This is a genomic window from Autumnicola lenta (assembly GCF_031846515.1).
Taxonomy (GTDB): Bacteria; Bacteroidota; Bacteroidia; order Flavobacteriales; family Flavobacteriaceae; genus Autumnicola; species Autumnicola lenta.
Genome location: NZ_JAVRHO010000004.1, coordinates 115343 through 173013, shown reverse-complemented (window position 1 = coordinate 173013; position 57671 = coordinate 115343). Strand labels below are relative to the sequence as shown.

At 39.5% G+C, this 57671-nt stretch carries 53 protein-coding genes and 1 tRNA gene (2 of these 54 running past the window's edge); 33 read left to right on the top strand and 21 right to left on the bottom strand.

Features of this window, described 5'->3' with window-relative positions:
* Positions 1-1199, top strand: the 3' portion of a protein-coding gene (locus RM545_RS04145; RefSeq protein ID WP_311494050.1) for a M1 family metallopeptidase. Its footprint begins 742 nt before the window's first position; 1199 of the gene's 1941 nt are visible here — the last part of the coding sequence; the start codon falls outside the window, past its left edge; its stop codon occupies positions 1197-1199.
* Between the two features lie 76 nt (positions 1200-1275).
* Here the strand turns inward: RM545_RS04145 and RM545_RS04140 are convergent, their stop codons facing one another.
* A complete protein-coding gene (locus RM545_RS04140; RefSeq protein ID WP_311494049.1) occupies positions 1276-2715 on the bottom strand; it encodes a TonB-dependent receptor in 1440 nt (479 codons plus the stop codon).
* Positions 2716-2883: 168 nt separating this feature from the next.
* On the opposite strand from RM545_RS04140, the gene RM545_RS04135 reads away from it, so the two are divergent.
* On the top strand, positions 2884-4389 hold the full coding sequence (locus tag RM545_RS04135; RefSeq protein ID WP_311494048.1) for a TolB family protein: 1506 nt from the start codon (positions 2884-2886) through the stop codon (positions 4387-4389).
* A 43-nt stretch (positions 4390-4432) separates the two neighbouring features.
* Positions 4433-4846 carry a VOC family protein gene (locus tag RM545_RS04130; protein ID WP_311494047.1) on the top strand — a complete coding sequence of 138 codons (414 nt, stop codon included), beginning with the start codon at positions 4433-4435 and terminating at the stop codon, positions 4844-4846.
* Here RM545_RS04130 and RM545_RS04125 read toward each other — a convergent pair.
* Positions 4843-6381, bottom strand: a complete 1539-nt coding sequence (locus tag RM545_RS04125) for a SulP family inorganic anion transporter (RefSeq protein ID WP_311494046.1) — start codon at positions 6379-6381, stop codon at positions 4843-4845. The genes RM545_RS04130 and RM545_RS04125 overlap by 4 nt on opposite strands.
* Positions 6382-6756: 375 nt before the next feature.
* Between RM545_RS04125 and era the strand changes: the two genes are divergently transcribed.
* The 4 genes from era to RM545_RS04105 all read left to right on the top strand — a co-directional run bounded on the left by era (position 6757) and on the right by RM545_RS04105 (position 15319).
* Entirely contained in the window at positions 6757-7638 is an 882-nt protein-coding gene (era, locus tag RM545_RS04120; RefSeq protein ID WP_311494045.1) for a GTPase Era, read from the top strand.
* A gap of 344 nt (positions 7639-7982) precedes the next feature.
* Positions 7983-9287, top strand: coding sequence for a ribosome biogenesis GTPase Der (gene der / locus RM545_RS04115; RefSeq protein WP_311494044.1), 1305 nt, complete (start codon positions 7983-7985; stop codon positions 9285-9287).
* Between the two features lie 386 nt (positions 9288-9673).
* The gene (locus tag RM545_RS04110; protein WP_311494043.1) at positions 9674-12382 is read left to right on the top strand and encodes an NHL repeat-containing protein; all 2709 of its coding nucleotides are present in this window, start codon (positions 9674-9676) and stop codon (positions 12380-12382) included.
* Positions 12383-12586: 204 nt separating this feature from the next.
* Positions 12587-15319 (top strand): outer membrane beta-barrel protein, encoded by a 2733-nt coding sequence (locus RM545_RS04105; protein ID WP_311494042.1) that lies wholly within the window; start codon positions 12587-12589, stop codon positions 15317-15319.
* A 623-nt stretch (positions 15320-15942) separates the two neighbouring features.
* Here the strand turns inward: RM545_RS04105 and RM545_RS04100 are convergent.
* From RM545_RS04100 to RM545_RS04080, 5 genes are read right to left on the bottom strand one after another with little or no spacing between them, the layout of a single operon-like run.
* Positions 15943-16737 carry a TPM domain-containing protein gene (locus RM545_RS04100; protein ID WP_311494041.1) on the bottom strand — a complete coding sequence of 265 codons (795 nt, stop codon included), beginning with the start codon at positions 16735-16737 and terminating at the stop codon, positions 15943-15945.
* A complete protein-coding gene (locus tag RM545_RS04095) occupies positions 16738-17178 on the bottom strand; it encodes a TPM domain-containing protein (RefSeq protein WP_311494040.1) in 441 nt (146 codons plus the stop codon). It abuts the gene before it with no gap.
* A 3-nt stretch (positions 17179-17181) separates the two neighbouring features.
* Positions 17182-17778 carry a LemA family protein gene (locus tag RM545_RS04090; protein ID WP_311494039.1) on the bottom strand — a complete coding sequence of 199 codons (597 nt, stop codon included), beginning with the start codon at positions 17776-17778 and terminating at the stop codon, positions 17182-17184.
* A 2-nt stretch (positions 17779-17780) separates the two neighbouring features.
* Complete coding sequence (locus RM545_RS04085; protein WP_311494038.1) at positions 17781-18110, bottom strand: MerR family transcriptional regulator; 330 nt, start codon at positions 18108-18110, stop codon at positions 17781-17783.
* A complete protein-coding gene (locus tag RM545_RS04080) occupies positions 18110-19087 on the bottom strand; it encodes a M23 family metallopeptidase (RefSeq protein WP_311494037.1) in 978 nt (325 codons plus the stop codon). The genes RM545_RS04085 and RM545_RS04080 overlap by 1 nt, the downstream gene beginning before the upstream one ends.
* Positions 19088-19217: 130 nt before the next feature.
* Here RM545_RS04080 and alaS point away from each other — a divergent pair, with 130 nt between their 5' ends.
* The 5 genes from alaS (at position 19218) to RM545_RS04055 (ending at position 24498) form a co-directional block, all read left to right on the top strand.
* A complete protein-coding gene (alaS, locus tag RM545_RS04075; protein WP_311494036.1) occupies positions 19218-21833 on the top strand; it encodes an alanine--tRNA ligase in 2616 nt (871 codons plus the stop codon).
* 117 nt (positions 21834-21950) lie between these two features.
* A complete protein-coding gene (locus tag RM545_RS04070) occupies positions 21951-22223 on the top strand; it encodes a type II toxin-antitoxin system Phd/YefM family antitoxin (RefSeq protein WP_311494035.1) in 273 nt (90 codons plus the stop codon).
* Positions 22223-22498, top strand: a complete 276-nt coding sequence (locus tag RM545_RS04065; protein WP_311494034.1) for a Txe/YoeB family addiction module toxin — start codon at positions 22223-22225, stop codon at positions 22496-22498. The genes RM545_RS04070 and RM545_RS04065 overlap by 1 nt, the downstream gene beginning before the upstream one ends.
* A gap of 64 nt (positions 22499-22562) precedes the next feature.
* Complete coding sequence (locus RM545_RS04060) at positions 22563-23558, top strand: GSCFA domain-containing protein (RefSeq protein WP_311494033.1); 996 nt, start codon at positions 22563-22565, stop codon at positions 23556-23558.
* 325 nt (positions 23559-23883) lie between these two features.
* A complete protein-coding gene (locus RM545_RS04055) occupies positions 23884-24498 on the top strand; it encodes a DUF4230 domain-containing protein (RefSeq protein WP_311494032.1) in 615 nt (204 codons plus the stop codon).
* Between the two features lie 3 nt (positions 24499-24501).
* Here RM545_RS04055 and RM545_RS04050 read toward each other — a convergent pair whose 3' ends face one another.
* The 3 genes from RM545_RS04050 to RM545_RS04040 form a co-directional block, all read right to left on the bottom strand.
* Positions 24502-26256: an aromatic amino acid hydroxylase gene (locus tag RM545_RS04050; RefSeq protein ID WP_311494031.1), complete on the bottom strand. Its 1755-nt coding sequence runs from the start codon at positions 26254-26256 to the stop codon at positions 24502-24504.
* Between the two features lie 120 nt (positions 26257-26376).
* Positions 26377-26922: a DUF4136 domain-containing protein gene (locus tag RM545_RS04045; protein WP_311494030.1), complete on the bottom strand. Its 546-nt coding sequence runs from the start codon at positions 26920-26922 to the stop codon at positions 26377-26379.
* A 233-nt stretch (positions 26923-27155) separates the two neighbouring features.
* Complete coding sequence (locus RM545_RS04040) at positions 27156-27326, bottom strand: C1orf53 family protein (protein WP_311484424.1); 171 nt, start codon at positions 27324-27326, stop codon at positions 27156-27158.
* Positions 27327-27357: 31 nt separating this feature from the next.
* Here RM545_RS04040 and RM545_RS04035 point away from each other — a divergent pair, with 31 nt between their 5' ends.
* The 4 genes from RM545_RS04035 to hemL are packed head-to-tail and all read left to right on the top strand — an operon-like array spanning position 27358 to position 30768.
* On the top strand, positions 27358-27684 hold the full coding sequence (locus RM545_RS04035) for a hypothetical protein (protein ID WP_311494029.1): 327 nt from the start codon (positions 27358-27360) through the stop codon (positions 27682-27684).
* 41 nt (positions 27685-27725) lie between these two features.
* Positions 27726-28664: a 1-aminocyclopropane-1-carboxylate deaminase/D-cysteine desulfhydrase gene (locus RM545_RS04030; protein ID WP_311494028.1), complete on the top strand. Its 939-nt coding sequence runs from the start codon at positions 27726-27728 to the stop codon at positions 28662-28664.
* A 1-nt stretch (position 28665) separates the two neighbouring features.
* The gene (locus RM545_RS04025) at positions 28666-29460 is read left to right on the top strand and encodes a glucosaminidase domain-containing protein (RefSeq protein ID WP_311494083.1); all 795 of its coding nucleotides are present in this window, start codon (positions 28666-28668) and stop codon (positions 29458-29460) included.
* A gap of 18 nt (positions 29461-29478) precedes the next feature.
* A complete protein-coding gene (hemL, locus tag RM545_RS04020; protein ID WP_311494027.1) occupies positions 29479-30768 on the top strand; it encodes a glutamate-1-semialdehyde 2,1-aminomutase in 1290 nt (429 codons plus the stop codon).
* A 329-nt stretch (positions 30769-31097) separates the two neighbouring features.
* Here the strand turns inward: hemL and RM545_RS04015 are convergent, their stop codons facing one another.
* Positions 31098-32000: a YihY/virulence factor BrkB family protein gene (locus RM545_RS04015; protein ID WP_311494026.1), complete on the bottom strand. Its 903-nt coding sequence runs from the start codon at positions 31998-32000 to the stop codon at positions 31098-31100.
* A 127-nt stretch (positions 32001-32127) separates the two neighbouring features.
* Positions 32128-33165: a flavin-containing monooxygenase gene (locus tag RM545_RS04010; RefSeq protein WP_311494025.1), complete on the bottom strand. Its 1038-nt coding sequence runs from the start codon at positions 33163-33165 to the stop codon at positions 32128-32130.
* A gap of 96 nt (positions 33166-33261) precedes the next feature.
* Between RM545_RS04010 and RM545_RS04005 the strand changes: the two genes are divergently transcribed.
* Complete coding sequence (locus RM545_RS04005; RefSeq protein ID WP_311494024.1) at positions 33262-34035, top strand: creatininase family protein; 774 nt, start codon at positions 33262-33264, stop codon at positions 34033-34035.
* 36 nt (positions 34036-34071) lie between these two features.
* On the opposite strand, the gene RM545_RS04000 is transcribed toward RM545_RS04005, so the two are convergent.
* Entirely contained in the window at positions 34072-35334 is a 1263-nt protein-coding gene (locus RM545_RS04000; RefSeq protein WP_311494023.1) for a cation:proton antiporter, read from the bottom strand.
* Positions 35335-35647: 313 nt separating this feature from the next.
* Positions 35648-36328 carry a hypothetical protein gene (locus RM545_RS03995; RefSeq protein WP_311494022.1) on the bottom strand — a complete coding sequence of 227 codons (681 nt, stop codon included), beginning with the start codon at positions 36326-36328 and terminating at the stop codon, positions 35648-35650.
* 285 nt (positions 36329-36613) lie between these two features.
* Between RM545_RS03995 and RM545_RS03990 the strand changes: the two genes are divergently transcribed.
* Entirely contained in the window at positions 36614-36952 is a 339-nt protein-coding gene (locus tag RM545_RS03990) for an HPF/RaiA family ribosome-associated protein (RefSeq protein ID WP_311494021.1), read from the top strand.
* Positions 36953-37070: 118 nt separating this feature from the next.
* Here RM545_RS03990 and RM545_RS03985 read toward each other — a convergent pair whose 3' ends face one another.
* The 3 genes from RM545_RS03985 to RM545_RS03975 form a co-directional block, all read right to left on the bottom strand.
* Positions 37071-37571 (bottom strand): DUF456 domain-containing protein, encoded by a 501-nt coding sequence (locus RM545_RS03985; RefSeq protein WP_311494020.1) that lies wholly within the window; start codon positions 37569-37571, stop codon positions 37071-37073.
* A gap of 31 nt (positions 37572-37602) precedes the next feature.
* Positions 37603-38382: a trehalose-phosphatase gene (gene otsB, locus RM545_RS03980; RefSeq protein ID WP_311494019.1), complete on the bottom strand. Its 780-nt coding sequence runs from the start codon at positions 38380-38382 to the stop codon at positions 37603-37605.
* 111 nt (positions 38383-38493) lie between these two features.
* Positions 38494-39438 carry a 1-phosphofructokinase family hexose kinase gene (locus RM545_RS03975; protein ID WP_311494018.1) on the bottom strand — a complete coding sequence of 315 codons (945 nt, stop codon included), beginning with the start codon at positions 39436-39438 and terminating at the stop codon, positions 38494-38496.
* 244 nt (positions 39439-39682) lie between these two features.
* On the opposite strand from RM545_RS03975, the gene RM545_RS03970 reads away from it, so the two are divergent.
* The 3 genes from RM545_RS03970 (at position 39683) to RM545_RS03960 (ending at position 42168) form a co-directional block, all read left to right on the top strand.
* Entirely contained in the window at positions 39683-40045 is a 363-nt protein-coding gene (locus RM545_RS03970) for a BlaI/MecI/CopY family transcriptional regulator (RefSeq protein WP_311494017.1), read from the top strand.
* Positions 40045-41487 carry a M56 family metallopeptidase gene (locus tag RM545_RS03965; RefSeq protein WP_311494016.1) on the top strand — a complete coding sequence of 481 codons (1443 nt, stop codon included), beginning with the start codon at positions 40045-40047 and terminating at the stop codon, positions 41485-41487. Before RM545_RS03970 ends, RM545_RS03965 begins: the two co-directional genes overlap by 1 nt.
* A gap of 201 nt (positions 41488-41688) precedes the next feature.
* On the top strand, positions 41689-42168 hold the full coding sequence (locus RM545_RS03960) for a hypothetical protein (RefSeq protein ID WP_311494015.1): 480 nt from the start codon (positions 41689-41691) through the stop codon (positions 42166-42168).
* A gap of 66 nt (positions 42169-42234) precedes the next feature.
* Here the strand turns inward: RM545_RS03960 and RM545_RS03955 are convergent, their stop codons facing one another.
* Entirely contained in the window at positions 42235-42519 is a 285-nt protein-coding gene (locus RM545_RS03955) for a YciI-like protein (RefSeq protein ID WP_311494014.1), read from the bottom strand.
* Positions 42520-42892: 373 nt separating this feature from the next.
* Here RM545_RS03955 and RM545_RS03950 point away from each other — a divergent pair, with 373 nt between their 5' ends.
* The gene (locus tag RM545_RS03950; RefSeq protein WP_311494082.1) at positions 42893-43075 is read left to right on the top strand and encodes a type II toxin-antitoxin system HicA family toxin; all 183 of its coding nucleotides are present in this window, start codon (positions 42893-42895) and stop codon (positions 43073-43075) included.
* A gap of 20 nt (positions 43076-43095) precedes the next feature.
* On the top strand, positions 43096-43506 hold the full coding sequence (locus RM545_RS03945; protein WP_311494013.1) for a type II toxin-antitoxin system HicB family antitoxin: 411 nt from the start codon (positions 43096-43098) through the stop codon (positions 43504-43506).
* Positions 43507-43613: 107 nt separating this feature from the next.
* Here RM545_RS03945 and RM545_RS03940 read toward each other — a convergent pair whose 3' ends face one another.
* Positions 43614-44747, bottom strand: a complete 1134-nt coding sequence (locus RM545_RS03940; RefSeq protein WP_311494012.1) for a glycosyltransferase family 2 protein — start codon at positions 44745-44747, stop codon at positions 43614-43616.
* Positions 44748-44862: 115 nt separating this feature from the next.
* Between RM545_RS03940 and ruvC the strand changes: the two genes are divergently transcribed.
* The 9 genes from ruvC to RM545_RS03895 all read left to right on the top strand — a co-directional run bounded on the left by ruvC (position 44863) and on the right by RM545_RS03895 (position 53302).
* On the top strand, positions 44863-45414 hold the full coding sequence (gene ruvC, locus RM545_RS03935; protein ID WP_311494011.1) for a crossover junction endodeoxyribonuclease RuvC: 552 nt from the start codon (positions 44863-44865) through the stop codon (positions 45412-45414).
* 50 nt (positions 45415-45464) lie between these two features.
* The gene (gene hemW, locus RM545_RS03930) at positions 45465-46658 is read left to right on the top strand and encodes a radical SAM family heme chaperone HemW (protein ID WP_311494010.1); all 1194 of its coding nucleotides are present in this window, start codon (positions 45465-45467) and stop codon (positions 46656-46658) included.
* 231 nt (positions 46659-46889) lie between these two features.
* Positions 46890-47639, top strand: a complete 750-nt coding sequence (locus tag RM545_RS03925) for a cyclase family protein (RefSeq protein WP_311494009.1) — start codon at positions 46890-46892, stop codon at positions 47637-47639.
* Entirely contained in the window at positions 47639-47989 is a 351-nt protein-coding gene (locus RM545_RS03920) for a DUF4260 domain-containing protein (protein ID WP_311494008.1), read from the top strand. Before RM545_RS03925 ends, RM545_RS03920 begins: the two co-directional genes overlap by 1 nt.
* Positions 47990-47991: 2 nt before the next feature.
* Positions 47992-48609 (top strand): DUF4230 domain-containing protein, encoded by a 618-nt coding sequence (locus tag RM545_RS03915; protein ID WP_311494007.1) that lies wholly within the window; start codon positions 47992-47994, stop codon positions 48607-48609.
* A 36-nt stretch (positions 48610-48645) separates the two neighbouring features.
* The gene (locus RM545_RS03910; RefSeq protein WP_311494006.1) at positions 48646-49746 is read left to right on the top strand and encodes an FG-GAP repeat domain-containing protein; all 1101 of its coding nucleotides are present in this window, start codon (positions 48646-48648) and stop codon (positions 49744-49746) included.
* Positions 49747-49794: 48 nt separating this feature from the next.
* A complete protein-coding gene (locus RM545_RS03905) occupies positions 49795-50157 on the top strand; it encodes an MmcQ/YjbR family DNA-binding protein (RefSeq protein WP_311494005.1) in 363 nt (120 codons plus the stop codon).
* A complete protein-coding gene (locus RM545_RS03900; protein ID WP_311494004.1) occupies positions 50154-51932 on the top strand; it encodes a MutS-related protein in 1779 nt (592 codons plus the stop codon). The genes RM545_RS03905 and RM545_RS03900 overlap by 4 nt, the downstream gene beginning before the upstream one ends.
* 365 nt (positions 51933-52297) lie before the next feature.
* Positions 52298-53302, top strand: a complete 1005-nt coding sequence (locus RM545_RS03895) for a metal-dependent hydrolase (protein ID WP_311494003.1) — start codon at positions 52298-52300, stop codon at positions 53300-53302.
* A gap of 221 nt (positions 53303-53523) precedes the next feature.
* On the opposite strand, the gene RM545_RS03890 is transcribed toward RM545_RS03895, so the two are convergent.
* Positions 53524-54918 carry a dipeptidase gene (locus tag RM545_RS03890; protein WP_311494002.1) on the bottom strand — a complete coding sequence of 465 codons (1395 nt, stop codon included), beginning with the start codon at positions 54916-54918 and terminating at the stop codon, positions 53524-53526.
* A gap of 127 nt (positions 54919-55045) precedes the next feature.
* On the opposite strand from RM545_RS03890, the gene RM545_RS03885 reads away from it, so the two are divergent.
* Positions 55046-55130 (top strand) — tRNA-Leu (locus RM545_RS03885).
* Between the two features lie 164 nt (positions 55131-55294).
* On the opposite strand, the gene RM545_RS03880 is transcribed toward RM545_RS03885, so the two are convergent.
* Positions 55295-57671, bottom strand: partial view of a glycosyl hydrolase 115 family protein gene (locus RM545_RS03880; RefSeq protein ID WP_311494001.1) — the 3' portion only. Its footprint extends 497 nt past the window's final position; the window shows 2377 of its 2874 coding nt (coding positions 498-2874); its start codon lies off the right edge, out of view; it ends in the stop codon at positions 55295-55297.

Below are 57671 nucleotides of genomic sequence, written 5' to 3'. Positions count from 1 at the left end.
AATTACAAAATCCGCGTCAGGTGCTTTCTTCCACCATGCGTGAAAGAATGGAAATGGCTTCAAAGAGCGATACCACGGTTTTTATTATAAAGCCTGAGGAAGTAAATGATATGTCAATTCGTGCAAAGCAGGAAGGGACGTTAACCTGGCATTTTAAAATGGAAAATGCCCGCGATGTGGCTTTTGGATCTTCAAGTGCATTTATCTGGGATGCAGCCAGAATAAACCTCGCAGATGGCGATCAGGCCATGGCACAATCTGCCTATCCTAAAGAAAGTGCAGGGCCGGATGCATGGGGACGTTCTACTGAATATTCGAAATATTCTGTAGAGCATTATTCAGATAAGTGGTTTAAATATCCCTACCCTGTGGCGGTAAACGTGGCTGCAGATATTGGCGGAATGGAGTATCCCGGCTTAAACTTCTGCGGATGGCAGGCAGAAGGTGAGTCGCTTTGGGGTGTTACAGATCACGAATTTGGACACAACTGGTTCCCCATGATCGTGGGGACTAATGAAAGAAGATACGCCTGGATGGACGAAGGTTTTAACACTTTTATAAATCACTACAGCAGCCTGGAATTTAACGATGGAGAATATGGATCTAACTTTGACGAGACAAGGCGGCTTGTAAGTTGGTTTAACAGTTCGACACGGGAAGGTATAGACACTTATCCGGATGTTACTAATTTGAGGAATCTTGGGATGACAGCATATTATAAGCCTGCAATTGGGTTATTGCTGCTACGCGAATATATACTTGGCCACGAGCGATTTGATAATGCTTTTAAGTCCTACATAGAAACCTGGGCTTATAAACACCCACAGCCAAAAGATTTTTTTAACCATATGGAAAATGTTGCGGGAGAAAGCCTCTCCTGGTTTTGGAAAGGATGGTTCTATGGCACCGGAAATATTGATATTAGCCTGGATGGTGTGCAGCGGCGCCAGGGTAATTACGTAATTACAGTATCCAATAAAGGGGATATTCCAATGCCGGTGGAACTGAAGCTGATGTATGAAGATGGTACTACGGAAAACCTGCGGCTACCTGTAGAGATATGGCAACGCGGCGATACCTGGAGCCATTTACTGGAAACCGAAAAGACGCTGGAAAGTGTAGAACTGGATCCTGAAAAAATCCTGCCCGATGTTAACTTCTCTAATGACAGCTGGCCCACTAATGTTTACAAAGAGTAATTTTCTTCGTTGAGAAAAAAGTCCCGGCTTATTAAAAAACCGGGGCTTTTTTTATTTTCTTTTTTGAAGTTCTGATCTAAGCTTTAGTTTTTTTCTGAAAGAGGTTGTTTTCTTTAATTAATTTTACGGTATCCTCTGCCAGAGCTTCTTCCCAGCCAGGTTTGCCATTTACGATAAGATCATAAACCTTTCTTGAATTGATATCCAGAACATCAGGGTCATAATCAGTAATGTCAACAACGCGTCCATTGTCCCTAAAAAAGCTGTACAATTCTTTCGTTCTTTGTTCTACCTCCAGGTTTTCACTGGTGATGATCTCGCCGGTTTCAGGATCTTTTTGAGGGTGGAGATATATCTTCAGGCTCTTGAAAAATAATTTTCCGAAAGCTTCCAGTATTCCCCCACTTAAATGGGTATAGTAATCTTCTTTGAAAACTTCTATCAGGGTATTTACGCCCATAGTAAGTCCCATTCTTTCTCTTGTAAACTGCGAAAAGTACTCCACCACTTTATAGTACTCCTGGAAATTGGAAATCATTACTGTTTGTCCAAGAGAACAGAGAAGATCTGCCCTGTCGAGAAAATCCTTTTCGTCTATTTCTCCTTCATTCCTCAGGTTAAATAATGTAATTTCAAAAATACCCAGGATCCGTTCTTCATCTACTTTATTTTCTTGTTTAAATAATTCCAGTGACTTTTGAAACATGCTGAGATTTACCTTCGTTACAGGTCTGAAACTTCCGCGTAATGTTAGAATGTTTTTTTTATAAAGTAAATCTGCCGCTAGCACGTTGTTTCCATCCGGTGCGAACATAATCGCATCGGTCTTTCCTGTTTTTACCAGGTGCAGGCTCATTAAGCGATTGTCAACCTCTTTAAATGCCGGTCCGGTAAAATTCACCATATCGATTTCAATCTTATGGGAATTTAGATGATCGTAAAGGCTGTTTAGAATTGCCACAGGATCATCATGGTGATAAAATGCACCATAGATTAAATTCACTCCTAGAATTCCGAGGCTAATTTGTTGTTTTGCGGCGTTACTCTCATGAAACTGAACATGGATTATGATCTCACTGTATTCCTCCTTCGGTTTAGTCTGAAATCTAATTCCCAGCCAGCCGTGACCTTTGTACTTCTTGGCAAAATCTATTGTAGCTACCGTATTGGCATAGCTAAAAAAGAGCTTATTAGGGTGTTTAGCTCTCGAAATTCTTTCTTCAATAAGACCGGTTTCGTAAGCTAACATACTCTTTAGGCGAGCTTCTGTCACATATCTTTTGTTTTCGCCAACACCGTAAATAGCATCACTAAAGTCTTTGTCGTAAGCACTAAGGGTTTTGGCTATCGTACCAGACGGATTTCGGGCTCTGAAAAAGTTTCGTACAGTTTCCTGTCCCGCACCAATTTCAGCAAAGGTTCCGTAAATATTTTCATTCAGGTTTATGCGCAGCGCTTTGTTCTCTACAGAAACCATTTCGCGGAACTCTCTTTCCTTTTCTAAATTTACAGCCATGTTTTCACTTTATCATAAATGTAAGAATATTTGGATTTATGACCGGCTTCATCTTCATAAGGATTTGCTAAGGTTTTCAGGTTTTAATTTCATTTGCTATTATAGTCGGGTAAAAACCCATAAAATTTTTAATATCTTTAGCTAAAATTTTTCAATAAGTAAATTATTATGAATTTAAAACATGCAATTCCTGCTCTTTTTTCAGTATTTCTCTTTTTTAGCTTTCATATGGCACAGGCACAGCAAATAGGCATTTTTGATAATCATCAGGATATAGGTGATGTGAAATCTGAAGGTTCTGCAGAATATAATGAAGAACAACAGGTATACACCCTTACAGGTTCGGGAACAAATATGTGGTTTGGATCTGATGAATTTCAATATGCATGGAAGGCTATACAGGGAGATTTTATCCTTAGGGCCCGGGTGGAGTTTGTTGGGGAGGGAGAAGATCCTCATAGAAAAATTGGCTGGATTGTTAGGAACAACCTGTCTCCAGATTCACCTCACGTAAATGCGACTGTTCACGGGGATGGATTAACTTCACTTCAATACAGAAGGCAAAAAGGCGCAGATACAGAGGAGGTAACTTCAACCAGCGAGGCTCCAGATGTAATTCAGCTGGAAAGAAGAGGGAATTTGTACATCATGTCCACTGCTAAATTTGGTGAACCTTTTACGAGTGTAGAGGTGGAAATGGATCTAAGAAATGAAGTTTTTGCGGGAATCTATATAAGCGCCCATAACCCGGAAGCTGTAGAAACAGCAATTTTTAAAAATGCAAGAATCAGTTATCCTGCTCCCGAAGATCTTGTGCCATACACAGATTACCTTGGGAGCAGGCTGGAAATTATGAATGTAGAAACGGGGGAGCGAAAAGTATTAATGACTTCGGGACACAGCATACAGGCTCCAAACTGGACCAGCGATGGGAAACTTATCTACAATTCTAATGGATGGCTCTATAATTATGATCTTGATACTGAAAAAGTTTCTATGCTGAATACCGGCTTTGCAATAGATAATAATAATGACCACGTGTTAAGTGCCGATGAAAGTAAGATTGCTATAAGCCACCATAACCCTGAAGATGATGGAAACTCTTCTATTTACTACCTTCCAATTGACGGTAGCGATCAACCTGTAAAAGTTACTAAAGACGGGGTAGGAGCTTCCTATGCCCACGGCTGGTCGCCCAATGGCCAATCCATACTTTTTACGGGAGACAGGAATGGGCAGTATGATATTTACAAGGTAGACGTGGAATCTGGAAAGGAAACACAACTCACCAATACAGAAACACTGGATGATGGATCTGAATTTTCTAGAGATGGGCGGCATATTTATTTTAATTCCAATCGTACCGGAACTATGCAGATATGGAGGATGAATGCAGATGGTAGTGAGCAAACGCAGCTTACCACAGATAAATTTAATGATTGGTTTCCGCACGTTTCTCCAGACCAGGAACAACTTATATTTATTTCCTTTCCCGAAGAAATAGACTCAGGAGATCATCCTTTCTATAAAAGATGCCTGCTAAGAACAATGCCAATTAACGGGGGCGAGCCCAGAGTAGTAGGTTATATTTATGGGGGGCAGGGAACTATAAATGTTCCAAGCTGGTCACCTGATGGGAAATATGTTGCATTTGTAACTAACTCTGACTTTTAATATGAAAACCATTTTTTGTTTACTCCTTATCAGCATTTTCTCTATGAGCACACAAGACTTAAATGCACAAAATAATTTTAGCTTCAGAAAAGATCACGATGCAATGCAGGTTGCAGATCTTAAGGCTTCTGCAGATTTCTACAACAAGATCCTTGGACTCAAAGAAATCCCCAACGGCGGACTTCCCGATCACATTCGCTGGTTCGAACTGGCAGATAAAGTCCAGGTGCACCTTATAGAAAGTGAAGAAGAAATTGAGAAGAAAAAGGGGGTGCATATGGCGATAAATACAGATAATCTTCAGGCGTTTATGGAGCACCTTGAAGCGAATAATATACCTTTTGAGAACTGGCCGGGAGAAGCAGGAACTACCAATTCCCGTCCAGATGGTATAAAGCAGATCTATCTTCAGGACCCCGATGGTTACTGGATTGAGGTAAATGATAATAAATTTTAAGGCTTATCTGTCACCACTTTATAATCAGGATCTTCCAGAATATTAACTTCTATGATTCCATCTGCATTGCTTAGCAACCTTCTGCAGTCCTTGCTTAAATGTCTAAGATGTACTTTTTTGCCAGCTTTACTATAACGCTGAGTGACTTGATTTAAAGCTTCAATAGCAGACATATCGGCAATTCGGCTATCCTTAAAATCTATTATTATCTCTTTTGGATCGTTTACAACATCAAATTTTTCTGCAAAATTAGTAGTAGAAGCAAAAAATAACGGGCCATATATTTCATAGTGTTTAACACCATTTTCATCAATACTTTTTCTAGCTCTAATTCTCTTGGCGCTTTCCCAGGCAAAGAACAATGCCGAAAGTATAACTCCAACCAGAACTGCTAAAGCCAGATTGTGCAGAATAACAGTTATTAGTGCAACAGTAATTACCAGAAAAATATCTTTCTTAGGTACTTTATTAAATATTTTTAAACTGGCCCACTCAAAAGTTCCAATGGCTACCATGATCATTACTCCTACAAGAGCTGCCATTGGTACCTGTTCTATTATGGGTGCACCAAACAACACTATTCCAAGAATGGTAAAGGCTGCAATTATACCAGACAATCTAGCTCTGGATCCAGCCGAGAGGTTCACTAAAGTTTGAGCGATCATTGGGCAGCCACCCATCCCGAAGAAGAATCCATTTAGTATGTTTGCACCTCCCTGAGCAATACATTCTCTGTTGCCGCTACCTTTGGTTTCTGTAATTTCATCTACCAGGTTTAAGGTAAGCAAGCCTTCGGTTAATCCAACTGCCGCCATAATCATAGAATAAGGGGCAATAAGTTCCAATGTTTCCCAGGTCAATGGAATATTCGGTATGTGAAAAGGAGGAAAACCACCACTTATAGAAGCGATATCTTCAACTGTTTTAGTATTTATACCCAGAAAGTATACCAAAAGGAATACAATTATTATGGCAACCAGCGAAGAAGGAACTGCTTTAGTAAGTTTAGGTAAGAAGACAACAACCGCAATGGTTAAGGCTACTAAACCGGCCATAATATATAAAGAAGTTCCGGTTAGCCATACAATATCGCCATTCACCACCGTCTTAAACTGGTCTAACTGAGACATAAATATAATAATAGCTAACCCGTTAACAAACCCAAACATTACAGGATGAGGTACTAAACGTATAAATTTTCCGAGCTTAAAAACTCCAATTATAATCTGAATTACCCCTGCTAAAGCCACCGCTGCCAGAACGTATTCAAGGCCGTTGGATTTCATTAGAGCAATTAAAACAATAACTGTCGCGCCGGCTCCACCTGAGATCATTCCTGGTCTTCCCCCGAAAATTGCCGTTACCAAACACATTATAATGGAAGCATATAATCCCATTAGTGGAGGAAATCCGGCTAAAATAGCGAAGGATAATGACTCCGGGATCATGGTCATTGCCACTGTTAAGCCGGCCAGAACTTCGGTTTTATAATCTACTTTTTGCTTAAAATCGAAGAGATTGAAAATTTGTCTCATAAGAACTGGAGTTTTAAAGGAATCATGGAGTTGAAAGGGATACTTTCAGCTAAAAATCAGGGATGATCAAGGCTATAAAATTACAGATAAAGCTGTTTTAAGGCGGAGTAAGAGGGGATGATATTATTTTTCTTCCGTGCTTCATAAGAGCGGGCAAAATTATGTAATTTTTTTTAATGACAAAGCTTTTTGAACAGGAAGCTTCGAACTTTTATAGCTTTATCAGGAATTGAACTGCTGTTTTAAGATATTGATAATCAAACGAATTAAGGAAGCAGGTCTTCTAAAATGGCAATTATCGTCCTCCTGCCGGAAAGATTGAAAAAGTTAGGAGAGCGGAATTAATTAATAATATCTTTGTGAAAAATTTCAGTTATGGCACATAAAGCCGGTTTTGTAAATATTATTGGGAATCCCAACGTTGGAAAATCTACACTCATGAACGCTTTTGTGGGTGAAAAACTTTCTATTATTACCTCAAAAGCACAAACCACCAGGCACAGGATCCTGGGGATCGTAAACGGGGAAGATTTCCAGGCGATTCTTAGTGATACGCCCGGTATTATTAAGCCCGCTTATCAATTACAGCAATCCATGATGGATTTTGTGAAATCGGCTTTTGAAGATGCCGATGTACTTGTTTATATGGTCGAAATTGGCGAAAAAGAGCTTAAAGACGAGGCTTTTTTTAATAAAATTATTCATGCTGATATTCCTGTTCTACTGCTTCTGAATAAAATTGACACTTCCAATCAGGAAGAACTTGAGGAACAGGTAGAGTTGTGGAAAGAAAAGGTTCCAAATGCTGAAATTATGCCGGTTTCGGCATTACAAGGCTTTAATGTAGCTGAAGTTTTTAATCGAATAGTAGAATTGTTGCCTGAAGGTCCTGCTTTCTATCCGAAAGATACGCTTACCGATAAGCCGGAACGTTTTTTTGTAAACGAGATCATCAGGGAGAAAATCCTGATGCATTATAAAAAGGAAATCCCTTATTCCGTAGAAATAGATACTCAGGAGTTTTTTGAAGAAGAGGAAATTATCAGGATGCGCAGCGTGATTATGGTAGAGCGTGAGACACAAAAAGGGATCATTATTGGCCATAAAGGATCTGCTTTAAAAAGAGTAGGAGTAGAAGCGCGTAAGGACCTCGAAAAATTCTTTGGAAAACAGGTTCACCTGGAACTTTACGTGAAAGTCAATAAAAACTGGCGTAGCGACAGTAATCAGCTAAAAAGGTTTGGTTATAATGATTGATGAGCCGGGCAACTAAAGGCCGATATTGTTGATTTTTAGGCATTGGCTTAAATAGAGTTCACTTTTCCTGATTTCGTTTTTCTTCAGAAAAAAAGACAACTTTTTTTGAGTCAGTTGAATTCTTAGTTAATATTTGACCTTAAACCTTAAACCTTAAACCTTAAACCTTAAACCTGCTTTCCAGGTAAAAGCGTTTTATTTCCTGCGTCTTGCAGCGAAGCGATCTTTTAGCTTGATCTTTACTTTAAAGAATGAAAACGTAAGGAAACATAGTGCTTTCTACTTTTCTCTTTAAACCCAAATATTTACACTAATTTTGCATCTTAAATAAAAGAAAATCCGGTATGGGTAATATAGTAGCCATCGTGGGAAGACCAAACGTTGGAAAATCCACTTTTTTTAACAGATTAATCCAGCGTCGTGAGGCCATTGTGGATTCCGTTAGCGGAGTTACACGCGATCGGCATTATGGAAAATCTGACTGGAATGGGCGAAAATTTTCCCTTATCGATACCGGCGGATATATTATAGGCAGCGATGATATTTTTGAAGCTGAAATTGACAAACAGGTAGAGCTTGCCATAGATGAGGCAGATGCTATTATCTTTATGGTAGATGTAGAAACGGGGATTACTCCAATGGATGAGGACGTTGCTTTTTTACTTAGAAAAGTAGATAAACCTGTTTTGCTGGCGGTAAATAAAGTCGATAATAATAAGCGACTGGCGAACGCAGTGGAATTCTATAACCTTGGTTTGGGTGAATATTTTCCCATTGCCAGCACCAATGGTAGTGGAACAGGAGATTTACTGGATGCGCTTATTGAAGCCCTACCAGAATCTGAAGCTGAAGAAGAGTCAGAATTGCCACGTTTTGCTGTGGTGGGAAGACCAAATGCAGGGAAATCTTCTTTTATAAACGCTCTCATTGGTGAAGACAGATACATAGTAACAGATGTTGCCGGTACTACACGAGATTCCATAGATACAAAATACAACCGTTTTGGTTTTGAATTTAATCTGGTAGATACCGCAGGTATTCGCAGAAAAGCCAAAGTTAAGGAAGATTTGGAATTTTATTCGGTAATGCGCTCTGTACGTGCCATAGAAAATTGTGATGTTTGTCTGGTGGTTTTGGATGCCCAGCGCGGTTTTGACGGGCAGGTTCAGAATATTTTCTGGCTGGCCCAGCGTAACCGCAAAGGAATTGTGATCCTGGTGAATAAGTGGGATTTAATAGATAAGGAAACAAACACGCTTAAAGAATACGAAGCGAATATTAGGCGCGAGATCGAACCTTTTACCGATGTGCCGATTATCTTTATTTCTGTACTTACCAAGCAGCGGGTTTTTAAAGCGATAGAAACTGCTGTACAGGTTTTTGAAAACCGGAGCAAGAAATTGAAGACGCGGGAATTTAATGATGTAATGCTTCCGATAATTGAAAATAATCCACCGCCGGCTTACAAAGGAAAATATGTAAAGATCAAATTCTGCATGCAGTTGCCAACTCCGCAGCCACAATTTGCATTTTTCTGTAATCTTCCGCAGTATTTAAGAGATCCTTATAAACGGTTTTTGGAAAACAAGATCCGGAAAGAATTCGATTTCAGCGGAGTTCCAATTACTATTTACTTCAGGAAAAAGTAATACCGCTTGATACTTTTTTAAAATTTCAGACTTAGACCTCCCGACCTTCTTTCAAGGTCTGGATTTTAATTTTTGTGGAGCAGCTAGAATCTTAACAATTTGCTTTATTTTTAGATAGAGGGCTTCTTTTTAAGATTATTAACATCAGGTAAAAATTAATTTAATAATCTGATAGTCATAATTTTGTCTTTTTATTTTTTTAAAATTGAAGAATTTTGTTCTTTAAAATAGCTTCTTTGAATGCTCTTTTTTCAAAGTTTCCCTGGTTAAACAAAATGTAATTCCACATTAAGATCGTCTTAAACTTCACTTAAATACTTTGTATCTGAGTATCATGTAGTTACCTTTTGGCTAAGTAAAATATTAACCAAATAAAAAACCAGTTTATGAAGAAAATTTGCTTTTACCTTCTCGGTGTCTTTTTATTTTATTCCTGTGCGGAAGATCAGTTACCAACGCAGGAAGAAGGGACAATTCCAGAAGAAAATTTGACAGAATTTGAACAAAACTTGCGTGATGGAAAATTTGATAACACGAGTTTTGGATCTTACACAGCAATATTTACTACAAAAGACGCCTCATCTCGAGGTAGTGTAGCTATATCTATTCCTTTTGAAGGTGATCCCACCTCAGATGTGAATTTGAGCACAGGGAACATCATTAGGGCTGCAGCAATAGAAAGCTCTAAAAGTCAGGAAGACGAAGGTCTTACATTTTCTAGTGGAGACTTGAGCTTTGATTTTAATGTTGATGATGACGGGACCAATCCTGAAGTCTCCAATGTAACTTACAATGGTAAAGCAGGAGACATGATGGTGGTTAAGAACACCTCTAAAGCTCACGCGGTACCTGTTACCGGAACTTATTCCTGTGTAGATTGTGATAGTCACCCTGATTTAGGTACTGGTGGAACTCAAACTTTTAATTTCCTTGTTTTAGGTGATACTGATAATAGTGGAGATGCCAATGGAGATGAAATAAGAACACAAGTTACCTTAAAAAACAGGGTTTTTTCAAGCGAAGAAGAAGGTCCAGGAGGTATGCTTGCCAACTGCGTTGACAATGGTGATGGTACCTTTACCTGTGATGTGACTTCTGCCGGAGAAGGAGAAGATATGTTGGTGTTTTATGGTGACTCGGGTCCGGTTTTTACTCAAAATATGACATATACCTATGCTACAGATGGTTCATGTCAGAGCTATGATGGGCAACTTCGTTACGAATCAAGTCTTTTTGATACAAATGTGATCGAATTGAACAGTGACGATTCTTGTAATGATGTTAACAGAAGAGCGCAATTGTTCGTGACTAATAATTCCAACGGTAATATTACTCAATATAATCTTACCGCCGGAACATCTTCCAACTTTGGAACAGCTTCCTCTGCTGCTGAAGGAATTTTTTATGATTTTTCTGATGATGTAGTTGTACAGGCTTCAAGATCAAACCTTCAGTTGGAAGCTTACAATAATTTTAGCAATGCCACTGATGGTGAAACACTTTCTCCGGCTTACACCAGTTCAGACGACTTGAATAGTCCAAGAGAATTGGCAGTAAATGGTTCTACATACGTGGTATCAGATAATGGTACAAATCAATTTTATGTTTATACCAAAAATGGAGATAACTTTTCTTTAACCAACACTTTTAGTATTCCATTTCCGGTTTGGGGAATTACCTTTAAGGGTGATGACTTATACGCTGTCGTCGATACAACCAATGACTTAGCGGTATTCTATGATTTCGATTCTAATACTATGGATGGTACATTGATGCCCTCTAAAAGAGTAGGAGTTGAAGGTATAGTCAGGACCCACGGTCTTACTTATGATGGGACAGATGATGTAATGGTTATGACAGATATTGGAGATGCTGCCAATGCTACTGACGACGGAGCTTTTCATGTTATAAATAATTTCTCAACTGTTTTTGATGCATTGTCAGATGGTGAGCAAATTCCTTTGGAAGCACAAACAAGGGTGGCAGGATCCAATACTATGTTGGGTAACCCTATTGATGTTGCTTACGATTCTGAAACAGATGCAGTTTATATTTCTGAGGTAGGAAACGGAAAAGTTTTAGGTTTTACTTCAATTGGTTCAGGTGGAAACCTAACGCCATCGTTTGAAGAAGACCTGGCTGCTGCTTCATCTCTATATTTCTCAAGTGATGAAACTGATGGAAATACAGGAATGAGCACTACCGGGATGATGACGAGATTGTACACAACCAGTACAGCAAATGGAAACGTAAATGTTTACAATGAAAGCGGATCCCTGCTAAAAACTGTAATGACAAGTTCAACTTCTACTGAAGGGGTTTACTATTCAGGTTCGGGAAATCTTATTCAGGCTTCCAGAAGTGACATGAGAATAGAATTTTATGAAAACTTCGCAGGAGCTGCTGATGGAGCAACTATCTCTCCAGATGCTATGGGACCTGATGAATTGCCAAGTCCCAGGGAAATCGCAGTTTTGGGAGATCATGTTGTAGTATCTGATAATGGTTCTGATACGTTCTTTATATATTCCTTTGATGGTTCATCTTTTGTACTTGAAAATACAGTAGATGTAGATTTTCCGGTATGGGGAATTACCTTTAAAGGTGGAGACTTACTCGCTGTTGTAGATACAACCAACGATCTTGCAATTTTTAACGATTTCCTATCCAATATGGGAGGTATGCAATTACCTGACAAACGAATCAGTTTTGAAGGTCTGGTGAGAACTCACGGGATCGATTATAGCGAAGCCGATGATGTTTTAATTATGACAGATATTGGTGATGCCGCAAGTGATTCTGATGGTGGTTTCCATGTTATTGAAGACTTTAATACAAAACTTGAAGCTACAATGGATGGAGGAATGATTAGTATGGCAGACCAGACCAGGATTGCCGGAGCATCTACAGAGCTAGGAAATCCTATTGATGTAGCTTATGATAATGACACCCAAACGGTTTTCATCGCAGAAATTGCAAATGGTGGTGGTAAAATCCTTGGATTTACAGATGTACTAAACACTAGTGGAGACATTGCTCCGGCCGTTAGCAATGACGTGCCGAGCGCTGCTTCAGTGTATTTATACAACAACTAAGCATAATCAGCTTATAATTTAAGATTAAGAAAGCCCGCAATTGCGGGCTTTTTTTATAAGCTGATTTTCATATCAAACCATCAGGTTTTGCTTTAGTACCATCATTCAGGAAAAAGTAATATCGATTAAACTAAAAGGAATAACGTTAGTCTAAGAGCAGACGGAGGTGTCGAATTTCCGTTTTCATCTATTTAATTCCTCTTAATGAAAGTTTTTTACATTCTTGCTTTCCTTTTCATCACTGGGAAAGCATTTTCTCAGGATTTTGAAATAACCGGAAAAGTGGTGGATGAGATCGGTGTTCCATTGGAGTCCGCAACTATTTACCTGGAAAAAGCAGCAGACAGCAGTCTTGTTACCTATACCATTTCAGAAAAAAACGGAAATTTCCGTTTAACAGGAACCACCACAGCTCCCAAAGCCAACTTGTATATTTCCTTTGCCGGATATCAATCCCACAGGGAAACGCTGGAAATCAAAGAGCAAATAGAACTTCCCACCATTGCTTTAAATATTCAGGACAACGAGCTTGAAGAGGTGATGGTTACCGCTACAAGGGCACCTATTACTATTAAGAAAGATACTTTAGAATTTAATGCCGGTTCTTTTAGTACCCGGCAGGATGCCAACCTGGAAGAATTAATGAAAAAACTACCGGGGGTCGAGGTAGATAACCAGGGAAATATCACCGTAAACGGCAGGCCGGTTTCGCGGATTCTCGTAAACGGCGAAGAATTTTTTGGGGATGATCCCAAAATTGCCACAAAGAACCTTCCTAAGGAGATTATTGATAAAATTCAGGTGACCGATACCAAAACACGATCTGAAGAATTTACTGGAAAACCAGGTGATCCGGAGAATAAGACTGTAAACATTACCATCAAGGAAGATAAGAACAAAGGCTATTTTGCACGGGCCACTGCCGGAGGAGGAACAGACGATCGTTATGAGCTTAGCGGAATCGGGAATTATTTTAAAGACGATCTGAGATTGAGTGTCCTCGCCAGTTCCAATAATATCAACACCTCCGGGTTTAGTTATGATGAAGTTTTTGGAATGATGGGTCGAACTGCCGGTAGAAATGTCTTTGGCGGCGGTGGCGGCGGAATTACTAAAGCTGAAACAGCTGGATTTAATTTCGTGAACAAATGGGAAGAAGAAAAAGAAATAGAATTAAGCGCAGATTATTTCTTCGGAAGAAATGATACCGAAAGAAGAACCATTGTGGCGCGAGAAAATATTTTACCAGATTCCCGTTTTTTTACAAATTCTGAAGAAAGCAGTAACCTTCTTAATGATAGCCATCGTGCAAATGTTCGTTTTGAGGTAGAGTTCGATACCCTTACAAGGCTTAATATTAATCCAAGGTTCAACGCTAATTTTGGAAATTCCTATCGTGATCGAATAGCAGAATCACTGGATGAGGATCTTAACTTAATCAACAGTACGACCTCTTCAAATAATGAAGAACTGGAGAGTGCTGATTTCAGTAATGATATAGACTTTATAAAGCGTTTTGGCAGTCGCGGTTCCTATTTGCAAATGGAGTTTGAAAACGATCATAGCAGGCAGAAAAACGATAACTTCTACTTTTCCGAAAGTTTTTTTATTGAAGATGGAGAAGAAGTTGTGGAAATTCAGGATCAATATATAGACGAAGATGAAACCGAAAATGAATATTCATTTGAAGTGAGTAAGCGCAGTGTTCTGTTCGACGATTTTTTTCTAGACATCTCTTATGATTTCGATTATTTAAAATCTACAAATAAAAGGTATGTTTATGAAGCAGAGAATGGCGACGGAGATTATAACACCCTCAATGATCTTCTAAGCAGTGACTTTGAAGTGAACAGCAGGAGGCATACTCCTAATGTAGGGCTTAATTATGAAGGGGATGTCTGGAGAATAAATACAGAAGTGGGGCTTTTACATACCAGCCTGGATAACACTAATTTCCTGGAAGAAACATCTTTTGAGAACACCTATAACAACCTGTTCCTGGATGCCGGGGTACGATACGAAATTGAAAGGTCAAAGAGTCTCTCTATTGACTATTCGACCAATGTGGATATCCCCTCCATCCGGCAGCTGCAACCTGTGGTAGATCGAACAAACCCTTTAAATATTATCGTGGGGAACCCCGAATTGAAGCCCACCTACCGGCAGGATATTAGACTTAATTACCGCAATTTTGACTTTGCCACCCGTAGCGGAATCTTTAGTTATGCAAATATTGGTTTTTCAGATAATAACGTGGTTCCCGTAACAACGGTAGACGAGGACCTTGTGAGGAGAACCACTTATACCAATGTTGATGGTGCTATAAATGGAAACGTAGGTCTTTTTTACAATAAACAATATAAAAAGGAGGCAAGGATTTTTAGTTACCAGGCTGGTTTAAACTCTAATTATAATAAAAATATAGGATTTACAAATGCCGTGAGGTATGAAGCCGAACGTTATTCTATTAGTCCGCGTTTGCGCCTAACTTACGAAATTGAAGAGTTATTAAGTATAGAACCAAATTACGAATTAACATATAACAACACAATGTATGATATTAATCCCGACAGAAACGAGGATTTTATAAATCACAGCATTGGGTTACAGACTACCACTTACTGGCCTGAAAATGTTGTTTTCGGTAATGATATTTCTTTTAACTACTTCGGAAATGTTTCCCCGGGTTTTGATAATACCTCGCTGCTTTGGAACATGAGCCTGGGATACGAATTTCTGAAGGACAAAGCTACCCTGAAGGTGAAGGTTTACGATTTGTTGGATCAGAACATCGATACGCGTCGTGTGATTGGAGACGATTATATCCAGGATACCAGCAGTTTAATCCTTACCCGATACGCAATGCTAAGTTTCACGTATAAGCTGAGCAATTTCGGCGGAAGTGGCCCTCCTGACAGGGGAGGAAGAAGATTTTAAATTCTGATTTTCCATTTAAGAGACAAGAGACGTTCGATAATTGTCATTTTGAGGGCAAGACCTGAAACGGAAAGAATTCAAATTTCAGAGCTCAAAATGTAGAATACTAAATGGAGCTTTCCACTCACCACTTTCCACGTTTGTTATCGAAAATTGCCGTTTTGAGGACAAGATCTGAAACAGAAGGAATTCAAATTTTAGAATTTAAAATTTAGAATACTAAATGGAGCTTCCGATTATCCACTTTCCACGTTTTTGTTATCAATAATTGCAATTTTGAGCACAAGGCCTGAAACAGAAGGAATTCAAATTTAAGAAATCAAAATTTAGAATACTAAATGGAGCTTTCCACTCACCACTTTCCACGTTTGTTATCGAAAATTACCATTTTGAGCACAAGACCTGGAGCAGAAGGAATTCAAATTTCAGAATTTAAAATTTAGAATGAGTGAACTTCCACTCTCCACTTTCCACGTTTTTATTATCAATAATTGCAATTTTGAGCACAAGGCCTGGAACAGAAGAAATTCAAATTTCAGAATTTAAAATTCAAAATAGAATGTTTGCTTTCCACTTTTCAATATTTTAAACAACAAACAACAAACAACAAACAACTGAAGAAACTACCAGCTTCCACCGGCACCGCCGCCGCCAAAGCCACCGCCTCCAAAACCACCACCAAAGCCGCCGCCGCCGCCAAAGCCACCGCCTCCTCCGCCGCCTCCAAAGGTGCCGCGACCAAGAGAGCTTAGAATGACAGCGTCAAAAAGTGTGCTGCCGCCACTTCTGCGGCCACCGTTTCTGCCTCCTCTGTTTTTCCGGCTTATGGAGATAAGGATGATAATGAAAATGATAAAAAAGATAATCGTGCGAATCGGAGTTCCTTCAGAAGCTCCACGATTCTGCGGAACTCCTTCAAAATTGCCATTCAGGACCTGGAAAACAGCTGTGGTGCCTTTATCCAGTCCGGAATAATAATCGCTGTTGCGAAATTCGGGTAAAATTACATTCTCAATAATAGCTTTGGTATTAGCATCGGTAAGATATTCTTCAAGGCCATAACCTGTGGTGATCCAAACTTTTCGGTCCTCTTCAGCTACAAGAATTAGAAGTCCGTTATCCTTATCACTCTGCCCGATTCCCCACTCATGGGCCCAATGGGTCGCATAAGTTCCTGCATATTCTCCTTCAAGAGAATTGATGGTGACCACAACAATTTGAGTAGATGTGGTATCGGCGTAGTTTAAAAGTTTCTGCTCCAGCTGGTTTTCTTCAGAAGAAGAAAAGAGATCGGCTTCATCATAAACGCTCGTTTCTTCAGAAGGTCTTGGTGGTATATCCCGCTGTGCAAGACTTATGCCGGTAAAAGCAAGTAACAGTAATAGGGTTAGGCTTAGCTTTTTTGTAGATATGAGCATTTATCCTTTTGAAATTTTGTCGGAAAGTTCATTTACATCACTTTCTTTATACGGGAAATGTTGCTGAAGTTCATCACCGGCCTTTAAAACTCCGTCTATCAGTCCCTGTTTGAATTTTCCTTGTTTAAATTGGGCTACGATAGCATCTTTTGTGCTTTCCCAAAAATCGTTGGGAACTACATCGTTAACTCCCTTGTCACCATAGATTACAAAGTTACGGTCTTCTACAGCAACATAAATTAACACACCATTGTCCTGCTTGGTATTATCCATCTTCAGCATGTGGAAAACTTCCATTGCGCGATCGAAAATATCCATTTCTCCAATAGACTTTTCCAGGTGAACACGTATTTCGCCTGAAGTATTTTTTTCGGAAGTTCTTATTGCTTCTACGATTTCCTCTTCTTCAGCTTTCGTCAAAAATTCTTCAGTCTTGCTCATATTCTAAAAATCAAATTCTACATCGGGTGCGTTCTCTGCTCCGGCCTCTGCTTCGAAAGGCGGCTTTCTTTCAAATCCAAACATTCCTGCAAAAATGTTGTTCGGAAATTTTCTAATGTAGGTGTTATATTCTTGTACCGATTCGTTATACCGGGTTCTGGCAACACTTATACGATTTTCTGTGCCTTCCAGCTGCGATTGTAACTGCAGGAAATTCTGATTTGCTCTCAATTCAGGGTAACGTTCTACAGTGACTAATAACCGTGATAATGCTGAAGATACTTCGCCCTGCGCTTCCTGGAACTGCTGTATTTGCTGCGGATCCAGATTATTGGCATCTACGTTTATAGAGGTGGCGCGGGATCGGGCTTCAATAACATCGGTTAAAGTTCCACGCTCAAAATCGGCTGCTCCCCTTACGGTACTCACCAGGTTTGGAATAAGATCACTTCTTCTTTGATAAGAAGTTTCTACATCTGCCCAGGTTCGGGTCACGTTTTCTTCCAGTTCTACCGCGGTGTTATTTACGCCTGCTGTAAGGCTGTAAATTATTATTCCCAGAACAACGATTACAATTGTCGGGATGAGCCATTTTTTCATAATTATAACTGATTTTTAATATTTACTAGAGTAGCTTTTATGCCCTCTAACTTACGAATAATTTCAAAATTGGTAAGGGTTTGGTGCTTTTCTTCTTTAAGATGGGTCTTGGCACCTTCCAGCGTAAATCCGCGCTCTTTTACAAGGTGAAAGATAAGTTCCAGGTTTTTAATGTCTTCCTGAGTGAACTTCCTGTTACCCTTGGCATTTTTCTTAGGTTTAATCACATCAAATTCCTTCTCCCAGAACCGGATAAGCGAAGTATTTACTTTAAATGCTTCGGCAACTTCACCAATGCTGTAGTAGCGTTTTTCCGGAAGGTCTATATGCATTAGTCGAGGGATTGGTTTTCTTGTTGTGCTTTTTCCAGAATTTCGTCAAATTCTTCCGGAGAAAGATTTCCGTAGTAAAAGTTGATGGGATTTATCCTGTCTTCATCTTTAAAAATCTCATAATGGAGGTGGGGAGCTTCAGATCTTCCGGTGCTTCCTACAAAACCAATAACGTCTCCTCGTTTTACAGTTTGTCCACGTCGCACATTATATTTGTAAAGGTGGCCGTAAAGACTGGTGTAACCGTAGCCGTGGTCTATTCTAATATGGTTTCCATAACCTGTGGAGCGATTATCGGCACGGGTCACCCTGCCATCGCCGGTAGCATAAACAGGAGTGCCGCGGGGTGCTGTGAAATCCATCCCATAATGGAATTTTTTCACCTTGGTAAAGGGATCTGTCCTCCAGCCATAACCGGAAGCTATCCTCTTTAGGTCTTCGTTTTTCACAGGTTGTATTGCTGGAACCGAAGCTAATAAATCTCCTTTTTCTTTGGCAAGCTCTGCAAGTTCATCTAAGGATTTAGACTGTACCACGATTTGTTTTGTAAGAATGTCCATTCTCTTTGTAGTTTCGATAATCAATTTGGAATTATCGAAACCTTCAAGTTCCCTGTACCTGTTAATTCCGCCAAAACCTGCTTTTCGCTGTTCTTCAGGAATTGGATTAGCTTCAAAATACAATCTGTAGATGTTGTTATCCCTGTCTTCAATATTTGCTAAAACATCCTGAACCTGGTTCATTTTCTTATTCAGAAGACCGTACTGCAGTTCCATGTTGTGCAATTCGCGCTTTAATGCTTTTTCTTTGGGAGTTTCAATCTGCGGAATATTGAGGTAGATCACCAGCAGGATAAAGCCTGCCAGGAAAGAGCCGAGTACACTCAGCATTACAATTCCTATACGGCGTCCCTTGCGGCGCTCGATTTTTTTATAGGAAAGTGTCTCGCTATCGTAATAGTATTTAACCTTCGACATGAGCTAAATTTGTGCTATTTTTGCCATTCAGTACTGCGCATTATTGTGCATAATTAAACGGTAAACGAACAAATATAAGAATTGTTTCATCGCCGTCATAATTTTGTAAAATTTAGAATAGAAGAGCTTCATGAAATCGCAAGATATCCGAAACCAATTCCTCGAATTTTTTAAAGGCAAATCCCATTCCATTGTTTCTTCGGCGCCCATGGTAATAAAGGATGATCCTACGCTGATGTTCACCAATGCAGGGATGAATCAGTTTAAGGAATTCTTTTTAGGAAATTCTGAACCTAAAAATTCCCGGGTTACCGATACTCAAAAATGTTTGAGGGTTAGTGGTAAACATAATGATCTGGAAGAGGTAGGGCATGATACATACCATCATACGATGTTTGAGATGCTCGGAAACTGGAGTTTTGGAGATTACTTTAAAAAAGAAGCGATTCACTGGGCCTGGGAATTACTTACTGAAGTCTATAGAATTAATCCCGAAAATCTTTACGTTTCTGTTTTTGAAGGAAGTAAAGATAATGACAAACTGGAGCTGGATTCTGAAGCTTTAGAACTATGGAAAGCCATTGTGCCTGAAGAGCGGATTATCTACGGAAATAAAAAAGACAATTTTTGGGAAATGGGCGACCAGGGGCCCTGCGGCCCATGTTCTGAAATTCATATCGACATTCGTTCTGATGAAGAAAAAGCGAAAGTATCCGGAAGGGAACTCGTGAATGCCGACCATCCCCAGGTTGTGGAAATCTGGAATCTGGTTTTTATGCAGTACAACCGCAAAGCTGATGGTTCGCTGGAAGAATTGCCTGCAAAACATATCGATACCGGGATGGGTTTTGAACGTTTGTGTATGGTGTTGCAGGGGAAACAATCCAATTATGAAACTGATGTCTTTACTCCGCTAATCCGGGAAATAGAAACGGTTACCAATAAAAAATACGGCATCTCAGAAAAGGCAAATATCGCCTTTAGAGTAATTGCAGATCATGTAAGAGCAGTAACTTTCTCTATTGCAGACGGGCAGTTGCCGAGTAATACCGGTGCCGGCTATGTGATAAGAAGGATTTTAAGAAGGGCAATCCGCTACGGATTCACGTTTTTAGACACCAAAGAACCTTTTATCTATAAATTAGTTGCGACCTTAAGCCGACAAATGGGAGAGACTTTTCCAGAGCTAAAATCTCAAAAGCAGCTTTGTGAAAATGTTATCAGGGAAGAAGAAATCTCGTTTCTTAGAACCCTGGATCAGGGATTGGTACTGCTGGAAAATATTATAGAGGAAGCTGGAGGAAAGAAAATTTCAGGAAAGAAAGCTTTTGAGCTTTACGACACTTATGGATTTCCTATAGACTTAACCGCACTTATCCTTAGAGAGCGCGGTTACGATTTAGATGAAAAAGAATTTGAAGCTGAATTAAAAAAGCAAAAAGACCGTTCCCGTGCCGCGACACAGGTCACCGCCGGAGATTGGACAGAATTAAATTTTGTAGAAAAGGAGGCTTTTATTGGTTATGATCATTTGGAGTCAGAGGTGAAAATTGCCAAATATCGAAAGGTAGAAAATAAGAAGCAGGGGGAATTATTTCAGATTGTACTTAATAAAACGCCTTTTTATCCCGAAGGTGGAGGACAGGTTGGTGATAAAGGCTATCTGGAAGCAGAAAATGGAAATGTGGCTTATATCATCGATACAAAAAAGGAAAATAATCAGATTATCCATTTTTCAAAATCCCTTCCCAAAGATCCTGAAGCAACTTTCAATTCAGTTGTAGATGCAAATCAGAGGGCAAGAACAGCAGCAAATCATACGGCCACTCATTTATTGCATCAGTCCTTGCGAAAAATTCTTGGGGAACATGTGGAGCAAAAAGGTTCTATGGTACACAGTGGTTATTTAAGGTTTGATTTTTCTCATTTCAGTAAAGTTTCCAAAGAACAGCTGGAGGAAATTGAAGCTTTTGTAAATGCGCGTATCAGGGAAAACCATGAGCTTAACGAGCAACGGAATATCGCTTACCAGGATGCGCTGGATCAGGGAGCGATCGCGCTTTTTGGAGAAAAATACGGAGATTCTGTGAGGGCCATTCGTTTTGGGGAATCCATGGAGCTTTGTGGTGGAATCCACGTAAAGAATACTTCAGATATCTGGTATTTTAAAATAGTTAGTGAAGGTGCGGTAGCTTCGGGAATACGAAGGATTGAAGCAATTACCGGCGACGCTGTAAAAGATTATTTTGCTGAACAGGATAAAACATTGGGCGAGGTTAAATCCCTTCTGAAGAATGCAAAAGATCCTGTAAAATCCATTAGTAGCCTTCAGGAAGAAAATTCGGAATTAAAGAAGCAGGTAGAAAGTCTGCTGAAGGATAAGGCGAAATCTTTAAAATCTGACCTTAAGAATGAAATTACATCGGTTAACGGAATTAATTTCCTGGCAAAACTGGTAGACCTTGATGCAGGCGGAATTAAAGATCTGGCTTTTCAGCTGGATAATGAAATGGAAAACCTGTTTCTTGTGTTTGGAACAGAACAGAACGGGAAAGCCTTACTTTCCTGCTATATTTCAAAAAACCTGGTTTCCGAAAAAGATCTGAACGCAGGAACTATTGTTCGTGAACTTGGTAAGTATATCCAGGGCGGCGGAGGCGGTCAGCCGTTTTTCGCCACTGCAGGAGGTAAAAACTCTGCCGGATTAAACGATGCTTTGCAGAAAGCGAAGGAGTACGTAAAATAAGTTTTACTTATCGGTGAGATGAACTATGAGTTGATGCTAAGCTAAAATTTTATTAGGATTATAGGAATGAAAGTTGTACGTTTAAGTGTACAAAATATTGTACAGAACAAATGAAGAATGATGAAAGCAATAACAATTTCCACTTTAAGAAAAAGTATAAAAAAGCATCTGGACTATGTCTCCAAGTCTATGGAAGTGATAATCATTCCAAGAAATAAAGAAGATGATGCGGTCGTCATAATGTCAATAAAAGAATATAATTCATTAAAAGAAACGGAGCACTTACTATCTACAAAAGCGAATAGGAATCGATTAGCCCAATCAATTGAACAATTGGAAAAGGGAGAATTGATTCGATATAATGAGGATGAAATAGAACTTACTCAGTAATGAACATAGATTTTACAGCTCACGGCTGGGAAGATTTCTGTTATTGGATAGAAACTGATAAGGATGCAATTATTAAAATAAAGGAACTGCTAAAATCTATTAAGCTGAACCCTTTCAAAGGCTTAGGTAAGCCTGAACCTTTAAAACATGGTCTAAAAGGCTTTTGGTCGAGGAGGATAACAAGTGAGCATAGGTTAGTTTATAAAGTGTCCGGGAAAAAAGGAGTTGACCAAAGATGTACTATAATCCAATGTAGATTTCACTATGATGAATAAAACCAGTTTTCTTGTACTGGTTTTTTAGAAGAGGTTGTAAAAAATCTGAAGGTTAAATAATGCAATGGAGAGGAAAGAGATGGAGTTTAGGACGAAAATACCGATTGCCGATCAGGAACCTAAGATAGATTACAATTCTAAGATTTTTATGCTGGGCTCCTGCTTTGTGGAAAATATTGGGGAGAAGCTGGAATATTATAAATTTCAGAATTACCGGAATCCTTTCGGGATTTTATTTCATCCTTTAGCCATAGAAAATTTTCTGGAGCGAGTGGTTTCGGGATATAAATACAAAGATGAGGATGTGTTTTTCCATCAGGGGAGGTGGCATAGCTTTGAGGCCCACAGCGAATTAAGCAATTCCAACAAGAAGAATCTGCTAAGGGATCTTAATTCCGCAATAAGAAAATCTGGGAAATTTTTAAAATCTGCCACACATGTGGTGATTACCCTTGGGACGGCATGGGGTTACCGTCACGACCAGCAGGATAGAACTGTGGCGAACTGCCATAAAGTTCCGCAGAAAGAATTTCAGAAAGAACTGATGATGGTGGATGATATTCGGCAGAGTTTGCTGAAGATCCTGTCTTATGTTCACATGATCAATCCAAAGGTTTCCGTTATTTTTAACATTTCTCCGGTACGACATCTTAAAGATGGTTTTACCGAAAATCAATGGAGCAAATCCAATCTTGTGGCGGCCCTTCAGCAATGCCTGGGAGAATTCAGACAAAATGAGGAATGGAAGAAGACGCTTTCTTACTTCCCGTCGTATGAAATTGTGATGGATGAATTAAGGGATTACAGGTTCTACGCAGAGGATATGATCCATCCAAATAGCACAGCTGTAGATTACATCTGGAGTAAATTTGATGAGGTGTGGATAGAACCGGACACCAATGCAACGAAAAAGGAAGTTGAAAAAGTCCAGAGAGCTCTTAATCACCGCCCCTTCAATAGCAAATCCAAAGAGCATCAAAAGTTTAAGGATCAGCTTAAGGAGAGGATAAATAAACTGGAATCTAAATTTCCTCATATCAGGTTTGCCCGATATAAATAAGCAGGAAAATTAACTTTAGTAACGATAAATTAATTGCCAATTAAATTCAGTTCTCTTAATAATTTGTACATTTATTTTGCACATTTTAATTGTCAACTTGTTTAAAGCGAGGATGTGAGTCCTCTTTTGGGAAGTACAATTGAAATTTGTAATCTAAAATTTGTTGGGGTAGATTTTAGAATTTTAAAAGCTAATGGACGGGTGGGGCCGTCCATTGGCATTTTTATTAACGGCCACTTCCTCAGGAAGCCTTTAGATATAGTGCATTCTGTTAATCCTACTCTTCAAATCCTGAATTTTTGTAACTTGGTACAAAGGTTATACTATGAAGAAAATATTGCTTGGAGCACTCTTGGTGATCCTTGCTTTTTTTGGTTATCATTATTTTGAAAATCAGAGAACTGAGCGGGAAAATCTGGAAGAGAGTACTTTACTTATTCAGGAGCAGATAAGAAATGTAGGAAAATTAGTGGTAACTGAAGGTTCCTTTTCGCAGGTATATTCTTACAAAGATTCCAGGAAATTCTATCTTGATGTACTTTCTGCAAGAAAGAAAGCGCTCATAGTGGTAAATGCAGAAGTATCTGTGGCTTATGATTTGAGCAAGCTCGAAATAAAGGTCAATGAAAAGAATAAAACTGTGAATATTTTAAATATTCCGGAAGAGGAAATAACTATCAATCCAGACATCAAATATTATGACGTGACCCAGGATTATCTTAACCAGTTTGATGCTTCAGATTATAATAAAATCAGGGAAAGGATTAATAAATCCCTGCAAAAGAAAGTTGACAATTCCAATTTAAAATTGAACGCCAAAAACAGGCTCGTGAGTGAGTTGCAGAAGATTTATATCCTTACAAATTCTATGGGATGGACATTGATATATAACGAAGTTCCAATTGAGGATTCAGAAGAATTTGGAGAAATAAAAATGTAGCTCCTATTTTACAAGGGATGCATCCACAAGTTCAATTCCATTTTCTATTAAATGAGAGATTTTAGGTCGTTTGCTTTTCAAGGCAGTCAAATGGTCTAATGCTATTTTTGCCAGTTTTTGGTCCTGATCAATGGCCAGCTCATAAATTTCTACAGAAAGTAGCCAGTCTTTGGGATGATGCTTCTTAACAATATCAAATGCTGCAGAAAGTGAGAACATTGTATTTTTTCCTTCCCTGATGTTCCTTACAGATTCATAGAGATTTTCCAGTTCTTCTTTTTCCGGATTTTTTGCACTTTTTATTGTAGTTGAAGAGGTTTTGTGGGTTATCAGGTCAAAAGAATTGACATCTGCAGGTCCTGCAAAAGCGGAAACCACTTCTTTGCCTACCGCCATATCATATTTTTCCCATTCGCGTTTGAAGAGGATGCGATCGCCGTAGCGTACTGTGCAATTTCTGAAGCTAATAAGTATAGTTTTACCCTGAAGATTTCTGGTGCCGGTGATTATTTCACCATTTACAACAATCCCTCCTTCAAATTCAAGATTCACATCTTCCCCCTCATAAATATTATAAGCTTTTAAATCCCGGGGGCTCATATCTTCAATGGCAAGATTTATTCCCTTAAGCTTTCCTATGGGCGAACCAAATCCGTCAGGATGATTTCCGGTGCCATGGCCTACCAGTTCTTTTTCTCTATAAGAAAGAGCTGTTTTTCCGGAAGTACTTACGTAGACCGGTTTTCCTTCTTCGGAAATAATCTCAGAAAAATCTCCGGAAATTTGAATACCCGTGCTAAGTTCAATGGTGCCGAGGTTCTTTGAATCTATTAATTTCTGAATGCCTTTCAAGCCTCCCGTTCGCAGTGCCATTTTTTTGGCGAACTCCTCCAAAACCTGACTTAAATGTGCAAAATCCGGGGTAACGTACAATTGCGGCTGAGGTTTGGTGATATCAAATTCCTGTTCTACAGCAGCTATGGTATATGGCAGTTTTTTCACATTATCGGTCATACACCAGGTACTTTCCCCAATCGAAGATAAAAGTCCGGCGCCGTAAATTTTCGGGTTTTCCAAAGTTCCAATAAGTCCGTACTCCACCGTCCACCAGTGTAGATTTCTGATCTTTGCCATTTCACTGGCCTCTCCCATATTATTCTGCAGGTAATCCACTTTTTCCTGGGCAGCCTTAATATCTTTTTCAGCAATTCCTTCAGCCTCTTTTAAAATGGAAAGATGCCGTATAGCTTCGTACATCTCATAATCTTTTGAGCTGGAAATGGCTTTACAGCCAATTTCTCCAAACCTTCTGAGATACTCGGCATATTCAGGATTGGCAATGATGGGAGCGTGCCCCGCACCTTCGTGAATAATGTCGGGAGCGGGAGTGTACTCTATGTTTTCCAGTTGTCGTATATCACTGGCGATCACCAACACATTATACGCCTGAAATTCCATAAATGCAGCCGGCGGAATAAAACCATCTACAGCAACGGCCGCCCAGCCTATTTCCTGTAGAATACGGTTCATTCCGTACATATTCGGGATATGTTCTATTGAAATACCAGTCTTCTCCAGGCCTTCGAGGTATGAGGAGTGCGCTACTTTGCTGAGATAACTCACATTTTTACGCATCACATAGCGCCACACCGCCTGGTTTATAGAAGTGTAATCCTCATAATTCTGTGGTTTTATATACTGCCGGAGATGCGCGGGTAGGCGGTCCAGTATTTCGTTAGATTGAATTTTTTCCAACATAATTAGTCGAATGTGTACGATTAAAGATACAAAATCAGAAAGTAAAAATTATATAGAGGGGAGATTACTGATATAAAAAAAGCCTCTAAAAAAGAGGCTTTTAAATATTTTGAGCAATGACTACTTTTCTGCTCCGGGAGGATATTTCTCCAGGATCTTTGAAACAATTTCATTTATTCTCTCCTGCTTTCTTTCAACCTTCTCAGCAAGAGCGGCGGTTCCCATTCCCTGCCATACAAGTTCTTTAGATTCAGCATCAATTAGATCGAGATATAAAGTTCCTTCGCTGGTTCGGTTTACCGTATTGTAACCGCTTCCCCAGTACCACGGGCTCCATCCCCAACCATAACCCCAGCCGGGCATCATGTTATTTTGATAAACATTAATGTTCTCATTGGTTTTCGTGAAGATACTCACTAAAAGATCAGGATTGTCAGATTTTGTAAATCCTTTTGAAATCATTTCCTGTTCAATTGCCCTTAGTATTCTTTTCTTGTCCAGGTCAGAAATCTCTGCGCGATCGATTCCCGGCTTAAAAAAGGCAAAGCTGTTATAAGAATTAAAATTTGCTTCGCGATCGTAATCTGAAGCTACTCTTACGGTGCTGCAGGAAGTAAGCAAAACTGTAAAAAGCAACAGGAACGGTGTAAATTTAAGGATTTTCATAGGTGTATAATTTTGATAATATGTTTCTAACTCTCATTTGGAGCAAAAAATCTGTATAAAAAGAATTTTGAGTATCTCCTGTTTTCTCTGGCGTGGTTAAAAATCGTTGCGTTACAAATCTATTTCACAACCAGGTAAAGCAGCACAGAAAAGCTTTTCACTCAGGAAAAAAGGCTCAAAAATCATGCCGACTCAGAAGATTTTGCTGCTGCAGGCAATCCCAGACAGGAATTCTAGTCCTGTCGGTTGGTTTTTTTGTTGTAACCATACGGGCAGTGCCGGCATCCACTCTCACAGCAATAGCCTCTTTTTAGGTGGTATTGCTCGGTAAAACACCTGTATCCTTCGGGCGTGAGATAATAATCACCCTCTTCTAACGGAATTTTTTTCTTAAAAAAACTCATAGCACAAAAATACAATTCTTATCTTGAAAGTATGATTCTGGTCGTTAACAAATATTTGCTTGGCAAAGGCTTTAAAGGCGTTAGCATCTGGCCATTTGTGATTGTAAAGTATGCATGGCTCAAAGACGACCGACTTTTTATAAATCACGAGCGCATTCATTTGCGGCAACAACTGGAGCTGCTCCTGATTTTCTTCTATATCTGGTATTTTGCGGAATTTTTTATTCGTTTACTGAAGTACAAAAGCACCTATAAAGCCTACAGGAATATAAGTTTTGAGCGGGAGGCTTATAAAATGGAAAGTGACTCGCAGTATTTAAACCGAAGAAGATTCTGGGCCTTTTTAAATTATCTGTAACATTCATTGTTTTACATCCTATGCTTTTTGATCTTTGTGCAATGACCGAATTTTTGAATACAGAAGAAGCTGCTGTTCCGAACCAGTTTATCGGAAAATTTTCGGCTAAAAATATTGCAGTTTATTTAAAAAGAGAGGACCTTTTACATCCTGAAGTTTCCGGAAATAAATTCAGAAAACTGAAGTATAATATTCAGGAAGCAATTGCGCAGCGAAAGCCGAAAATTGTCACTTTTGGAGGTGCATTTTCCAACCATATCGCCGCCACAGCTGCAGCCGGAAAATTGGCAAATATCGGCACTGTGGGAGTGATTAGGGGAGAGGAACTTGCTGCAGATTTATCGAAAACATTAAAATTTAACTCTACGCTTCGGTTTGCCAGTTCCTGCGGAATGGAATTGAGATTCATTACTCGTGAAGCGTACCGGAATAAGGAAAACCCTGACTTTCTGGAAGCTTTAAGGCAGGAATTAGGCGATTTTTATCTCGTTCCGGAAGGTGGAACCAATGAATTGGCCATAAAAGGATGCGAAGAGATCCTTCAGCCCGAAGATAAAGCTTTCAATTACATTTGTACTTCAGTGGGAACGGGAGGCACTGTTTCCGGAATAATAAATTCATCTTCTGAAGATCAAAAAGTGCTCGGATTTTCAGCATTAAAGGGAGATTTTCTTACTTCCGAAGTAAAAAAGCTCACGAAGGCCGAAAATTGGCAAATTTTGACCCACTTCCATTTTGGGGGATATGCAAAGGTGAACCGGGAACTTATAAGCTTTATCAATAATTTTAAAAAAACATATCACATTCAGCTTGATCCCGTTTATACAAGCAAATTACTTTTTGGTATTTTTGCAATGATCAAAAATGGCTATTTTCCTGATAACGCTAAAATTTTAGCTATACATACCGGCGGACTCCAGGGAATTGGTGGGATGAACAGGCGGCTGGCGAAAAAGAATTTACCTTTAATTGAAGATTGATATGAAGATAAACCGGATTCTCTTACTATTTGTACTGAGTATTTTTATCTATTCCTGCGGAAGCAGGAAAAAAGTGGCGGGAAAAAGCGGTTCCGAAAGAGAAGTAGTGGTGCAGGGAGATGCGAAACGTCATATTCCGGAAGGAACTTCGGCTCCAATGGGACATGCGGAAAGTGTAGAACAGTATATTGCTATGTTTGGACCAATCGCTCAGGAAGAAATGCAACTTTATAAAATTCCGGCGAGTATTACCCTTGCGCAGGGCATTCTGGAATCGGGAGCGGGAAAAGGCAGATTGTCCAGAACGGCAAATAATCATTTTGGTATTAAATGTCATGGCTGGAACGGCAACAAGATTTATCACGACGATGATGCGCGCCAGGAATGCTTCAGAAAATATAACCACCCAAAATATTCGTATCGTGACCATTCGCTTTTCCTGGCGGAAAGACGACGTTATGCCGAATTATTTGAACTTGATATCGATGATTACAAAGGCTGGGCAAGAGGTCTAAAAAGAGCTGGTTATGCCACAGATCGTAAATATCCAAATAAGCTTATTGACTTGATTGAAAGATATCAGCTTTACCGCTTTGATGAAGAAGTACTGGGAAAACCGTCCGGAACTTACGCAGATGTTTCTGATGAAAGGGCAAATACCACGCATATTGTTAAAAAAGGTGATACCCTATATTCTATAGCAAAGCGCTATAGCACTACGGTCGCAGAATTGCAGCGATCTAACGATCTCGATGGCACCACTATTTCCATAGGTCAGTTATTGTACATTAATTAATCACAGAATGCCGTATTTATGATTTATAAAAGAAGCAGCGAATTATTCGCTTCAGCTCAAAAAGTAATTCCCGGAGGAGTAAATTCTCCTGTTCGCGCCTTTAAAGCGGTGGGCGGAGATCCTATTTTTATAAAAGAAGCAAAGGGAGCCTATATTTATGATGAAGATGGCAATGAGCTTATCGATTATATTAATTCCTGGGGGCCGCTTATTTTAGGACATGCCCACAAACCGGTTATTGATGCACTAATTGAAAGAGCGAAAAAAGGAACTTCTTTTGGAACTCCAACCGAACTCGAAACCAAAATAGCGGAACTGGCAGTAAAAATGGTTCCGAATATTGATAAAATAAGAATGGTAAATTCCGGAACCGAAGCCTGTATGAGTGCCGTACGTCTTGCCCGTGGTTTCTCCGGAAAGGAGAAAATCATCAAATTTTCGGGTTGTTATCACGGCCACAGCGATAGCTTTTTGATACAGGCGGGAAGCGGTGCAATTACTTTTGGAACACCAAATAGTCCCGGCGTTACTGAAGGGACTGCAAAAGACACTTTGCTTGCCACTTATAACAATCTGGAAAGCGTACAACAATTAATTGACGCCAATAAAGATGAAATTGCCTGTTTGATCATCGAACCTGTCCCGGGAAATATGGGCTGCATTCCGCCTAAAGAAGGGTTTTTGGAAGGACTTAGAGAGCTTTGTGATGCCAATGATATTCTGCTGATTTTTGATGAGGTAATGTCCGGATTCAGGCTTGCACAGGGTGGAGTCCAGGAAAGACTGAATGTAAAAGCCGATATTGTGTGTTTTGGGAAGGTGATTGGCGGTGGACTCCCGGTTGGAGCATTTGCCGCGCGTAACGAAATCATGGATTATCTTGCACCGGTTGGACCGGTGTATCAGGCAGGAACCTTAAGTGGGAATCCTCTTGCAATGGCAGCCGGTTTGGCAATGCTTCAGGAGTTACAGGATAATCCTGAAATCTATAAAAGCATAGACGAAAAAACGGAGTATTTACATAAAGGAATAGAAAAAGCTTTAGAAGAAAATAATGTTCCGCATACGATTAACAGGATTGGTTCGATGATTTCGGTTCATTTTTCTGAAGAGCCTGTAGTCGATTTTGCTTCTGCAACTGCGGCCGCATCGAATGGGAAATTTAATAAATTCTTTCACGGATTGCTGGAAAACGGGATTTACATAGCGCCAAGTGCGTTTGAAACCTGGTTTATAAGCGAAGCATTGTCGTATGAGGATCTGGACAAAACTATTGCCGCAGTAGAAAAAGTAGCGAAAAATCTTTAATATTCAGAATTTCTTGTAGTTGTAAAACATGATCCCCGGAAGTTTACTTTCGGGGTTTTTTGTTGAAAATTGGCATTTTAAGAAGACGTCCAAAAATGGCAATTGTTGACCTGTAGATTTATTTCCGTTAATTCATCCTGAAAGGAAAAACTTCCGTAGATCCTGAATTACTTCAGGATAAATAACATTTTCGCTCTCTGGTTTTGCTTCGGCTAAATTTATATTGAAGGAGCAATTCTTCCGTAGATTCTGAATAACTTCAGAATAAAAATAACAATAAAGAGACACCCTAAAAATCGCAATTTTCGATCTGTAAATTCGGAAAAAAATTATTTCTTGATAGCACCAAAACCTTTTTTCCGGACATGTTTTTCTGTTTCCGAATTTAATTCAGCTCCAAGAAGGATGATAAAGCTGGTAAGAAAAAGCCACATAAGGAGCACAACTACCGCAGAAATTGAGCCGTAAACTTCGCCATAACTCCCAAAGTTACTAACGTAATACGAGAAGCCCCAGGAGGCGACCAGCCATAAAATTGTGGCTAAAAGTGCTCCCGGCAAAACCCATTTAAAAGCAGGAGTTGTTCGGGGAGGTGCGTATTTGTAAACCAGGGAGAGAAAGAAAACCACGATGGCTGCAAGTAGTAACCAGCGTCCCCAGCCAATTAAAGTCTCGATTCCTGAAGGAAGCCCCAGCATGTGTACAATGGCAGGATAAGCAACAATAAGCGCCATACTTATTATCACGAGGATAACGGCTCCTAAAGTGAACAGCAGTGCAAGTGCGTTCTCCTTAATAAAACCGCGGGGTTCATCTGTCCCGTAAGCGATATCTACCCCTATAAACAAAGATTTTGTGCCTTTATTGGCACTCCATAAACTAAACAGAATACCCAGTGCTGTTCCCCAGCCAAGGGTTTTTCCCGATGTGGACATGAAATTCTCTATTTGGCTTTCCAGTATACCGAAGGCTTCCTGGGGCATCATTCCTGATAATTGCGACAATTGATTTTGTATTTGCTCCGGGCTAACCGCGAGTCCGTAAATGGAGATGAGCGACAGGATTGCAGGAAAAACGGCAAGAAATGCATAAAAAGCAACACCGGCAGATACGATCGAAACATTGTCTTCGGCAATTTGATCTTTTACATTAAGAACGATATCTTTCCATCCCGAGCCTTTTATTTTTGTTGGTGATTTTACTCCTTTAATTTCTCTAACGTGCTCAGACATGTCTACTTTTTTCCTATTTTAAGTCAAATTACAGGAAAGAGGTTGGTTATCAAAAGCCTTTAAAGGTACTTTAACTTTAGTTGAAACTATTTCCCCAAGTCTTTGTGCTGAGATTAGCCCCAAAAAATTATGCTTTGGAAATATAGTTTGCGAGATATTTGGCATCCTTTTTTATTCCGCCAAGGGTGGCAGAGCCGCGGGTGTAGAGCCAGGGCAGCCCGATAAAATAGAGTCCGTTAATATTACTTACTCCGCGATAATGTTTAGGATAACCATTTTCTCTAAGTTCCAGTCCTTCAATCCACTCGAAGTTGGGACGATAACCCGTTGCCCAGACGATATTTTTTAAGTCGGTTATTTCTTTATTTTCAGTATATATAGTTTTTCCTTCAGCATCTTTAACCTTGCCTACTAGGTTTACATTTTCCCGGCGCAGGATTTCCTTTATGTCGGTTCCAATAATTGGCTGCCTGGATGTGCTTAATTTTTTTCCTATCCATGAATCTTTACTGAAGCCAAGGATTCCGGTTTTTTTGAGCCACCAGAATAATGTTTTTCCCAGAATTTCCTGCGGAAGGAGTCTCACGTTGCTTGTTCCGGAAAAATATACACTATTTCTTCGCTGAGATATTTCGTCTAGAATCTGAAAACCCGAATCTCCCGCACCAACCACCATCGTTTTTCCCTTCTGAAGTTGACCCGGGTTTTTATAGTAATTACTATGAACCTGAAAAATTTCGGGATTAATTTTTTCAGAAAATGGTGGAATGTAGGGTATATGAAAAGGTCCGGTGCCAATAATTACATTTTTCGACCTTAAGTTCCCCTGCGGACTTTTCAGAAGGAAATGATCTTCTTTACGGGTAATCTTTTCTATGAATGTGTCGAATTGAACCGGAAAATTGTATTCTTTCACGTAAGCTTCAAAGTATTTGGCTACCTCATCCTTTGAAGGATAATGACCTCTGGGGCCGGGAAAACCGAGGCCCGGAAGATTATTAAATTCAGAAGGTGTAAAAAGGGTGAGCGAATCCCAGCGATTGCGCCAGGAAGAACCTATGGCACTTTCTTTATCTACCAGAAGAAAATTTTTATTCAGTTTTTTTAAGTAGTAAGCCATGGACAAACCGGCCTGTGCGGCTCCAACAACTATAAAATCCAGCATTCTGTTAGTTTCTTCAAAAATAAGATTATTCTCAAGTACTGCTAAATCTTTTAAACTTCAGTAAATTTAGATCGCATCCTTAAAATGGCAATTATTATGAAACAGAAGATCAGGCCTTATGTTCTCGCGGAAACAAACTGGAAAAATGTAAAAGCTGAAGATTTTACTGTGGCAGTCCTGCCCTGGGGAGCGACCGAGGCCCATAATTTTCACTTGCCTTATGCAACAGATAGCATCCTGGCTGAAGGTGTGGCTGTAGAATCTGCCCGAAGAGCATGGGAGCAGGAAGCGAAAACTTTGGTGCTGCCAACCATTCCTTTTGGTGTAAATACAGGCCAGATGGATGTAAAATTCTGTATAAACATGAATCCCAGTACGCAATATGCTGTTTTAAAAGATGTAGTACAGTTGCTTAACGAGCATAAACTTCGTAAACTTGTTATTTTAAATGCTCACGGCGGAAATAATTTTAAGCCAATGATTAGGGAATTGAGCGTGGAATTTCCGGATGTTTTTATCTGTTCTGTGAACTGGTGGCAATCTGTAGATGCCCATCCTTATTTTCAGGAACCTGGAGATCATGCAGGGGAGTTGGAAACTGCCACTGTTATGCATTTAGCTCCAGATTTAGTACTTCCATTAAACGAAGCCGGAGATGGTGCTGCTAAAACTTATAAAATAAAAGGACTTAAAGAGGGTTGGGTTACAGCCCAACGAAAATGGACAGAAATTACTAAAGATACCGGAGTAGGAAACCCAAAGGCAGCAACTGCTGAAAAAGGTGCTGCTTTTTTTAGTGCAACTACCTCCATGATTTCAGATTTTTTAAAGGACCTGCATGCCGCAGATTTGAATGATTTTTACGAATAGCCATCCATTGAAGATTTCACTATTCTGTGCAGACAGTTAGTTTTCTTCCAGGTCTGAACTTCGCTCTGCTTTCCCACGAAAGTAGTTTATTATAGAAGGAGCGGTAAGGCCATGGAGTACAATAGAGAATAAAATGATGTAGGCAGTAATTGCATAGAGCTCATTTTTATGGCTAAAGTTGTCAAATTTTAAAAAGGCCCAGGATAAATAGAAAACAGAACCTATCCCGCGTATTCCTAAAAAACTGATTGCCAGCTTTTCCTTCATCTTTTCTTTTTTAACAAAAATTAGCGGGATCATACCTGCCAGTGGGCGTATAAGTAGTACAAATATTAAAGCAAAAGTAACCCCTTTCCAGTCGGTTAATGCCAACATACCACTCATAATAGAGCCACCAAAAAGGATTATCCAGACTACGAGCAGTAAATGTTCCACTTCGGTTATAAAATCATGGAGTTTCTTTTTGTAGTCACCACTTACTTTTTCATAATAGCGCAGACTAAAGCCCGCAAAGAAAACAGCTAAGAATCCGTAGCCATGCAGGAGTTCACTAAGTCCATAAGTCATGATAGTTAATGAGAGCGAAAGAAAACCTACAAAAGTTTTTACGCCAGATACGTGGTGGAGCCTGTCAAAAAGGAAACCTATAAGCCTTCCTATGACAAGCCCAATAATTATCCCAAGTGTAATTTTTAAAAGAAATTCGTCCAGGATCCAGCCGGTTAAATCAAAAGCGGCCCAACTTCCTGCCTGGGCAACGAGAACAGCCATGTAAGAGAAGGGAAAAGCTATACCATCGTTCAAACCCGCTTCTGCAGTCAGGGTAAACCGTACATTATCTTCCGGACTTTTTTCTGCAAGAGGATCATCCAGCTGAACTTCGGCTGCAAGAACAGGATCTGTTGGGGCCAGTATTGCAGCCAATAAGAGTGAAGATGGCAGACTAAGTAAAAGAAAATAGGAACCCAGAAAATATGCGGAAACCATACATATAGGCATAGTTATAAAAACCAGTAACAACGGTTTTCGCCAGCTTTTAAGCGTATAGTGGGATCCAATTTTAAGCCCGGCACCCATAAGGGAAATAATGACTATGGTCTCAGAAAAATACATGAGCCATTCGTCATTCCAGATAGGACTAGGCCATCCAAGAGGTATAGCTGCAGTGTATATCCCAAAACCTATGAGCAATAAAATTATTGGGGAACTAACTTTTATCTTTTTGGCAAAAGAAGGCAGCCAGGCCATAATTAGTGTAGCAAATCCAAGTCCTGCAAGAATAAGGTAGTGGTCTTTCATAGCAACTGATAGGTGTGAAAATAGAAGATATTAACCTGTCTTTAAAATTTTTTGCAAAAGGCTAACATTTGTATCATTTTTCTTAAAAATGGTCCTGCTTCCAGGCTCATGGAAAAGATAAGGAATTAAAAAGAAGTATTTGTTGGAGCCTGGGTTGCGAAAATGGGATGAGGTTTAAAGGAAGTGCAGCATCTGCAGGAATTTAAGAGAATCTTTTATGTGTAACAATTCTTTTAATGGTGATACAAAAAGAAGGCCATCTTCAATTCCCGTGAAGATGGCCTAATAGTCATAAAACCTTTTAGCCAGTATACTATTCTTCTGTAGTTATAGTGTCTATATCTGTACTATAACGTGAAGTATCTATACTTGAAGGGGAGATAGGGGCGCTGTTAATTTCAGCATCCATTTGTCTTAGTATATCGGCCGACTGAGTAAAAAATTCTCCGAGGAATAGATTCCGATCTTCCGGGCTGCTATCTACAGCCAGCTCATCAAGATGCGTTCTTAGTCCCTGTACTTCGTCTTCCAGTTCCGGATATTGATCTCTTTGAATTTCCTGAAGATTATCGACAATCACTTTACCCGTTTGCCTAATGCTATCCACCTGGCGCTGAGGCTCCCATTGGCTGATGCTCTCCATCTCCTCTCCCGGAGTATGGTTAAGCTCAATTGTTTTTTCTTCTACAGCCTCTAAAAGCAACATCATTGCCCTTTGCTGTGATCTGGGATTAGTACCAAGAGCGTTATCATCACTCCCTCTGTCTACGTAACTGAGATATTGTCCTATCGCATTTTCAGGATAATCGTTTGCAGAAAACTCCTCAGTTTCATATTGCTCCAGTTGCTCGATTTGATCGTCGTCCTGTAAATCATCATCAGATTCATTTCCGTCTGCCCATACAAAGAAATACAGGAGTGCCAGGATTATTAAAATAGCTACTAATATCCACGGCCAAACCGGCTTTTTCTTTTCTACTCGTATTTCTGCCATATTGTTTTTTTTAGTTGTTTTAATTCAGTTCTCTGCTAAAATTATAAAAAATTGAAGAGGAGTGAGATTAAACCTCTACTAAACAATTGTTAATTATAGAGTTATAATTTTTTTTCAGAATAGAGTCTATTGCGAAAAAAGTCTGATGGATCAGATTTCATCTATGGATAAATTGCTAAGGTTGGTTTTTAATCAACTGATATTGTTGGGTTTATATGACTAAAATCATAATTTTAACGAAGGTTCCTGTTTATATTTGGTGTGTTAATAAAAATACTTCTTGTCATGACCGTAGATATAAATTGTGCAGAAGCCTCCTGTAACGGAAATCTTTATGAATATGTCATAAAACAACTTTTAAAACTGGAAGCCCGGTATAATTGGCTTAAAGATTCTAAAGTACTCTTTAAAGATCTAGATGAAGCTGAAGGAAAAAGCAAGATCTGTGAAATTGAATTGAATATCCCAGGATCCGGAATATATGCTTCTGCGAAGAATACAGATTTTAAGTTAGCAGCGAAGGAGGCGATAAGGAAACTGGATACTGGTCTTAGAAAACACAAAGACATATTGAATGCCTGGCATTCTCTTGGGCTGGCAGTTAAAATTGTTTGGTTTAAATGAGAATATAACTTGCTGCCCCAAAGCCGCCGGAATCCTTCGGCGGTTTTGTTACTAAAAATTGTCATTTTCAGGTCTAACCATAAATTTCAGATTCTTTCGAAGGATTGTTCAGCAAAGTTCAGGAAAAAATCAGGTTTCGATAGTCCCACAATTTCAGAAGAAAAAGGATAAGAAAAATAAAAGCGACCATAAATTCCATGAACGTAGAGGCCAGGAAGCCAATAAAAGATCCAAAAGCTGCTCTTAAAGCGGTTTTCGAGTCGCTTTTATTTATAAGTTCCCCAATAAAAGCCCCCACAAACGGACCAATTAAAATTCCAAAGGGAATTGGAGCAATTAAGCCTGCAATTAGACCTATAGTAGTACCAATCATTCCTGCTTTACTGCCGCCAAAGCGTTTTGTTCCCAAGGCAGGAACAATTAAATCCAGCGCATAAATAACAACAGCTACAATCAGGCTTATGCCAAGGAACCAGTAATTTATAGGAACAGAAGGTGCCAGGTGAAAAACCAGAAGTCCGAGCCAACTTATCGGAACACCCGGTAATACGGGCAGAATGCTTCCAATGATTCCCAAAATGATCAAAAAAGCAGCAATACCTATAAGAATAATATCCATAGCAAATTTTAAAAAGACTTTTCAGCTATACTTATTGCTTAAGCAGGAGCTGAAAAAATTCTTTTACTTCATCAATATTCTCTAAGGAATAATCTGCGTATGTTTTATTTCCATGGTCACCTACGAGGATTCCGAGTCCGTTATCAACATATTTAAAAGCATCTTCATCGGTAACATCATCTCCTATATATACTGAAAATTTCTGATCCTTTTCACCCAATTGCTCTTTTAGAAACTCCACGGCTTTTCCTTTGTGCCAGTCTATTGCCGGGCGTACTTCAATCACTTTTTTTCCGTCGGCTTTCAGTAATTCCGGATAATCCTTTAGAACTTCAGAAACGCGGGTGTGGACTTCAGAAGTAAAGTTTTCGTCTACTTTACGGTAATGGATGGCGAGCGTAAACTTTTTTCGTTCAAAGTCGACTCCGTTAATGTCTTTTAGCTTTTGCTTAAGTATAGGTTGAATTTTGTCAAATATCGGCAGTACCTTTTGTGCTTCATCATTTTCTTTGAGAAAATTTCCAGGTCCGGAAATCTCAAAACCATGACTTCCGGCGTAATAAAGTTCAGGTAAGTTCACACGCTGGTTAACATCCTTCATGCCGCGACCACTCACGACGGCCGTAGGATAAACTTTCGATAATTGCTGAACCAGGTCGCGCATTTCTTCAGAAATTGCTGCGTCTTCATGGTTTTCTACTATAGGAGCAAGCGTTCCATCAAAATCGAGGAATAGTAAGGCCTTTTTATCTCTGAATTCCTTTTTAAGTTCCTCTGCGTTTTTAAGGGCAGAAGGCAGGTGATTTGCCATTTTAAGGTTTTTTAGTTTATCAATTCTTTTTTAAAGATAACATTAGTAATTCAAGTTTTCTTCCGTTTTAAAGCAAAGGTCGAAAATTGCCATTTTCGGACTCTCCTTTTATTACACGTTCTTATAATTCGACAGTAATTCATCGTACAGTCTTTCCGCGTCTTCTTTTTTCAGAAGTTCTGTTCCCGGAGAGATCAAAGTCGCACTGCCACATGCAAGTCCGAAGAGCACCGCTTCCTCCAGTGACTTGTTATTAGCAAGGCTATATACAATTCCGGCAACCATGCTGTCTCCTGCGCCAATAGAGCTATTGATTTTAACTTTTGGTGCGGGAAAATGCTTTATTTCGTTTTTTTTTGCCAGAAAAGCGCCGTCGGGACCAAGGGAATGGACGACCACTTCTACAGGATAATCTTCCAGTATCTTTTTCAGCATTTGTTTCCGTTGTTCGTGTGTTTCAGCTTTTTGACCGGTAAGATCCTGAAGTTCGTCGAGATTTGGCTTTACCAGGTATGCACCCTGCTTTAAACCTTCAGCTAAAGCTTTGCCTGATGTATCCAATATAAATTTTACGTTCCTTTCCTGAGCTATTTTTGCCACTTTTGCATAGAAATCGGTTCCCACTCCCGGGGGAAGGCTTCCGCTGGCAACGAGAAATTCTGAATCCCCGAGGTTTTTCTCCAGTTTCTCGAGTAGGGTATTAGCTTCAGATTCTTCCATTTCAGCTCCGGGAAATCCAAAACGATAGAGTTCACCGGTGGAATTTTCAAAAACCCCAAAATTCTGGCGCATGTCATTTTTTACTTTAAAAGGCTCGTGATCTATATGCTCTTCATCAAGAAGTTGAGAAAAAAAGTTGCCTGTGAACCCACCGGATGCGTAAAGCGCTTTAGTTTCTGTACCCATACGCTGCAGCACCCTGGAGATATTGATGCCTCCTCCTCCGGGATCCTTCTTGGGAGATTCAGAACGCATCTTGACTTCAGGTTCTACCTTTTCAACGGTGGTGTAAATATCTAGTGCTGGATTAACGGTTAGCGTGAGTATTTTGTTCATATCTGGATAATTTGTAAGTCCTGGAAAATTTAATTTCCCGATGTTCTCCTAATTTAAATTTTTCTTCTACGGAAAATCCTATTCTGCTTAATATTTGTAATTATTTAACAGGTGACGGAGCTTAGAAAGGTTTTCTACGGAAAATTTTTTCAACTAATCTATTAGTTTAAACTAAATATTTAGTTATATTAGCAATAGCTTAAATCTGAAGAAAACATTTTACAGACAAGATATAAAAACCACTATGAAGCAATTGACCAAGGCCGAAGAAGAGATTATGCACGTTCTCTGGGATTTAGAGGAAGCCAATGTGGCTGCAATAATTGAAGAACTTCCTGAACCGAAACCGGCTTATAATACTGTTTCTACAATTGTAAGAATTTTGGAAAACAAGGAGTTTGTAGATCACCGGAAGAAGGGAAAGGGTTATATCTATTTTCCGGTTATTGAAAAAGAGACTTACAGCAATCAAAGCATGAATAAGCTGATCAATAATTATTTTAATGGCTCTTTTAAAAGCATGGTTTCCTTTTTTATGAAGAAAAACGAGATGGACACCAAAGACCTTGAGGCTATTCTAAAAGAAATCAATAAAAAAGAGGAGTAATGCTACACTATATTCTACAAACATTATTTTTTCAGCTTTGCTTTTTGCTGGCGTATGAACTGTTGCTGAAGAAGGAAACTTTCTTTAATTACAACAGGTGGTATTTGTTAATTACGCCAGTGATCGCTTTGTTGCTGCCTTTGCTGAAACTTGAGTTTTTGGCAGAAGCAGTGCCACAAAATGCAAGAGTAATGCTTCCGGCGGTACTAATCGGAGGAGAAACAACTACGGAAACCTTGCCGGTAGCAAATCTTAATACGGAAGAGGGAATGAATATTGACTGGTCGCTGCTAATTTATTGCCTGGGCTTAGCAGCGAGCTTTGCATTATTTCTCAAGAAGTTTTATCATCTAAACAGGTTGTTCAGGTTTAGAAAAACTTCAGAAGAGAAAGGTTTCCGAATAATCGAGATTCCAGATTCGAATATGGCCTGCACATTTTTCAATACAATTTTTCTAGGTGATAAGCTTTCCGAAGAAGAAAAACAGCAGATCCTTTCTCACGAGCTGGTGCATGTAAAGCAGAAGCATAGCCTGGATCTTATATTTTTCGAACTACTGAAAATTGTCTTCTGGTTTAATCCGCTTATTTACATCTACCAATCCAGGATTGTAGGGCTGCACGAATTTATAGCCGATGAGGAAGTGGTGAAAACCGCCGGAAAAAAGAATTACTACGAGCAGTTGCTCAACACCGCGTTTAACACGAAGAATATCTCATTTATCAATCAATTTTTTAATCATTCATTAATCAAAAAACGAATCGTTATGTTACAAAAATCAAAATCAACAACAGTTTCAAAATTCAAATTTTTATTCATTATTCCGCTAATGACGCTAATGCTCACTTATGTGGCATGTTCAGAAGAGAAAGCAGTAGGAAGTGAAGAACAGGGAACAGCTTCTGTTTCAGAAAAAATTGCAGAACTTGATGCCTATCTTGAAACAAAGGATAGTTTAACTGAAGAAGAAAAAGAGCAATTCCTGAAATTATTAAAGAAAAGGGAAGAGTTATTATTAAAACAAAGAAAAGCCAACGGAAGCGGGATAATTGAAGTAGTAGAAGAGCAGCGGGATAATTCAGAAATTCCTTTCGCTGTAATAGAAGAAGTTCCGGCCTTTCCAGGATGTGAAGATATTTCTTCAAACGAAGAAAGAAAGAAATGTACTTCTCAAAAAATTACTGAATTTGTGGGTAAGAATTTTGATTCCAGCCTGGGTAAAAAACTCGGCCTAACAGGAACAAACCGGGTGATTGTTCAGTTTAAAATAGACGAAAACGGGAATATCACAAACGTAAAATCCCGTGCCGCTGCTCCCGAACTGGAGGATGAAGCCGAACGTGTAATTAACAAACTTCCTGCGATGACTCCGGGAAGACAGAAAGGAGAAGCGGTAGGTGTAATGTATTCCCTTCCCATCGTTTTCCAGATAAGCGAATAATTTTTTCTTTATTTTTTTTGCAGCCTGCGGAGCCGGAGTTTCAAACTTCGGCTCCGGCTGTTTTGGGAAACTCTATTTATTCAAATTTTTTAAAATTTTGCTGGAAGGAACTTATAAGCTTCCGGGAAAGAAGCCAATTTTCTTCCCTTCAGATTCTGCTCATTTTCATTACTTTTGCTCAAAGTTAATCGCCAATTGGGTATGAAAAGAACTTTACTGCTAATCTCAGGTTTTCTAATTTTAACTTCCTGTAATTTCGAAACCAAAAAAATTTCTTCGGAAGAGGTTCTGGACCAGGAATCCAAAATGCTGAACTGGAAAGAAGTCGACGAATACCCGGCATTTGAAGACTGCCAGCAGGAAACCGAATTAGCACAGGCGAAAAACTGTTTCGAAAGGAAAGTCGCTGAAAATATTTACGCTTACCTCGCCAAACAACAGCCGGTAGTGACTGAAAGTATTGACGATACCTTGTATTTATACCTCGAGATAAACAAACAGGGTCGTCCAAAAATCGATTCGATTGTATCTATAGACACCACTTTAACCAATCAGTTACCAAGAATTAAGGACTGGCTTTACCAGAGCATTGATTCCCTTCCAAAAATTTATCCCGCCAGCAAACGTGGAATTCCGGTTTCCACAGTTTTTAGAATGCCGGTTTTAATTAAAGCAGAATAAAGAATTGACAATTGACAATTATTCCCCTCCGTCGGAGGGGAATCCGTAGGACGGGGTGGAAATTAGCTAGTGCGTATCTCCCACTGCGACGTTCCATTTTCTTACACTCCATTCTTTTACTAGTCCGTTTTTCACGTAAGGATCTTTTTCAGCGAATGTTTTTGCCGCAGCATCATCGGCGGCTTTAAAAATCAGCAACGCTTCATCTGCAGGATCGTCCATGGCTCCGGCTAAAACAAGCGTCCCAGTTTGAGCAGTTTCCTTTGCCAAATTTAAATGTTCAGTACGGTATTTCCCGCGATCTTTAAGATAATTTTCCTGAAGCTGATATTTTAAGACGTAATAATTCATAGCTTTTTTTTGACAATCTACGGAATATTGGTAAAAGAGTGAAGGAGTTAAGAAGTGAAAAGTAATTGTTTAAGGACGCGGTGTCTGCGGGAATCTGCATTCTCTGCGAGAGATTTTTTTGTGAGAGATTCTATTCGCGAATTGGTGATTTAAGAAATTTCACTAGTAAAAGAGTAAAGGAGTGAAAAGTAATTGTTTAAGGATGTAGTGTCTGCGGGAATCTGCGCTCTCTGCGGGAGATCTTTTGGGAAGAGCTGTAGAACAACTATAGTTTAAAGCTAAGGAAATTCAAAAATTGGAACCCCACCTTCTTAAAAACTGTCTCTTTTTATAATAAATTTTGGCATATAACACTTTTGTTATAATTTTGTATATGAAGTCGGATGCTTTAATAAAAGTTATAAGGAAAAACGGATGGTACTTAGTTAGAACAAAAGGCAACCATCACCATTTTAAGCATCCGGTCAAAAAAGGAGTTGTGACAATACCACATCCTAAAAAAGACATTCCGAAAGGAACGTGTAATTCAATTTTAAAGCAAGCAGGGCTTAAGTAGAGTAACCAATTAATATGTTGATGATGAAAAGGATAGTAAAGGTTTATGTGGAAAAAGCGGAGGATGGAACGTATTGGGGGAGTACACAAAATATCCCCGGCGGAGTTTCTGCCTATGGACAATCTCTGGAAGATTTAAAACTGAATTTAAAAAAAGCCTTTACAGATTATTTGGAGGTGTCTGAAGACCTGGAAGAGGATTGGCTTGCGGAGGTGAAAGCAATGGACGGTTTTGAATATAACTTGGATATTCCTTCCTTTTTCAAACTTTTACCCATAAAAATTTCTGCTATTGCCGAAAAAGCAGGAATTAACGCTTCTTTAATGAGACAATATGCTACTGGAAAAGCTAATGCTTCTGAAGAACGCGCCAAACAAATTGAAAAAGCAATTCACGAGCTTGGGGAAGATTTACTGTCTGTTTCTCTCTGAAAAAAGTGAAAGAGTAAAAGAGTGAAGAATGGAAAAACGGAAGAAAGAGGAGAGGCGTTTTAGAGTATTTTGCTCTTTAACTCTTTTCCTCATTAGCTTCTTTACATTTAACTCCTAAACCTTCTCCCTTTCCAGTCAAATCCTGAAAACAGTGATTTTACGGCTACAAATCCGGAAAAGAAGGGATAAACAATACTGCACCAAAAGTAGTTTCGCATCAGGAGTTCTTTTTTAAAGAATTTCGCAGCCAGGAAGATCAGGATAAAGTCGGCGTTAAATTTTAGCAGAAAAATTACCAGAACTGGCTGTTCCGGAAGATGTTCAAAAAGCACCAGAAATGCGGCGATTACCAGTGAGACATTCATTAGCAGGACACTGATTCCGGCAAATTTCGAAAATGTAGATTTATAGGCAGGAGCTTTGGCGGCCCAGCGCACCCGCTGCGAAATGAGCTGAGGCAAAGTCTGCTGAGGTTTGGTTTCTACAATGGCTTTTTCGGACTTTAAAAATTTAACTTTTAACCCTTTTTTCTGAAATTTCTGAAGCAAAAAAACATCGTCACCGCTGGCGATTTTATCGTTTCCGGAAAAACCTTCCGCAGCCAAAAAAGCCTCTTTTTTATAGCACAAATTCGCGCCGTTGCACATAAAAGGCTGCTCCATCCCAAATGCGCCAACGGTGGTAGCCTGCAGGCTCATAAAATCCAGTTCTTCAAACTTCTGAAACAGCTTTTTTTCTTCGGAAGTCCTAAAACAAACAGGTGCGCAAACCATATCAGCATCAGTTTTCAGGATAAAATCGTTAAACGTCTGTAGCCAGAATTCCGGCACAATACAATCGGCGTCTGTGGTCACAATATATCGATAATTGCCATTTTCGATGCCCCGCTTTAAGGCGTCCTTTTTTGGTGATCCGAACAATAATGCGTTGTCCAGAACGCTAACCTTCAGATTTGGGTATTGTGACTTAAATTCTGAACAAATTTTAACCGAATCATCTTTAGAAGCATCATTAATCAGCAAAATTTCGAAGTTAGAAGCCGGATATTTCAGTTTTGAGAACGAATTCAATAAATCCGGAAGGTTTTCAGCTTCATTTCTGAAGGGAACTATGATGGAAAAGCCAGTTTTCAACTCAAAATGTTCAGTTTTAAATTCAGGAATCTGGTTCCAGCCGTAAATAAGGGTGATTATCAAAACCAGGTAACAAACTGCGATAAAAATGAAGATACTTAGCAGCATTTGGCAATTTTTAATGCGAGTCTAAAAATAGGAGTAACAAAACAGAATTCCTTAGCTTTGTGAAGCTGTTCGAAAATACACAATTTCCCACAGCCTCACCCCGAAAAGAGCAATTTTGAAGAGCGAAAGAATAATTTTAGGTATAGATCCGGGAACGACAATTATGGGTTTCGGACTCATAAAAGTGGAAGATAAAAAAATGCAGTTTTTGCAACTGAATGAGCTTCAGCTTCAAAAATACGACGATCCTTACGTGAAGCTGAAATTGATTTTTGAGCGTACAATAGATCTTATCGACACCTTTCATCCTGATGAAATTGCGATTGAAGCGCCGTTTTTCGGAAAAAACGTGCAGTCTATGCTGAAGCTTGGCCGCGCACAGGGAGTTGCGATGGCAGCAGGGCTTTCCAGGCAAATCCCAATTACAGAATATCTTCCGAAGAAAATTAAAATGGCTATTACCGGAAACGGAAATGCCAGCAAAGAGCAGGTTGCCAAAATGCTTCAAAGTTTGCTTAACCTGAAAACTTTACCAAAAAATCTCGACTCAACCGACGGACTGGCAGCTGCGGTTTGCCATTTTTATAATTCCGGGAAAGTTGTGGGTGGGAAAAGCTACACCGGCTGGGCTGCGTTTGTAAAACAAAATCCGGGGAAGGTGAAATAATCCCCCTAACCCCCGAAGGGGGAAAAGCTCCTGGAATAGAAAGAATATCTATGAAAACGGCTGCCAAATATAAAAATATAGAAGATAATCTCCTCCCCTCTGGGGAGGCCGGGAGGGGCTTTGGGGTCTACATCCATATCCCTTTTTGCAAGCAGGCCTGTCACTACTGCGATTTTCATTTTTCGACTTCTATGAAAAAGAAAGATCAGCTGGTGGAAATGTTGTGCAAAGAACTGGAACTGCGGAAAAATGAACTTCCGGAGAAGGAAATCAGGACAATATATTTTGGCGGCGGGACTCCGAGTTTATTGACTCCGGAAGAACTTCAGCAAATTTTTACTGCAATTTTTGCCAATTATCAGGTTGCTGAAAATCCTGAAATCACGCTGGAAGCCAATCCAGACGATCTTTCCGAAGAAAAGTTGAAAATGCTGAAAGCTTCAAAAATTAACCGACTTAGTATTGGCGTGCAGTCATTTTTTGAAGAAGATTTAGAGCTGATGAACCGCGCACATAATGCTAAAGAAGCGCTGGAAAGTATTCAGCTGGCGACAAAGTATTTTGATAATATTTCTATCGATTTAATTTACGGAATTCCGAATATGAGCGCCGCAAGATGGCTACAGAACCTGCAAATCGCCCTGGATCTTGGTGTGCCGCATATTTCCAGCTACGCGCTTACGGTAGAACCGAATACCGCGCTGCATAAATTTATTGAAAAAGGAAAAATAAAACCAGTAGACGACGAGGCTGCAAAGGCTCATTTTGAGATTATGGTGAGCATGCTTAAAAATTCCAGTTTTCGGCATTATGAATTTTCGAACTTCGGTAAAGATGGTTATTTCTCACAGAATAATACCGCATATTGGCTTGGGAAATCTTACCTGGGAATCGGCCCCTCGGCACATTCGTATGACGGAAATTTCAGAAAATGGAATGTTAGCAACAATTCGCTTTATATAAAAGCATTGAAAAAAGATAAGCTCCCAATGGAAACGGAAGAGCTTTCTACTACAGATAAGTACAACGAATATGTGATGACGCGGCTGCGAACGCAGTTTGGAGTGGATATTACTGAAGTGGAAGAATTCTTTGGTGCAAAATATAAAACTCACCTTCTTAAAAATGCAGTGGTGCTGTTAAAAAAAGAATTGCTTGAAAGTCGAAACCAGGTGCTGCATGTGTCTCCCAAAGGAAAATTTCTAAGTGACGGAATTGCTTCAGATTTGTTTTATTTAGATTAAAGTGGAGAGTGAAAAGTGAAGAGTGAAGAGTGAAAAGGAAAAGAAACTTTCCACTTTCCACTTTCGTCTCTTTTCAAACCCGCCTTCGTCAAGCTCAGGGGGACATTGAATTCCATACTTTCAAATTTGACTAAGACTGAAAACCGACAACTCACAACCGAATTCCAGCCTTAATTCAAAATTTAAAATTCAGCATTCAAAATAGTGAAAAAGCTTCCCTAATTTAGCCATATGAAGGCAAAAATTGATCATGGTGCTAAAACCTACACTATCGACCTGTCGAAGCCGCTGGATATTTCTATCGGATTACGCGGAGACAGTAAAAATCCGCTTGCCTGGTATCTTTCGGCGCCGGAAATAAATCCGGTAAAAGACGGAGATTTTATTGGAAAGGTAAGCGAAGGAGCTTCGGTTAATTTCAACAATATCAGGTTTAATCCGCATGCTCACGGTACGCATACCGAATGTGTGGGGCATATCTCCCGGGAATTCTTCAGCATTAATCAAACCCTGAAAAAATTCTTTTTTACAGCTAAATTAATTTCCTTAGAACCCGAAAAAAGAGGAGAGGATTCAATAATTACTGAAGAGCAATTAAGGTCGAAAATTACCAAAAATGAAGCCGAAGCTTTGGTCGTTAGAACACTTCCCAATTACATAGAAAAGCGGAGTAGAAAATATTCCAATACCAACTGGCCGTACCTGGAAGAAGCTGCAGCGCGGTATATTAGGGAATGCGGAGTGCAACATTTGCTTATCGATTTGCCTTCTGTAGATAAAGAACGTGACGGCGGCAAATTGCTGGCACATAAAGCCTTCTGGAATTACCCGAAAAATACCCGAACAGACGCTACGATCACCGAATTTATTTATGTTTCCAACAATATTACAGACGGGGAATACCTGCTAAACCTGCAAATTGCCTCTTTTGAAAATGACGCGTCCCCGGCAAAACCGGTTTTATATAAAATTCAGCACTAATGAAAATTACCTTACAATTCGAAGAAATGGCGATGCTCGCGCTGGGCATTTATGCCTTCAGCTTTCTTGGACTTTCCTGGTGGTGGTTTGTCGGACTCTTTTTTGCGCCAGATTTTGGAATGCTGGGGTATGTGGGAGGAAATAAATCCGGAGCTTTCTTTTACAACATTTTTCATCATAAAGGGCTGGCAATTTTGCTGTGGATCGTGGGTTTCGCTCTCCAAAGCGTGATTTTACAATTAATAGGATTAATTTTGTTTTCACATTCGGCTTTTGATCGTATTTTAGGCTATGGCCTCAAGTACCAAAAAGGCTTTAAATTCACACATCTGGGAGAAATTGGAAATTAATTATGGAGCTTTTATTTATCGGGCTGGCCGTGGGTGCGGTGGTTGCGTATTTTATTTTTGCAAAATTCAACAGTAACCGTTCAAAGGAAAAAACCAGCGAACAGTCGGTAGTGTTAATGGATAAAATCCGTAGCGTTTGCAAGTTTATTACGGTAGAAGGCGATTTCGCTGAGATTTACCATTACGAGAATCTAAAGGAAAGGTATGTAAGCCTTTTCCTTGGAAAGAAAAAAGCTATTATCCTTATTAATGCCAAAGCGCATATTGGTTTCGATCTAAGCAAAATAAGTATGGAGAGCGATACTGAATCGAAAAAGATCATTCTCACTAATTTTCCGCAGCCGGAATTACTTACCGTAGAAACGGATTTTAAGTATTACGACAAGCGTGAAGGCTGGGCGAATCCTTTTACCACTTCAGATTTAACCGATATTAACCGCGATGCAAAAAGACATATTGTAGATAAAATCCCGGAAAGCGGACTTTTTGAGCAGGCTAAAAAAGAAGCTTTGGGCACAATCCTGCTTATGGAAAAAATCGTGGAAACTATTGGCTGGAAACTGGATTATACGGCGCTTACTTTAAAGGAAGCTGAAGAAAATAAGAAACTGAAATCATAGTTTTAAATAAAGAGATGCCGGTAAAATTATAAAAGTATGCGCTATATATTGCTAATAATCCTTTTAGGATTTTCCTTAAACGGTATTTCTCAGGAAACCAAGTTTTTTAATGCCGATGGATTTTTCTCGATTGGCACTCAATCCAACCGAACCGCATCCATAGCTTTATTTGACGTGGACAAAGATGGGGATTTAGATGTCCTGGTCGCCAACGGCAGGCACTGGGCCGAACAAAATTACCTGTATTATAATGATGGAAAGGGTGGCTTTAAAGTAGCACAACCCATAGGAAGGTTTCTGGATGCTTCCTACGCCATTAAATCTGCAGATTTTAATGGTGATGGCTTTATGGACATTGCAGTTGCTAATGACAATGTGGAGAATAAACTCTACTTTGGTTCGGCAAATAATAGTTTTACAGAGGAAGCTTCTTTTGGTTCCATATCTCCTTCCAGAAACCTCGAAATTGCAGATATCGATAATGATGGAGACCTGGATATAATTTTGTCCAACAGAAAAGCAAAAAATGAAATTTCTTTAAATGATGGTCAGGGTAATTTTGAAAACAAGATTACCTACGGAAATCAGTCAGATCAAACCATCCAAACAAAATTAGTTGATATTAATAAGGACGGGTTTCTAGATTTAATTACGGCAGAAAGAAAATCAAGAAACAGAATCTATCTGAATGATGGAAAACTAAATTTTTCAGAAATTGCGTTTGGTAGCGAGGAAGATGAAACCCGGTCCATCGATGTAGCAGATTTTGATAATGATGGGTTCCAGGATATTATCACAGGGAATTTAGGTTCAGAAAATGTGATCTACTTTGGGAATAAAGAAATGGCGTTTACCAGGCATTTTAAATTTGAAGAAAAACGAATGACAGCTTCTATTAAAGTTGCTGACTTAAATAAAGATGGATTTTTAGACATTGTTGAGGGAAATTCCGAGGAAAGAAATTTTGTTTTTCTTGGCAAAGACAATGGGGAATTTGAAGAAATAGGGCTGAGAGAAGACGTTAGGGATGATACTTACCACATAGAAATTGGAGATTTAAATAACGACGGACTTCCTGATATAGTTGAAGCTAACTCAGGCACCTGGAATTTATATTATAGAACGCAGAAGAAATAAGCACCTAAGTCATCGGTCGCTTTGATTTTTTGATCAAATTAGAGAAAAATGAACATCGAAAATTTCAGGAATTACTGCCTCACCAAAAAAGCGGTGACCGAAGAACTTCCTTTTGGACCCGATAATCTTGTTTTTAAGGTTATGGGCAAGATGTTTGCATTGGCTTCTCTGGATGAAATTCCGTTAAGAATAAACCTAAAATGTGACCCTGAAAGAGCGCTGGAATTGCGGGAACAACATGAAGAAAATATCTTACCGGGCTATCACATGAGTAAGAAGCATTGGAATACGTTAATTTTAGACGGTAGGCTAAGGCCTGAAATGATCTTTGATTTAACCACTCATTCCTATGATCTCGTTGTGACGGGACTAACCGGAAAACAAAGAAAAGAACTGGAAAATTTAGAATGAAAAATACCCTAGAATTTTATACTCATCAAAAAAGTAATCACGAGCAGCAGTTAGCTGTACTTTCCAAAAAGCTATTGTTTTCCAGCCTTATCAGGCTGCTGGTTTTCCTGGCGATTTGCTACGGAATTTATTACTTCTTCGGAAATATTAACGCCTTGGTTCCGGTAATTATCGGCGGGATTGTGATCTTCCTATTTCTTGTTTCCAGGCATAGCGATATTAAAGAAAAGAGCAATAAACAGAAGGAACTCATCAGGATTAACGAAACCGAAATTGATATTCTAAAGACGCGAAACTTCCAGGATCTGCCTTCAGGAAGTGAATACGACTATCCTGAACATCCTTATAGTCAGGATATCGACCTTTTTGGGAGAGGCAGTTTTTTTCAGTATCTCAACCGCACTGCTTTGCACGAGGGAACCAAAAAACTTGCGGCAATATTGAAAGAAAATTTGATTAACGGTATAGAAAAGAAGCAGAAAGCTGTAAAAGAACTCAGTGAAAAAGCGGTTTGGCGGCAGGAATTTACTGCATTGGCAAGATTGGTAAAAACCGAGACCACATCTGCGACGGTCCTGGACTGGTTCAGGAATTACCGGTTTTTCGTACCTGCAATAATGAAATGGCTACCTCTGGTCTTCAGCATCATATCGATAATTGCCATTTTAGCCTATGCGCTGGATTTCATCAAAGGAATTCACCTGCTGTTGTGGTTTTTGGTGGGGATTCTCGTTACGGGATATTTTCTGAAGAGGATAAATTTGCTTTCCGGCAGTGTGAGCAAGGTTCAGGATACTTTTCACCAGTACCACAGGCTGCTGGGGCTTATTGAAGATGAAGAATTTACTTCTGAAATCCTTAAAAAGAACCAAAACATGATCCGTTCTGAAAAAGAAAAGGCTTCAGCGATCTTCAGGAAGTTTTCCAAGGCTATTGATGCTTTCGATCAGCGGAATAATATGCTATTTGGCTTTTTTGCCAATGGATTTTTGCTTTGGGATTTGCAGCAGTCTTATAAGTTGGAGCGCTGGATTGGCAATTATCGGCAAAATGTGGAAAACTGGTTCGAAATTATTGAATTTACCGATGCCTATAATTCGCTTGGTAACTTTGCCTTTAATCATCCGCAGTATGTTTTTCCGAAGATTAGCAGTGAAAATACAGGGATTTCAGCTAAAAATCTGGCGCATCCGCTTCTTAATCCGGAAAAGAGGGTTGCAAATGATTTTAATATCAATAATGAAGAATTTTTTATAATCACCGGAGCAAATATGGCAGGAAAAAGTACTTTTTTGCGTACCGTTTCCCTGCAAATTGTGATGAGCAATATCGGACTTCCGGTTTGTGCTGAAGCATGTACGTATTCACCGATTAAATTGATTACCAGCATGCGCACCAGCGATTCGCTAAATGATGATGAGTCTTATTTCTTTTCTGAATTAAAACGACTGAAGTTTATCGTGGATAAAGTAAAAACCGACCGCTATTTTATCATTCTAGACGAAATCCTGAAGGGTACAAACAGTACCGATAAAGCTACAGGAAGTAAAAAATTCGTTCGGAAACTTGTAAAATCCCATTCCACCGGAATTATTGCTACGCACGACCTGAGTTTATGTGAAATTTCTTCGGAATTACCGGAGGTAAAAAACCACTATTTTGATGCTGAAATTATTAACGACGAACTCAATTTCGACTACCAGTTTAAAGACGGAATTTGCCAAAATATGAACGCCTCATTTTTGCTTAGAAAGATGGAAATTGTGGATGATTAGTTGTTTGGAGTTTGGGGTTCGTAGTTCGGGGACACTAGCATCTCGACTCCGCGTTATGTGATACTTTGTGGTCACACTGAGCTTGACGAAGTGTCTGTTGTCTGTTGTGAGTTTTAAATGACAACTCCAGGCTAGATTGAAGTGACTGTCCCCCTGAGCGGAGTCGAAGGGTGGGTTACTTAGTGGAAAGTTTATGGATCGGAAACTTGAGTTACTAGCATCTCGACTTCGCTCGAAGTGACATTTGTGGTTCCTCGACGAAGTGTGAAGTAGGAGTGGCTTCGACAGGCTCAGCCTGACTCTGGCCTAAAACACAGTCCCGATAAGGACAAAAGACATTAAACGATAAACAACGAACAAGAACATTGGATTCATTAACACAAATCGTATTAGGAGCTTCTGTAGGAGAAGTGGTACTGGGCAAGAAAGTCGGAAACAAAGCAATGCTTTACGGCGCCATTGCAGGAACAATTCCAGACCTGGATACCTTTGTGGGCTATTTTACCGATACAATTACCGCTATTGAAATCCACCGCGGCTTTAGTCATTCCATTGTATTTTCTATTCTCTTTGCACCCATTTTCGGCTGGCTGATTTCAAAGATTGAAAGAAAATCGGAGGCCAATTGGAAGGACTGGTCCAAATTGATGTTTTGGGGTTTGGTTACTCATCCGTTGCTCGATGCACATACCACGTGGGGAACTCAGCTCTTCTGGCCGCTGGATTTACGGCTGGCATATAAGAATATATTTGTGATCGATCCGCTTTATACGCTTCCTTTTCTCGTGTTTCTTATTCTTGCAATGCGAAAAAAAAGAGCTTCTCCTGAAAGGCGTAAACTTAATTATTGGGGGCTTCGTATAAGCAGCTTTTACTTACTGGTGGTTACTTTAATGCTGAAGGCTTATACCTTCGGAAAATTTACAGATTCTTTGGACAACCAGGGAATTTCCTATGAAGATATCGAAACAAAACCGGCTCCTTTAAATACTATCCTCTGGACGGCCAATGTTGAGCTGGAAGATAAATTTCTGATTGGGGATTATTCTCTTTTTGATTCGCAGCCTGTTCAGTATTACGAATATCCCAAAAATCATCATTTATTGGGCGATCTAAAGGACGATAAAAATGTGCAACGGCTTATCGACATCAGCAATGGCTGGTACACTATTTCAGAAAAAGACGGGAATTTGTTTTTTAACGATCTCCGCTTCGGAACATTAAATCCTGCTTCCAAAGATGAAAATTTCGTGTTTAGTTATGAGCTTATTCCGGAGAATGGAACGATAAGAGCCAAAGAAGTAGAAAAGGGCAGGGGCGATGCTAAAAAATTACTGTCAGATCTGGGAAAACGGGTTTTAGGGAATTGAGCTTTTAAGTGAAAAAGTGAAAAAGTCAAGAAGTAAAGAAGTAAAGAAGAGAGAGAATAGACAACATAGCTTCTGCGCATATCTGCAAAATCTGCGGGAGAATTTTTTGAAGTATGAAAATTAGTATTGAGAGGTGAAGTGTGAACTGAACGTACACTATTCACTCCTCACCATTCACTCTTCACCATTCACTCTAAGGCCTACCGTCTAAAGTCCAAGATCTATTCCTCTTTTTTTAGTGCTGTAAAATACTTGTAGAACCATGGAATGGTTTCAATTCCTTTCAGGTAATTCCAGATTCCAAAATGTTCATTTGGAGAGTGGATGGCGTCGGTGTCGAGTCCGAAGCCCATCAGGATAATTTTGCTTTTCAGCTCTTTTTCAAATAAAGAAACTATCGGAATACTACCGCCACTCCTTTGCGGAATTGGAGTCTTGCCAAATGTTTGTTCATAGGCTTTACTCGCTGCCTTAAAACCAACATTATCGATAGGCGTTACATAGGCATACCCACCATGATGAGGTTTTACTTCTACGGTAACCGCTTTGGGAGCTATTGCTTCAAAATGCTTTTTAAAAAGTTGGGTTATTTCTTTCCAATCCTGATCTGGCACCAGCCGCATCGATATCTTAGCAAAGGCTTTTGCGGGAAGAACGGTCTTCGCGCCTTCGCCAATATAGCCGCCCCAGATTCCGTTTACATCCAAAGTTGGGCAAATAGAAGCTCTTTCGAGAGTAGAATAACCAGCTTCGCCGTAGACGTCGTTTATTTTCAGTTTGTCTTTATATTCTTCTTCATTATAAGGAGCTTCAGCCATTTTTTTTCGTTCTTCCTCACTTAACTCTTCAACTTTATCATAAAAGCCCGGAATAGTAATATGATTGTTTTCATCTGTAAGAGAAGCGATCATTTTGCTGAGGATATTTATTGGATTTCCCACAGCACCACCATATAAACCGGAATGAAGGTCGCGGTTAGGTCCGGTAACTTCAACTTCGATATAGGAGAGTCCGCGCAGTCCGGTGGTAATAGATGGAGTATCTTTGGAAATCATTCCGGTATCAGAGATAAGGATAACGTCGTTGGCAAGTTTTTCCTTGTTTTGCTCTATAAACCAACCCAAATTCTCACTTCCTACTTCTTCTTCGCCTTCAATCATAAATTTCACATTGCAGGGTAGCTCATTATTCCTGGTCATATATTCCAGAGCCTTTACGTGCATATACATCTGACCTTTATCATCACATGCTCCACGGGCGAAGATCGCCCCTTCAGGATGAATTTTCGTATTTTTGATCACCGGATCAAACGGCGGATTCTCCCAAAGGTCTACAGGGTCTGGCGGCTGAACATCGTAATGACCATAAACCAGAACCGTTGGTAGATCTTTGCTGATGATTTTTTCTCCGTACACCACAGGATGTCCCGGAGTCTCACATATTTTGACCTGCTCACAACCGGCATCCTGCAGTTTTTTTTTCACCGCTTCGGCAGTTTTCAGCATATCCATTTTATAATTTGAATCTGCGCTAATGGACGGAATTTTCAGCAGGTCAATTAACTCCTGAACAAAACGGTCTTTATTTTCTTCTATATATCCTTTGATGTCTTTCATTTTGTGGTTTTAAATTACATCAAAGGTAATAATTTGAATTTTTTTTCTCTGACTATTTGAAAATTGAAACTATTATGTATATTTGCATCCGCTAACCAAATAACGGATAGCAGATTTGTCCAAACAAGCGGGCGTGGTGGAATTGGTAGACACGCTAGACTTAGGATCTAGTGCAGCAATGTGTGGAGGTTCGAGTCCTCTCGCCCGCACCAAAGGAAAGCCGACTTTTACGAGTCGGCTTTTTTGTTTTAGGTGCTATTTTGATGAAATTTCAAAATGAATCAAGGATGGATCAAGACTAAATGTTGTGGGTTAGACAAAATTTAGACTTGATCCAACAAACTTCAACAGCTTTACAATGGTCTTGCTGGATTCTTTAATCAACATAACTACTTTCTGGAGGACCGAGGTAACTTGGCTTTAAGCCTCCCGCGTCTATAACAAATTTCTGAATAACTATCCCCGGGTCCATCGCCCATACTTTTAGAGTATGAATACCAGCTTTTATGTCTTTATGTTCTGAAATGCTTTTCTTGATGTGATCAGCCACAGATTGAGTCCACCAGTCTGCATATTCCCAATCGGGTTTAATTTCGTTTTCGTTAATATTAATTATTTGTGGTTCCTCGTCATCGATGGCGATTGCAAATTTTAGGCCTTCATTTTTCTGGTAATTTTGAGTGGGAGAAACATAAGTCTCAATGTTTAGGTTTGCATCTTCAAACGTGGTAAATTTATATTCAACCATGGCGGTTTTCCCATTTGGCTCCTGCCTTTCCGCGTCCATAGGATTAACAAGAATTGAAGAACCGGTACGACCTAAATTAGGAATCACTTTCCAGGAAACATTTTCACCTTCTCTGTTATGGGAGAAATTTTCAGCTTCAATCGCAATTACTCCGTTGTTCTCTACGAATCCGGAAACTTTCGGCAAGTCCGTAGTAATCGGTACTTCTACTGTATAACTTTGCCCTTTACTTAAAATTTCTATTTCACCCCTGGAAGTTCCTTTGGGAACATTTTCCCAATCTATGCTAACATACACTTTCTCGTAATATTGAATTAATCCTTTATTTGAGGAAAGATTTATCCATTCATCTTTGGTGTTTATCTCGTAGGGTAGTTCTTTGTTACCTCTGTTGAAGATTTCTATATAGTATTTTTGATCATTAACAGGATCAAAGGCCGAAAAAGATTCACTATACAATCCATCCCCTTCTACGCTGAAGCCATGCCAGGAAGGCTCAGTTCCGTATTCCAAATTATATCCAGGCGTAGCAGTATCACGCTCCTGAATATAGGAAATTGAGGGCATTTTATTAGCTGGTGGGTGGTTCCAATTTGTGTATCCCAGGTGGGTTTGAGACATCATGTGATTCCATTTTCCATCAGCTATCTCTTCATGGAATTGCCTGGTTAAATCTGCATCTTTTTCAAATAATTTTTTTACTGTATCAGCATATCGGTTTGCAACCGTTGCGCCCAGTTCAGCATAAAATTTATTTTTAGCTGCAGCTATGTACATTTCATTAACATTCGCGGACATTTCTAATGGGGCATGAACAAGCTGCTGATAGGCTGCTTTATAGTTTTCAGGAAGTTCAGTTAATAATGCTTCACTTTTTGCAGTTAGCTTTCTGAATTCGCTTAAAATTTTGTCTGCTTCCCGGTAGTTTTTAATACTATACGTTTCCGGAGTTAGCATTTCCGGAGTTCTCCTTGCATTATATTTAGTATACAATGAAAGAATTTCAGCAATGTCAGCTGCGTGTTTACTTCCAAATTGTTGTGCTGCCCAATCCACATAATACTCCGGAAGATTATCTGCATTTGTACTGTCTACATCCCACGCCATATCAAGAAAAAGGCTGATAGGCAGTTCCATTGGCTTGATATCACCGACATTAGCAATCCACAATTCGTCCACGCCCCATTCGTAGGTAAGCTGCATCTGTTCCCAAACCCTTTCAATTTGCGTAACATTTTGCCATCTGTAGGATACAGGTGCTCCCACATAATCAAAATGATAATACATTCCGAAACCACCTTCGTAGGTACTGTCTTCCTTTTTGGGTAGTATTCTAACATTGCCCCAGTTGTCGTCGCTAAACAGAATAATAATATCATCATCTACCCGCATCCCTTTATCATAATACTCCTGAACTTCTTTATAAATAGCCCAAACCTGTGGAGTTTCTTCAGCAGGTTTTCCCATGACATCAGCTATTATTTCCCTTTGATCGGAAATTATTTCCTGAAGTAGATCTACAGCGGCACCCTCACTCATTGCTTCGTCACCATCTCCGCGCATTCCAACTGTAACCACGCTCTCATAATCTTTTATACGCTTAACGCCACCTTTCCAGAACTCCTGAAGTTTTTCTTTGTTGGTTTCATAGTTCCACGCACCACCTCCGTAGCGTCCCCATTCGTCATGTGCACGCATCATAGGCTCGTGATGACTGGTAGAAATTACAATTCCATACTCATCGGCAACTTTAGGATTTGAGGGGTCATCTTCAGCAAAAACTGTAGGTAGCCACATTGCAGGCCAAAGAAAATTGGCCTTCTTCCGAAGCAGTAATTCGTACACCTTCTCATAAAATTTATGGTTAAATCCTCCAAACTTTTCTTTTGCCCAATTTCTTAATGCGGGGGATTCATCATTTAAAAATATTCCTCTATACTTGACAGAGGGCGCATCAGAAACATATTCAAGAGGTTTCAGACTTAGAAATTCACTCTTTTCAGGG

Excerpts from the sequence above, each read along its gene's own strand:
- RM545_RS04140 (WP_311494049.1), bottom strand. The coding sequence starts at position 2,715 with ATGGCTGTAAATTTAGAAAAGGAAAGAGAGTTCCGCGAAATGGTTTCT.
- RM545_RS04135 (WP_311494048.1), top strand. The coding sequence starts at position 2,884 with ATGAATTTAAAACATGCAATTCCTGCTCTTTTTTCAGTATTTCTCTTT.
- RM545_RS04130 (WP_311494047.1), top strand. The coding sequence starts at position 4,433 with ATGAGCACACAAGACTTAAATGCACAAAATAATTTTAGCTTCAGAAAA.
- RM545_RS04125 (WP_311494046.1), bottom strand. The coding sequence starts at position 6,381 with ATGAGACAAATTTTCAATCTCTTCGATTTTAAGCAAAAAGTAGATTAT.
- era (WP_311494045.1), top strand. The coding sequence starts at position 6,757 with ATGGCACATAAAGCCGGTTTTGTAAATATTATTGGGAATCCCAACGTT.
- der (WP_311494044.1), top strand. The coding sequence starts at position 7,983 with ATGGGTAATATAGTAGCCATCGTGGGAAGACCAAACGTTGGAAAATCC.
- RM545_RS04110 (WP_311494043.1), top strand. The coding sequence starts at position 9,674 with ATGAAGAAAATTTGCTTTTACCTTCTCGGTGTCTTTTTATTTTATTCC.
- RM545_RS04105 (WP_311494042.1), top strand. The coding sequence starts at position 12,587 with ATGAAAGTTTTTTACATTCTTGCTTTCCTTTTCATCACTGGGAAAGCA.
- RM545_RS04100 (WP_311494041.1), bottom strand. The coding sequence starts at position 16,737 with ATGCTCATATCTACAAAAAAGCTAAGCCTAACCCTATTACTGTTACTT.
- RM545_RS04095 (WP_311494040.1), bottom strand. The coding sequence starts at position 17,178 with ATGAGCAAGACTGAAGAATTTTTGACGAAAGCTGAAGAAGAGGAAATC.
- RM545_RS04090 (WP_311494039.1), bottom strand. The coding sequence starts at position 17,778 with ATGAAAAAATGGCTCATCCCGACAATTGTAATCGTTGTTCTGGGAATA.
- RM545_RS04085 (WP_311494038.1), bottom strand. The coding sequence starts at position 18,110 with ATGCATATAGACCTTCCGGAAAAACGCTACTACAGCATTGGTGAAGTT.
- RM545_RS04080 (WP_311494037.1), bottom strand. The coding sequence starts at position 19,087 with ATGTCGAAGGTTAAATACTATTACGATAGCGAGACACTTTCCTATAAA.
- alaS (WP_311494036.1), top strand. The coding sequence starts at position 19,218 with ATGAAATCGCAAGATATCCGAAACCAATTCCTCGAATTTTTTAAAGGC.
- RM545_RS04070 (WP_311494035.1), top strand. The coding sequence starts at position 21,951 with ATGATGAAAGCAATAACAATTTCCACTTTAAGAAAAAGTATAAAAAAG.
- RM545_RS04065 (WP_311494034.1), top strand. The coding sequence starts at position 22,223 with ATGAACATAGATTTTACAGCTCACGGCTGGGAAGATTTCTGTTATTGG.
- RM545_RS04060 (WP_311494033.1), top strand. The coding sequence starts at position 22,563 with ATGGAGAGGAAAGAGATGGAGTTTAGGACGAAAATACCGATTGCCGAT.
- RM545_RS04055 (WP_311494032.1), top strand. The coding sequence starts at position 23,884 with ATGAAGAAAATATTGCTTGGAGCACTCTTGGTGATCCTTGCTTTTTTT.
- RM545_RS04050 (WP_311494031.1), bottom strand. The coding sequence starts at position 26,256 with ATGTTGGAAAAAATTCAATCTAACGAAATACTGGACCGCCTACCCGCG.
- RM545_RS04045 (WP_311494030.1), bottom strand. The coding sequence starts at position 26,922 with ATGAAAATCCTTAAATTTACACCGTTCCTGTTGCTTTTTACAGTTTTG.
- RM545_RS04040 (WP_311484424.1), bottom strand. The coding sequence starts at position 27,326 with ATGAGTTTTTTTAAGAAAAAAATTCCGTTAGAAGAGGGTGATTATTAT.
- RM545_RS04035 (WP_311494029.1), top strand. The coding sequence starts at position 27,358 with ATGATTCTGGTCGTTAACAAATATTTGCTTGGCAAAGGCTTTAAAGGC.
- RM545_RS04030 (WP_311494028.1), top strand. The coding sequence starts at position 27,726 with ATGACCGAATTTTTGAATACAGAAGAAGCTGCTGTTCCGAACCAGTTT.
- RM545_RS04025 (WP_311494083.1), top strand. The coding sequence starts at position 28,666 with ATGAAGATAAACCGGATTCTCTTACTATTTGTACTGAGTATTTTTATC.
- hemL (WP_311494027.1), top strand. The coding sequence starts at position 29,479 with ATGATTTATAAAAGAAGCAGCGAATTATTCGCTTCAGCTCAAAAAGTA.
- RM545_RS04015 (WP_311494026.1), bottom strand. The coding sequence starts at position 32,000 with ATGTCTGAGCACGTTAGAGAAATTAAAGGAGTAAAATCACCAACAAAA.
- RM545_RS04010 (WP_311494025.1), bottom strand. The coding sequence starts at position 33,165 with ATGCTGGATTTTATAGTTGTTGGAGCCGCACAGGCCGGTTTGTCCATG.
- RM545_RS04005 (WP_311494024.1), top strand. The coding sequence starts at position 33,262 with ATGAAACAGAAGATCAGGCCTTATGTTCTCGCGGAAACAAACTGGAAA.
- RM545_RS04000 (WP_311494023.1), bottom strand. The coding sequence starts at position 35,334 with ATGAAAGACCACTACCTTATTCTTGCAGGACTTGGATTTGCTACACTA.
- RM545_RS03995 (WP_311494022.1), bottom strand. The coding sequence starts at position 36,328 with ATGGCAGAAATACGAGTAGAAAAGAAAAAGCCGGTTTGGCCGTGGATA.
- RM545_RS03990 (WP_311494021.1), top strand. The coding sequence starts at position 36,614 with ATGACCGTAGATATAAATTGTGCAGAAGCCTCCTGTAACGGAAATCTT.
- RM545_RS03985 (WP_311494020.1), bottom strand. The coding sequence starts at position 37,571 with ATGGATATTATTCTTATAGGTATTGCTGCTTTTTTGATCATTTTGGGA.
- otsB (WP_311494019.1), bottom strand. The coding sequence starts at position 38,382 with ATGGCAAATCACCTGCCTTCTGCCCTTAAAAACGCAGAGGAACTTAAA.
- RM545_RS03975 (WP_311494018.1), bottom strand. The coding sequence starts at position 39,438 with ATGAACAAAATACTCACGCTAACCGTTAATCCAGCACTAGATATTTAC.
- RM545_RS03970 (WP_311494017.1), top strand. The coding sequence starts at position 39,683 with ATGAAGCAATTGACCAAGGCCGAAGAAGAGATTATGCACGTTCTCTGG.
- RM545_RS03965 (WP_311494016.1), top strand. The coding sequence starts at position 40,045 with ATGCTACACTATATTCTACAAACATTATTTTTTCAGCTTTGCTTTTTG.
- RM545_RS03960 (WP_311494015.1), top strand. The coding sequence starts at position 41,689 with ATGAAAAGAACTTTACTGCTAATCTCAGGTTTTCTAATTTTAACTTCC.
- RM545_RS03955 (WP_311494014.1), bottom strand. The coding sequence starts at position 42,519 with ATGAATTATTACGTCTTAAAATATCAGCTTCAGGAAAATTATCTTAAA.
- RM545_RS03950 (WP_311494082.1), top strand. The coding sequence starts at position 42,893 with ATGAAGTCGGATGCTTTAATAAAAGTTATAAGGAAAAACGGATGGTAC.
- RM545_RS03945 (WP_311494013.1), top strand. The coding sequence starts at position 43,096 with ATGATGAAAAGGATAGTAAAGGTTTATGTGGAAAAAGCGGAGGATGGA.
- RM545_RS03940 (WP_311494012.1), bottom strand. The coding sequence starts at position 44,747 with ATGCTGCTAAGTATCTTCATTTTTATCGCAGTTTGTTACCTGGTTTTG.
- hemW (WP_311494010.1), top strand. The coding sequence starts at position 45,465 with ATGAAAACGGCTGCCAAATATAAAAATATAGAAGATAATCTCCTCCCC.
- RM545_RS03925 (WP_311494009.1), top strand. The coding sequence starts at position 46,890 with ATGAAGGCAAAAATTGATCATGGTGCTAAAACCTACACTATCGACCTG.
- RM545_RS03920 (WP_311494008.1), top strand. The coding sequence starts at position 47,639 with ATGAAAATTACCTTACAATTCGAAGAAATGGCGATGCTCGCGCTGGGC.
- RM545_RS03915 (WP_311494007.1), top strand. The coding sequence starts at position 47,992 with ATGGAGCTTTTATTTATCGGGCTGGCCGTGGGTGCGGTGGTTGCGTAT.
- RM545_RS03910 (WP_311494006.1), top strand. The coding sequence starts at position 48,646 with ATGCGCTATATATTGCTAATAATCCTTTTAGGATTTTCCTTAAACGGT.
- RM545_RS03905 (WP_311494005.1), top strand. The coding sequence starts at position 49,795 with ATGAACATCGAAAATTTCAGGAATTACTGCCTCACCAAAAAAGCGGTG.
- RM545_RS03900 (WP_311494004.1), top strand. The coding sequence starts at position 50,154 with ATGAAAAATACCCTAGAATTTTATACTCATCAAAAAAGTAATCACGAG.
- RM545_RS03890 (WP_311494002.1), bottom strand. The coding sequence starts at position 54,918 with ATGAAAGACATCAAAGGATATATAGAAGAAAATAAAGACCGTTTTGTT.